Source organism: Pseudomonas sp. IT-P2 (assembly GCF_949767575.1).
Classification (GTDB): Bacteria; Pseudomonadota; Gammaproteobacteria; order Pseudomonadales; family Pseudomonadaceae; genus Aquipseudomonas; species Aquipseudomonas pharyngis.
In genome coordinates, this window is record NZ_CATKQA010000022.1 from 344,040 (window position 1) to 397,624 (window position 53,585).

Consider the following 53,585-nt stretch of genomic DNA (forward strand, 5'->3'; position numbering starts at 1 on the left):
TGGCATCCGGGGACGCGGCCGTTGCTCGGCGTGACCTGGGATGAGATCTCGGAGTTTGTCTGTGTTGAAGCGGCGGCGGGTGGCACCGACAGTCTGCATCTGGCGCCGGGGGAGAAGGCGCATTTGAGTTTGCAGGCGTGGGCTGCTGCGTAATGATCGCTCCCATGCAGAGCGATGATCGTTCCCACGCTCCGCGTGGGAATGCAGCCCGTGACGCTCCGCGTCACTGGACGCAGAGCGTCCCTTGAGGCATTCCCACGCAGAGCGTGGGAACGATCAGCGCGAACTAGTTGAACTCGTCACCCACCGGATACCGGCTCGCATTCAAGCTCTCTTTGATCTTGCGCAGATGCGGCTGGAAATCCACCCCGCGACGCAGCGTCATCCCCGTCGCCAGCACATCCAGCACGGTCAACTGAATGATCCGCGAAGTCATCGGCATGTAGATGTCGGTGTCTTCCGGCAGCGGAATATTCAGGCTAAGCGTACTGGCCTTGGCCAGCGGCGAGTTCTCGGCGGTCAGGCCCAGCACCGAAGCGCCGTTCTCCCGGGCGATGCGCGCCACTTCCACCAGTTCGCGCGTGCGGCCGGTGTAGGAAATGATCACGAACAGCTCGCCGGTGTGCGCCACCGAGGCAATCATCCGTTGCATCAGCACATCGGCGTGGGCGGTGACTGCCAGGTTAAAGCGGAAGAACTTGTGCTGCGCATCCAGCGCCACCGGCGCCGAAGCACCCAGGCCGAAGAAGTGGATCTGCCGGGCCTGGATCAACAGGTCGACGGCGCGGCTGATCAGGTTCGGGTCCAGTGCCTGGCACGCGCTGTCCAGGGAGGCGATCGCACTGCCGAAAATCTTCTGCGTATAGGCCTCGGGATTGTCGTCAGCTTCCACTGCGCGGCTGACATAGGCCGCGCCGCTGGCCAGGCTCTGCGCCAGTTGCAACTTGAGTTCGGGGTAGCCGCTGACGCCGAACGAACGGCAGAAACGGTTGACCGTCGGTTCACTGACCGACGCCGCCTGGGCGAGGGCGGCGATGCTGAAGCGGGTGGCCTGCTGTGGGTTGAGCAGGATCACTTCGGCGACTTTGCGTTCGGCCTTGTTCAGCTCTTCAAGGCGACTCTGGATCTGTTCCAGTAAATTTCGCACGCGGTCCATAAGAATTCCTAGATTCACCGGCGCCGATAAGCGCGCGGCTATGCAAATTGGGCCTTTGATGTGGCCCGTGACGGTGGCCTATCCTACTGATGGCTCCGACCGACCACCACTCGGAATCTGTATTTTGCGAAAATGTTGTGGTTATTACTACATTTTCCCTTGAGTGATGCCTTGAAAAAAGGTATTTGTAGCTTAACTTGATAAAAGAACAAACATCATGCCTTCGATTACGGTTGAACCGTGCACCTTCGCCTTGTTCGGCGCCTTGGGCGATCTGGCCCTGCGCAAGCTGTTTCCTGCCCTTTATCACCTTGATGGCGCCGGCCTGTTGCACGAGGACACGCGCGTTATCGCACTGGCCCGTGAGACGGGCACCGAGCAGCAGCACCTGGCGTTCATCGCCGCCGAGCTGCGTCGTTATGTGGGCAAGGAGCTGGACGAGGCCGTGGCCGAGCGCTTTCTGGCGCGCCTGACCTACCTGCACGTCGACTTCCTCAAGGCTGAAGATTACGTGGCGCTGGCCGAACTGGCCGGCAGCACGCAACGCATGATTGCCTACTTCGCCACTCCGGCGGCGGTGTACGGCGCGATTTGCGAGAATCTGGCGAACGTCGGTCTGGCGGAAAACACCCGCGTGGTGCTGGAAAAACCGATCGGCTCCGACCTCGAATCCTCGCGCAAGGTCAACGACGCCGTGGCGCAGTTCTTCCCGGAGAACCGCACCTACCGCATCGACCACTACCTGGGCAAAGAGACTGTTCAGAACCTCATCGCCCTGCGTTTCGCCAACAGCCTGTTCGAAACCCAGTGGAACCAGAACTACATCTCCCACGTGGAAATCACCGTGGCCGAGAAAGTCGGTATCGAAGGCCGCTGGGGTTACTTCGACAAGGCCGGCCAGCTGCGGGACATGATCCAGAACCACCTGCTGCAACTGCTCTGCCTGATCGCCATGGACCCGCCGGCCGACCTGTCCGCCGACAGCATCCGCGACGAGAAGGTCAAGGTACTCAAGGCCCTGGCGCCGATCAGTCCGGAAGGCCTGACCACGCAAGTGGTGCGCGGCCAGTACATCGCCGGGCACAGCGAAGGCAAGTCCGTGCCGGGCTACCTCGAAGAGCCGAATTCCAACGCCCAGAGCGACACCGAAACCTTCGTTGCCCTGCGTGCCGACATTCGCAACTGGCGCTGGGCCGGCGTGCCGTTCTACCTGCGTACCGGCAAGCGCATGCCGCAGAAACTGTCGCAGATCGTCATCCACTTCAAGGAACCGTCGCACTACATCTTCGCCCCCGAGCAGCGCCTGCAGATCAGCAACAAACTGATCATCCGCCTGCAACCGGACGAAGGCATTTCCCTGCGCGTGATGACCAAGGAGCAAGGCCTGGACAAGGGCATGCAACTGCGCAGCGGCCCGCTGCAACTGAATTTTTCCGACACCTGGCGCAGCGCTCGGATCCCCGATGCCTACGAGCGGTTGTTGCTGGAAGTGATGAACGGCAATCAGAACCTGTTTGTCCGTAAAGATGAAATCGAAGCCGCGTGGAAATGGTGTGACCAGCTGATCGCCGGGTGGAAAAAATCCGGCGACGCGCCCAAGCCGTATGCGGCCGGGTCGTGGGGGCCGATGAGCTCCATTGCATTGATCACGCGGGACGGGAGGTCGTGGTATGGCGATATCTGATGTGAAACTGCCCGAGGGCGTGAATGCCCGCGAATTCAAGAGCCCGGTGCTGCTCGCCGAAGGCCTGGCGCTGAATGTCGCCAAGCAATTGAGCGAAGCGCTGGCGGCACGTGGCAATGCGGTGCTGGTGCTGTCCGGCGGTCGTAGCCCGGTGGCGTTTTTCCAGCACCTGGCCAAGCAGGAACTGGACTGGTCGAAGGTCGTCGTGACCCTCGCCGACGAGCGCTGGGTGCCGGTCGAACATGCCGACAGCAACGCCGGTCTGCTCAAGCAATATCTGCTCAGGGGCCCGGCGGCCAAGGCTCAGTTCCTCAGCCTCTACAGCGCGGCGGCCAACGTCGAGCAGGCTGCGGAGCAGGCTGATCGTTTGCTCGCCGAATTGCCGCCCATTGACGTGCTGGTGCTGGGCATGGGTGATGACGGTCACACCGCATCACTGTTCCCGGACAGCCCGAACCTGGCCGAAGCCCTGCAAGCCGACGGCACCCGTCGCTGCTGGCCGATGCTCGCACCAAGCGTGCCACGCCAGCGCCTGACCATGAGCCGGGCGCTGCTGGCGTCGGCGCGGCACAAGATTCTGTCGATTTCCGGTCAGTCGAAACTGACCACCCTGAATGCCGCACTGGCATCCAACGACGTCGCCGCCATGCCGGTTCGCGCGTTTCTGCAACCTACGTTAGAGATTTACTGGTGCCCATGAGCCAAGGAACAGCCGCTATGAAAATTCCATCCCCGACCGTTTCCATGGCGGACAAAGTTGCCCTGATCGACAGCCTCTGCGCCAAGGCGCGGATCCTGCCGGTGATCACCATCGCCCGCGAACAGGACGTGCTGCCATTGGCCGACGCCTTGGCCGCCGGTGGTCTGACCGCGCTGGAAGTGACCCTGCGTTCGCAGTTCGGCCTCAAGGCGATCCAGATCCTGCGCGAACAGCGTCCGGAACTGGTGACCGGTGCCGGCACCGTGCTCGACCGCAATATGCTGGCCGCGGCCGAAGCTGCCGGTTCGCAATTCATCGTCACCCCGGGCATCACCCGTGATCTGCTGGAAGCCAGTGTCGAAAGCCCGATCCCGCTGCTGCCGGGCATCAGCAATGCCTCCGGCATCATGGAAGGTTATGGCCTGGGTTATCGCCGCTTCAAGCTGTTCCCGGCGGAAGTCAGCGGCGGCGTGGCTGCAATCAAGGCACTCGGCGGCCCGTTCGGCGAAGTGAAATTCTGCCCGACCGGCGGCGTCGGCCCGGCCAACATCAAGAGCTACATGGCGCTGAAAAACGTCATGTGCGTGGGCGGTAGCTGGATGCTCGATCCTGAGTGGATCAAGAACGGCGACTGGGCCCGCATTCAGGAATGCACCGCCGAGGCGCTGGCGCTGCTGGACTGATACTTTTCAATTAGTTGCAACCCTACACTTCGTTGTGTGTTCTACGGCTTTAACGGTGCGCTTGGTCGGTGCGCCGTTTTTTTTGCCCGCAAAAAGCTTTTGTTATTTCGAGAAACGTTATTTCGAGATACATAGTTACCGCACCAAGCTTCGAATGTGGCGTTAACCTGCGTTCATCTTATGGAAGAGAGAACGCGTCATGGACAACCAGCCTTCAGCTCCATCGGTTTATCAACTGGCCCCCGAGCAAGTCGCGGGGCCCTATTTTCGCAATCCCAAACTGCTGCGCCGCAACATCAGCGAAGGCGCCGAGGGCCTGCCGTTGCTGCTGCGCCTGACCATCGTCGACGCCATGACCGCCGAGCCGGTCAGCGGTGCGCTGGTGGATATCTGGCACTGCAACGCCCGCGGCGCTTATTCCGGCTGGAGTCGGGTGAACCCGGATCTGGAAGTCGACGTCGAGGACATCGGCTCGATCCCGCGAACCGACGACGACACCTATCTGCGCGGCGGTCAGTTCAGCGACCACAAGGGCAGGGTGCGCTTCACCACGATCTATCCGGGTTTCTACGCCGGGCGAGCCCTGCACATTCACGTGGCGGTGCGTATCGTCTGCGGTAATGAGTATCTGGATGAGCGCAATGTGGCCTGGGTCGGCCAACTGTATTTCCCGGAGGTGGTCTCCCGCGGCGTGCTCAACAACAAGGCCTATCGCGGGCGAGGCTCGGCGCCGGTGTGTAACGCCGACGATGCCTACTACACCACTATGGGCGGAGAAGCATCGACCCTGACCGTCTGGCCGATCGGCCGCGACTCGCACGAGGACGGCTACTTCGGCCACCTCACGATCGGCATCGACACCTTTGCGGTATCGTCGCAGATCAAGCCCGAGGACTTCGACAAGTACACGGTTTAACGCAGTTCGTTCAGCGCCTGAACCAGGAGCTGGATTTCCGCCGCCGTGGTGGTCAGCGACGGCGTGATACGGATGCATGGCCCACAGGCCGAGCCATTGCGCACCACGGTGAACAGGTTGTAGTCGTTGAGCAGGCGTTCGACCATCACCTGCTGGTCGGCATGCCGGGTAAAGCGTAGCGAGGTGATGCCGCAATAGAGACGCGGATCGTCCGGGGTCGTGACTTCGATGCCCGGCAGATTGCGCACGGCGCTCACCCACAGGTTGCGCAAGTAATTCATCCGCGCGCCTTTGGCGGCCGCGCCACCCAGTGCGCGGTGTTCCTCGAACACCAGTGGCAAGGTCATCAACGCCGGAATGTTCGGCGTGCTGTAAGGCGTGCGCGAACGGATGTCGTCAGCCGAAAAATGCATCTCGCCCATGTCCGGGTCGATGTCGGCCAGGCGCTGCGGGGCGATGTAGATAAAGCCGAGGGTCAGCGGCGAGCCGATCCACTTGTGCAGGTTGTACCCGGCGAAGGCGATGCCCAACGCTTCGAGGTCGAACTCAATCTGCCCGAGCGCATGGGCGCCATCAAGGATGATATCGACGCCATGCTCCCTGGCCAGCGAGGCAATGGCCTGCACCGGCATTACCAGCCCGGTGCGGTGGGTAACGTGAGTCAGCGCCATCAGCTTGAGCTTCGGATAGCGGGTAAAGGCTTCGCGGTAAGTCGCCAGCAGGCTGTCGAAGCTGGCCGGGTGGGCGTGCTCGATCTCGATCACTTCGACCCCGCGATGCTGCGCCAGCCAGCGCATGGCGCCCTTGACCGTGTCGTACTCCAGGTCGCAGATCAGCACCTGGTCGCCCGGCTGCAGGCGGTTGTAGTTGCGGATCAGAGATTGCAGGCCGGCAGTGGCGTTGTGGGTGAACGCCACGCTTTGCGCGCGGACGCCGATCAGCTCGGCCAGTTGCGCGCGGATATCGAGGCTGTCGTGCTGTTCGAAACGCTGGCGAACGTAGATCGAGTTGCTGTTGTTGATCAGCTCGATGTTGCGCTGATACTCCTCGATCACGGTGCGCGACATCCGTCCGAAGTAGCCGTTCTCCAGGTTCACGGGGCCGGGGTGGCGATCGTAACGGTCGGCGAAGGTTTGCCAGAAGGCTTCGTCTCGGGCGCGGCGGGTGTTATCGGGCATGGTCGACTCGGATCAGGGTGACGCCTCAGTGGCGCGGGGCAGGTTTGCCATGTTTGGCGCGCAGCGGTTCGAGCAGTTCCGACAGGCCGTTGTGATCGATTTCCTGCATCAGGGCCAGCAGCCCGCCCAGTTCGCCATGGGGAAATCCTTCCCGGGCAAACCAGTTCAGGTACGGGCCCGGCAGGTCGGCAATGATCCGGCCCTTGTACTTGCCGAAGGGCATTTCGCGGGTGATCAACAGTTCGAGCTTTTCGGGGTTCATCGTTGGAATCGTCTGGGTTGGAAAACACGTTGGAAAATACAGGCATTCTGCATGCAGGCCAAATGACAGATCATGCAAATAACAGGCATACAGATTTGCGCTTTATTTGTAAGCTCTTGAAAAATAACGATTAAATTCTTTAGCGAAAGCTGGCACGACCACTGCAACACTCCTTGCATCTTTCACCCACGCAAGGAATTGAAAAATGACTGACATGAATAAAGAAGCCATCTCCGTCCTCAACGACCTGATCGAAACCAGCAAGGACGGTCAGGAAGGCTTCAAGACCTGCGCTGAAGACATCAAGCACCCTGAACTGAAAACCCTGTTCACACAGCGCTCCGCCGATTGCGCAACGGCTGCGGCCGAGCTGCAAGCCGCCGTGCGTTCGATGGGCGGCGATCCGGAAACCTCGACCAGTGTCAGCGGTGATCTGCACCGTCGCTGGGTCGACGTCAAAGCAATGTTCACCGGCAAGGACGAAGAAGCGGTGCTCAACGAAGCCGAGCGCGGTGAAGACCACGCCCTGAAGGCTTATCGTGAAGCAATCGAGAAGATCAACAAGCACAACCTGGTCGGCATCCGTGATCTGGTCGAACGCCAATACCACGGCGTGCAACGCAATCACGATCAGGTGAAGGCGCTGCGTAACCAGGCTCGCGCACGCTCGTAAGCGTTCGAGGCCAACAAAAACGCCAGCTGGTCTGGCGTTTTTTTGTGCCCGGATTTAACCGAGGACGATCAGCCGATGCTGATGGCCGGCAACGTCGGGAGGGTAACGGTCTGTTGCTTGCGCGGCGCCAGGATCTCGGCCTCGCCGTCCACCACCAGCTCATCGCGCTGGTTGAATACGCGCGTGGCGATGCGCACACGGAATTTCGGCAGTTTCTCGAGGATTTCCAGGCGTACGGTCAGGGTGTCGCCGATCTTCACCGGTTTCTGGAAGCTCATCTGCTGGCCGATATAAATGGTGCCCGGCCCAGGCAGCTCGCAAGCCACGGCCGCACTGATCAGCGCGCCGCTGAACATGCCGTGGGCGATACGTTCCTTGAACATGCTGGCGGCGGCGAACTCGGCGTCCAGGTGCACCGGATTGTGGTCGCCGGACATCGCGGCGAACAGCTGAATGTCGCGTTCTTCGACAGTCTTGCTGTAGCTCGCGGTCTGGCCCACTTCGAGGGCTTCGTAAGGGATGTTGGTAACCTGGGTCATGGGTCTGAATTCCTGTGACGGATGAAATGAATCCACAAAAAATTATTCGCTGCGGTGCGGCCGGCGATGGCTCAGGGCCTGTTCGATCCAGGCCAGCACATCGGCGGTCACTTCGTCGCGGTTGCTCTCGTTGAACAATTCGTGCCGCGCCTGCGGGTAGATCTTCAGTTGCAGGTTCTGGCTGCCGGCCGCGCGCAAGGCGTTGGCCAGATCAGTCAGACGCTTGCCTTCGCTCACCGGATCACATTCGCCGCCGATCACCAGCAGCGGCAGGCCCGGATCAATCTGGGCGAGATTGGACGCTTTGCTGATTTGCTGCAACCCGCCGAGCAGGTCGATCCACAACTGATTGGTGCAGCGAAAGCCGCACAGCGGGTCGGTGGCGTACTTGTCGACCTCGGCCGGGTCGCGACTCAGCCAGTCAAATGCGGTGCGCGCAGGTTTGAATTTATTGTTGAACGAGCCGAACGACAGCCATTCGATCAGCGCGCTGCGGCCCTTGGCGCCCTGGCGCAGTTTTTCGAACCGGGCGATCTGCCGGGCCGCGCGGTACAGCGAAACCGGCTGGAAATTCGAGCCGCTGAGAATCGCGCCGTGCAGGCTGGCGCTGTGATGCAGCAGATAAGCCTGGGCAATGTAGCTGCCCATGCTGTGCCCGAGCAGCACGATCGGTACTCCCGGATGACGCTGGCCGAGGAACTGGTTGAGACTCGCGAGATCTCCAACCACCTTGCACCAGCCATCGTCGTCGGCGAAATGCCCCAGCGTCCCATGAACGGCGGTTTTGCCATGCCCGCGCTGATCGGGCGCGTACACACCGTAACCTTCGGCGCAGAACGCCTCTGCCAGCCGAGCGTAGCGGGCGCTGTGTTCTGCCATGCCGTGGGCCAGCAGAATCACCGCCTTCAGCGGCGCGTTCGGCAGCCACTGGTTGACGAAGAGGCGGCTGCGGTCACTCGCGTCCAGCCAGAAGGTGTCGTGGATCATGGCGATTCCTTTTGCGGCCTGTTTTTGCTCAAGCGTCTTGCAGAGGTTGCATTGTATAGCGCGTCCGATCAGCTCACGCCACGGCAGGAAGATTCACACGATCAATGACGACCTTGCCCATATTTGCCTGATTGACCATAGCTGCTAGTGTCCGTGAAGCCCCGCTTTTTGCTCTCGGCTTTTTCACGGACGGAAAGAAATGACAGCGAAGCGGCCCCGGATCGGCTCAGGTAAAGAGGACAAGAACAATGCAACCTGATTTCTGGAATGACAAACGCCCGGCGGGCGTACCCCTGGACATCGACGCGGGTGAATTCAAGTCGGTGATCGAGGTGTTCGAGCGTTCCTGCAAGAAATTCGCTGATCGCCCGGCGTTCAGCAACATGGGCGTGACCCTGACCTACGCCGAGCTGGAGCGCCAGAGCGCCGCGTTCGCCGGTTATCTGCAAGCCCACACCGATCTGGCGCCGGGGGATCGCATCGCGGTGCAGATGCCCAACGTCCTGCATTATCCGATTGCCGTGTTCGGCGCCTTGCGTGCCGGGCTGATCGTGGTCAACACCAACCCGCTGTACACCGCGCGGGAAATGCGCCACCAGTTCAAGGATTCCGGTGCCCGGGCGCTGGTGTACCTGAACATGTTCGGCCAGAAAGTCCAGGAAGTGCTGGCGGACACCGACATTCAGTATCTGATCGAAGCGAAGATGGGCGACCTGATGCCTGCCGCCAAGGGCTGGCTGGTCAACACCGTGGTCAGCAAAGTGAAGAAGATGGTGCCGGCGTATTCGCTGCCCCAGGCGATTTCCTTCAAGAGCGCTCTGCGCATGGGTCGGGGCCTGGGCATCAAGCCGCTGAAGGTCGGCCTGGACGACATTGCCGTCCTGCAATACACCGGCGGCACCACCGGCCTGGCCAAGGGCGCGATGCTGACCCACGGCAATCTGGTGGCGAACATGCAGCAGGTGCGCGCCTGTCTCGGCCAGTTCGGCAGCGACGGCCAGCCGTTGTTGCGCGAAGGGCAGGAGGTGATGATCGCGCCGCTGCCGCTCTACCACATCTATGCCTTCACCGCGAATTGCATGTGCATGATGGTGTCGGGCAACCACAACGTACTGATCACCAACCCGCGTGACATCGGCGGCTTCATCAAGGAGCTGAAGAACTGGAAGTTCTCGGCGCTGCTGGGGCTCAACACGCTGTTTGTCGCGCTGATGGATCATCCGGACTTCAAGACCCTGGATTTCTCCACCCTCAAGCTCACCAACTCCGGCGGTACCGCGCTGGTCAAGGCCACGGCCGAACGCTGGGAACAGATCACCGGTTGCCGGATTACCGAAGGTTACGGCCTGACCGAAACCTCGCCGGTGGCCTGCACCAACCCTTACGGCGAGCTGTCACGAATCGGCACGGTCGGCCTGCCGGTGCCGGGCACCTTGTTGAAAGTCATCAACGACGACGGCGTCGAGCAGCCGCTGGGCGAGCGCGGCGAGCTGTGCATCAAGGGCCCGCAGATCATGAAGGGCTACTGGAACAAACCCGAGGCCACCGCCGAAGTGCTGGATGCCGAGGGCTGGTTCAAGTCCGGCGACATTGCTGTGATCGACCCGGACGGTTTCGTGCGCATCGTCGACCGCAAGAAAGACATGATCATCGTCTCCGGTTTCAACGTGTACCCGAACGAAATCGAAGACGTGGTGATGGCCCACCCGAAAGTTGCCAACTGCGCAGTGATCGGCGTGCCGGACGAGCGTTCCGGCGAGGCGGTGAAGCTGTTTGTGGTGGCGCGGGAAACCGGGGTGAGCCTGGAAGAGCTTAAGGCCTACTGCAAAGAGAATTTCACGGCGTACAAGGTGCCGAAACACATCGTGCTGCGTGAGTCATTGCCGATGACGCCTGTCGGGAAAATTCTGCGCAGAGAGTTGCGCGATATCGCTTAAAAGAACTGCGCTTCGCGCAATCGCGAGCAAGCTCGCTCCCACGGGTTATCGATGAGCCTGCGGGAGCGGGCCTGCTCGCGATTTTTGTTTCAAGCCCCCGAAAACCGGGACTTTCAAGGTGTTATAGGATTTTTGCTCTAAAATGACTGCCAGTAGTTCTTGAGTCATTAAAATGACTGTAGGGGCCGCTTTTGGCTCTAGTCGACCCTTGGCAAAGCTGCTACTCTCGGCGCGCTTTGTGACTTCTCGGCCTTGTAAAAAGCCAGACTCACCAATAAACAAACACCAATAATAATCGCATCAAATGCGGTGCTGAATTCGCGTTGCTGAGGAGTGGGCTTCCATGATCGAAGACTTTTGGAAGGATAAGTACCCCGCTGGAATTGCTGCCGACATCAATCCAGACGAGTACCCGAATATTCAGGCAGTGTTGAAGCAATCCTGCCAACGCTTCGCCGACAAACCGGCGTTCAGCAACCTGGGCAAAACCATCACCTACGGTGAACTGTACGAATTGTCCGGTGCGTTTGCCGCTTATCTGCAACAGCATACCGATTTGCAGCCCGGTGATCGAATCGCCGTGCAACTGCCCAACGTGCTGCAGTACCCGGTCGCCGTCTTCGGCGCCATCCGCGCCGGGCTGATCGTGGTCAACACCAACCCGCTGTACACCGCGCGGGAAATGGAGCACCAATTCAACGACTCCGGTGCCAAGGCGCTGGTGTGCCTGGCGAACATGGCGCACCTGGCCGAAGCCGTGGTGCCGAAAACCGGCGTCAAACACGTCATCGTCACCGAAGTCGCCGACCTGCTGCCGCCGATCAAGCGCCTGCTGATCAACAGCGTCATCAAGTACGTGAAGAAAATGGTTCCGGCCTACCACCTGCCCAAAGCCGTCAAGTTCAACGACGTGCTGAGCAAGGGCCAGGGCCAGCCGGTGGCTGAAGCCAACCCGGACAGCGGCGACGTCGCGGTGCTGCAATACACCGGCGGCACCACCGGCGTGGCCAAGGGCGCGATGCTCACCCATCGCAACCTCGTCGCCAACATGCTGCAGTGCAAGGCGCTGATGGGCTCCAACCTCAATGAAGGTTGCGAGATCCTGATCACGCCACTGCCGCTGTACCACATCTATGCGTTCACCTTTCATTGCATGGCGATGATGCTGATCGGCAACCACAACATCCTGATCAGCAACCCGCGCGACCTGCCGGCGATGGTCAAGGAACTGTCGAAGTGGAAGTTCAGCGGCTTCGTCGGCCTCAACACGCTGTTCGTGGCCCTGTGCAACAACGAAGGTTTCCGCAAGCTGGATTTCTCGGCGCTGAAAGTCACCCTGTCCGGCGGCATGGCCCTGCAACTGGCCGCAGCCGAGCGCTGGAAAGCGGTCACCGGTTGCCCGATCTGTGAAGGTTACGGCATGACCGAAACCAGCCCGGTGGCCACGGTCAACCCGATTCAGAACATTCAGATCGGCACCATCGGCATTCCGGTGCCGTCGACCCTGTGCAAAGTCATTGACGACGCCGGTGTCGAGCAGCCGCTGGGCGAAATCGGCGAGCTGTGCGTCAAGGGCCCGCAAGTGATGAAGGGTTACTGGCAGCGTCAGGAAGCCACCGATGAAATGCTCGACAGCGAAGGCTGGCTGAAGACCGGCGACATCGCGCTGATCCAGCCGGACGGCTACATGCGCATCGTCGATCGCAAGAAAGACATGATTCTGGTTTCCGGTTTCAACGTGTATCCGAACGAACTGGAAGACGTGCTGGCGGCCCTGCCGGGCGTGTTGCAGTGTGCGGCCATCGGCGTTCCGGACGAAAAATCCGGCGAGGCGATCAAGATCTTCATCGTTGCCAGACCGGGTGTCACCCTGACCAAGGAACAGGTGATGGAGCACATGCGCGCCAACGTCACCGGCTACAAGGTGCCGCGCTCCGTGGAGTTCCGCGATGCGTTGCCGACCACCAACGTCGGCAAGATCCTGCGTCGCGAACTGCGTGACGAAGAGCTGAAGAAGATCAAGGCGAAGAACGCCGCGTAAACAGGAAGCCCCGCAGATGCGGGGCTTTTTGTTGGTTTACCGCTTGATCGTTCCCACGCTCCGCGTGGTAACGCATCCCGGGACGCTCTGCGTCCCTGCCGTGCGGGACGCGGAGCGTCCGGGGCGGCATTCCCACGCAGAGCGTGGGAACGATCAGCTTGAGTGTCTTATTGGCGGAACGGCGCGAAGTTCACATTGGTGCCCGCCGGGCGCATGTCCTGCAGGTACGAGTCCTTGTCGGCGCTCAGTTCCAGGCTCAGGGCTGCCTTGCGCTTGCCTTCGTTGCGGATCACCAGGCCTTCGAGTTTCTCGCGCAGGAACACGGTCGGCACTTTCAGATGCAGCAGTTCGTCGGTGGCCGGGGTGTGCATCAACAGGTGGATCCACTCGTACTGACCGATCGCCAGGCGCGACACCGGCAGGTCGAACCACCAGATGTTGCGGTTACGGTTCAGTTCGGCGAAGTGGCAGTTGTTGGTGCCGAGCACGGCACCGCCCAATTCCTGGTTGCGACGGGCGATGGCCTGCTTTTTATCGAGTTTCATAACATTCCTGCGGGGTCGGTTCTGTGGCGCCTGGCGCCCTTTTGATGGGCATTCTCGGGGGTACGCTCGTAAACATAAAGCCCAACCTGCACACCGCGACGAAATGAAGCCCTGAAAATAAATGAAACTTGGCGCAAACCGGGTCAGTCAATCATTACGTACTGACTTTCCCCGTTAATGTTCCAAGGAGAATCACCATGGGTAGCACGAGCGATAAAGTGAAAGGCATGGCCAACGAAGCGGTCGGCAACGTCAAGCAAGGTGTCGGTAAAGCCACCGATAACACCAAACTGCAGGCCGAAGGCAAAGTGCAAGAGAAGAAAGGCGAGGCCCAGCAAGCGGTGGGCAAAGCCAAGGATGCGGTCAAGAAAGGCGTCGACAAGGCCTGATCAGGCCTTGAACGAAACAGCGAAGCGGCCATCCAAGGATGGCCGTTTTCGTATCCCGCTCACATGCGGTCAAGGAACACAGTGTTTCAAAGTCGCCAAGTAAGCTACTTTGATGAGAGAAAAACGGCCCCTGAGTCGCCACGACTTCAACCTGTTTTGCGGCGAAAGGAGACGCGAATGATTTTCCCCGACATGAAAGGTCTGCCCCTGCACCGGGTGATGGTGCGCACGGTCACCGAATTCGTCGACGACGAGATGTCGACCTATGCCTCGGCACTGGCCTACCAGATGCTGTTCTCGCTGTTCCCGTTCATTCTGTTTCTGATTGCCCTGATCGGTTTCCTGCACCTGCCGGACTTCTTCTCCTGGCTGCGCCTGCAATCGGAGCTGGTGTTGCCGCCCCAGGCGCTGGAGCAGGTCAACCCGGTGATCGATCAACTGCAGCAATCCAAGGGCGGCCTGCTTTCGGTGGGTATCGTCATCGCCCTGTACACCGCGTCTGCCGGTGTGCGCCTGATGATGAGCGCGATGAACGCCGCCTACGACGTGGTCGAGGGCCGGCCCCTGTGGAAGCGGTTTCCGCTGTCGATCATCTACACCGTCGGCATTGCCGGCATGTTGCTGGTGGCCGCAGCGCTGATGGTGCTCGGCCCGCAGGTGATGGGCTGGATCGCCGCGCAGGTCGGGCTCGAAGAAGTCATCGTTACCCTGTGGACCATCGCCCGCTGGCCGGTGATCGTGATTCTGATGATGGTGGCCGTGGCGCTGATCTATTACGTGATGCCCGACGTCAAACAGGAATTTCGTTTCATCACCCCCGGCTCGGTGCTGGCGGTGGTGGTGTGGATCATCGCGTCCCTGGGCTTCGCGTTCTACGTCAAGACGTTCGCCAACTACAACGCCATGTATGGCAGCATCGGTGCAATCATCGTGCTGTTGCTGTATTTCTACATTTCCGCCGCCGTGTTGTTGCTCGGTGCGGAGATGAATGCGGTGATCGAACACATGTCCAGCGAGGGCAAGGATTCGGGCGAGAAAGTCCCCGGCGAACTCGATGAACATCCCAAACAACACGTTTCCGGCCTCGGGCGCGATCATTCGCTCAAGCCGAACACTGACGAAGCCTGATCATGATCCGTGAAATCCTGAAGATGGGCGACGAACGCCTGCTGCGCATCGCGCCGCCGGTGCCCGCTGAAATGCTCGACAGTCCCGAGCTGTGGCAATTGATCGACGACATGTTCCAGACCATGGAAAGCGTCGGCGGCGTTGGCCTGGCCGCGCCGCAGATCGGTGTCGATCTGCAACTGGTGATCTTCGGTTTCGAGCACAGCGAGCGTTACCCGGACGCCGAAGCAGTGCCGCAGACGATCCTGATCAACCCGCTGATCACGCCGCTCAGTCCGCTGATGGAGGAGGGCTTCGAAGGCTGCCTGTCGGTGCCGGGCCTGCGGGGCGCGGTGGATCGATACCAGCGGATCCGTTACGAAGGCGTCGACCCCAAGGGTGAGCCGATCTCGCGGGAGGCCTCAGGGTTCCATGCGCGGGTGGTACAGCATGAATGCGATCACCTGATCGGGCGTTTGTACCCTTCGCGCATTACCGATTTCAGCAAGTTCGGTTTTACCGAAGTGATGTTTCCGGATCTCGATCCCAACGCTGACGACTGACTAGCCCGCGCGCGGTGCCAGTTCCATGGCAATCATCGGCTTGCTCCGCGCATAACGACTCAAGCGCTCGGCCATGGCCTGGGGCAGGGCAGGATCGAAAGTGAAGCCGCGCCGCTCGTAGAATTCGCGCAAGTCCGGGTGGCAGAACAACCACACCGGCATATCCACACCCTTCACCGCTTCGGCAATCAGCTGTGCGGCAATGCCTTGCTCACGGCAGGCCGGATCGACGAACAACCCGGTCAACCAATGTCCGCCGAACACCGGCCGCAGACACAACGCCGCCACGATTTCCTCTCGCCGCGCCACCCATAATTGCGCCTCGCGCACCGCTTTCATCGACGAGTGATGCTGGCGGTAGAACTTGTTCATCAAGGGCCAGGACAGGTCGTCGAGCTGGCTGTAACGGATGTCGGTCATGAATCGGACTGCCGGTGCAAAAGCTGCGGATTATAAAACAACGTGCCCGCCGGGATAGGTGTATACCTGATCTCACATCCCCTCTGAGTGGAGTACGCATCATGTCCAAAGGTATGGATTCGAAAAAAGCCGCGAAGAAGAAACCGGCCAAGACCGCCATCGAAAAACGCCACGAGAAGAGGGCGAAAAAAGTCGACATTTTTGGCCATTGATCACGCCGTACGGGAGCCCGGATCCGGGCTCCTGTCTTGTCCTTGAAATCAGCGTCCTTAAAAAAACCGCAAAAATAATCTGCAAGATTTCCCGTTGGTGTTGCACAGAACGATCAGACCCTCGTTCCGAGCCACGCCATGCCCCACTATTTCGACGATGCCCATCGCCAACAGATCGAAACCCTGCGCCAGCGCTTCACCGCCCGCACCGAGTGGCCGACCTGGCTGCTGCTGATCGGCGTGTACGGCGGCTGGTTCGCGATTGTGCTGGGCAGTGAATGGCTCGGCCTCGGGTGGAGCACGCTGCTGCTGATTCCGTTACTGGTGCTGTGGCTGTCGGTGCAGCACGAATTGCTCCACGGTCATCCGACGCGCTGGACCTTCGTCAACAAAATCCTCGGCTATGCGCCATTTGCGGTGTGGTATCCCTACACGCTCTATCGCGACAGCCATTTGCAGCACCATCGCGACGAAGACCTGACGATTCCCGGCGTCGATCCCGAAAGCCGTTACCTGAGCGCCGAGCGCTGGCAGGGCCGTTCGTTGTTCGAACGCAGTCTGCACTGGCTGAACAAGACCGTATTGGGCCGCTTCATTCTTGGTGCGCCGCTGGCGTTGCTGGCGCTGGCCGGTGAAGAACTGCAACGTCTGAAAAGCGGCGAGCGCCAGGCTTGGCTGATGTGGTTGACCCACGGCGCCTTGACCGTGCTGATGCTGTTCTTCATCGCGCGCTACAGCGTGTTGCCGGTGTGGCATTACCTGTTTTTGATCAGTGTGCCGGCGCTGTCGATCGCGATGGTCCGCTCCTACTATGAACACCGACCGCACGAGAGGCCGGAACAGCGCACGGTACTCAACGAAGCCGGATGGCCATGGCGCTGGCTGTTCCTGAACCTGAATTTCCATCTGGTACACCACGACTTGCCGAAGCTGGCGTGGTACGACTTGCCCGAGGCCTACCGCATGCGCCGGGAACAGTGGGTGGCGCGCAGCGGCGGGTTTCTGGTGCAAGGTTATGGGCAACTGTGGCGCCGGCACGGCATCAAGCCGATCGACAGCCCGCAGCATCCTTTTATTTGAGGCCAGCATGACGTCAGGTTACGCAGAACTGTTGATGTACATCGCACCCGAGCCGATTCGCGCGGCGAACGAGCAGTGGCTGGCGCGGATTCTCGAACACCTGGGCCGTTCGCGGCTCGATGCCGAAGGCCTGTCGCTGCTTGAACTCTGGCGTTCGCCTGAGTTGCTGCTGACCCAGACCTGCGGCTATCCGTTGATGACCGCGCTGCGTGGGCAGGTCAGGATTGTCGGTCGTCCGCGTTACGAATTGCCTGACGCCACTGCCGGCAACCATTGCAGCCTGATCCTCGCCCGCGCCGATGATCCGCGTCGCAATCTGGCGGAGTTCTTCGACAGTCGCGGGGTGATCAACAGCGACGATTCCAACAGCGGCATGAACCTGTTGCGTCAGCGTTTGGCGCCGCTGCATCGGGACGGTCAGTTTTACGCCTCTGTGGGCATCAGTGGCGGGCATCGCGAAAGCCTGCGCTGGTTGCGCGAAGACCGCGCCGATCTGGCAGCCATCGACAGCGTGACCTTCGCGTACCTGGCGCAGTACGCCGCCGCAGAGGTCAGCGGCTTGCGGGTGGTGGCACGCAGTGCGTTCAGCCCGACCTTGCCCTTCATCACCGCTGCCAGCACGACGGACGAACAGATTGAACACCTGCGCCGGGCGATGAATCGCAGCCTTCAAGACCTGCCCGATGTGGCCCGCATCCTCGGTTTGCCCGAAGTCCTGCCCGCCAGTGAAAGCGATTACCTCGTCCTGCTGGATTATCAGCGCGAGGCCGAAGAACTGGGTTATGGCCGCTTGCGCTAGCAGTCTCTTGTAATTCACTAATGGAATATAAAAATTCTTTTTAAGTATTTTTAACGCATAAGGCGCCTTGCTAGGATCGCGCCACCGGACGACCGGACATTCAGCGACCCTTGACCAAGGAGCCCCCATGTCCGGCGCCGACTCATCCCATCGCAATCATGTGCACACGTTGTTTGGCGACCATTACCAGTGGTTGTGCACACGTCTGCGTCGGCAATCGAATGATGCGGCCACCGCCGAAGACATCGCCGCCGAAACCTTCGCGCAACTGCTCGAAGCCCCGGGCCTGACCGCCATCCGTGAACCCCGCGCCTTGCTCACCACCATCGCCCAACGCCTGCTGTACGAGCGCTGGCGGCGGGGCGATCTGGAGCGTCGACATCTGCACCAACTGCAACAGGGCGACCTCGATCACCCGCCGTCTCCCGAAGAACTCGCCGACCTGTCGCAAAGCCTCAAGCATTTGGACCGCACGCTCCAGCGCCTGCCGGGCAAAGTCCGCTCGACCTTTCTGCTGGCGCGCATTGACGGCCTGACCTACCCGCAAATCGCTGCCGAACTGGGCATCTCCCAGCGTTCGGTGAGCCTGTACATGACCCGTTCCCAGGCCCTGTGCAACCGCCACAGCGCCAACCAAACCCTGACTTCCTCCCAGAACAAGAGGTCCGCATGAGATCGCTCAAAACCCTGCTCGGCAGTTCGCTGCTGGCCCTGACCCTGACTGCCGGCCACGCCGTGGCAGCGGAAAAAACCGCGCCGATTCACTTCGGTGACATCACCTGGGAAAGTGGCAGTTTCATCACCGAAGTGCTGCGCCTGATCGTCGAGAAAGGCTACGGCTACCCGACCGACACGCTGCCGGGCAGCACCGTCAGCCTGGAAGCGGCGCTGGCGAAAAACGACATTCAGGTGATCGGCGAAGAGTGGGCCGGGCGCAGTCCGGCGTGGGTCAAGGCCGCCGCCGAGGGCAAGGTGTTCGGCCTGGGCGACACGGTGAAGGGCGCCACCGAAGGCTGGTGGGTGCCGGAATACGTGATCAAGGGCGACCCGGAGCGCGGGATCAAACCGCTGGCGCCGGAACTGAAATCCGTGGCCGATCTGCCGCGCTACAAGGATGTGTTCAAGGACCCGGAAGACCCGAGCCGCGGGCGCTTCCTCAACAGCCCGACCGGCTGGACCTCGGAAATCGTCAACAGCCAGAAGCTCAAGGCGTATGCGTTGAACGACAGTTACGTCAACTTCCGCACCGGCTCCGGCGCGGCGCTGGATGCCGAGGTGGCGTCGTCGATCAAGCGGGGCAAACCGGTGCTGTTCTACTACTGGTCGCCGACGCCGCTGCTCGGTCGCTTCAAACTGGTGAAGCTGGAAGAGCCACCGTTCGACGCCGAAGCCTGGAAAACCCTGGCCGATGCCACCAACCCCAATCCGAGAGGCACCCGCTCGATGCCGGCGAGCCTGGCGATTGGCGTGTCGGCGCCGTTCAAGGCGCAGTACCCGGAACTGGTGACGTTCTTTGAAAAGGTCGACTTGCCGATCGATCTGCTGAACCAGACCCTGGCCGGGATGAGCGAGAAGCGCCAGCAGCCACGCCAGGTGGCCGAGGCGTTCCTGCGCGATCAACCGCAAGTGTGGAAGCCTTGGGTTCCGGGTGATGTGGCAAACAAGGTGAGCGGCAGTTTGTAGTTCTTTCCGATGTTTTTGTAGTGCTGCACCGACACCATCGCGGGCAGGCCCGCTCCCACAGGGTTGTGCGCAATGTTAAAGCCAGCGTGGTACCTGTGGGAGCGCGGCTTGCCCGCGATGGCGTCCGACCGGCAAAAACGTTTTTGCGCTGAACCGTTTCTCGTCCGCTTCCTGTCCGAACTCCCGCATTACTGGCCGACTAGTGGCCTTGCGCAAGGCCTTGCGCTGTCTATGCTCATTCATAACTAACTATGTCGACCGCCATTCAAAGCGCTCCGACGGCAATCGGTTAGCCGTGAACAAAGCTGCCAGAGTGCGCAATCCAAGGCACCGACACTTGACCGACAAGGAGCTGTTTTTTAAATGGAAGTTCTTCTGCATGTTAGGAATGGCCCGCCCGCGGGCTATCAAGAAAAGGATGTCTTGATTAGAGCGTCGCTGCATGGACTCTTTGATTAATCATCGCTTATCACCTGACAACTTCCTCCCGTGGAGGAAGGCGTGTGCCTGTTCTGTGGAACGTAGTGGTGGATTCTGAAAGACCTGAACTTTCATCAAATCAAAAGAACGCGCGGAAGGTGATAGAGACATGTTCAACCTACATCACAAGGCTGATCTGCAGGAAATCGAACGTTTCAGCTGTGCCCTGACCGAAGCCAACGCCAAGCTGGCGGCGATCAGCCGTTCGATGGCAATGATCGAATTCACCCCCGAGGGCATCGTTCTGGATGCCAATGACAACTTCTGCAAGACCATGGGCTACAGCGCCGATGAAGTGCGTGGCAAACATCACCGGATCTTTTGTGAAGAAGCGTTCTATCGCAGCGAGGAATACGCCAGGTTGTGGCGTGACCTGGCCCGTGGCGAACCCATCAGCGGCACTTTCCTGCGCTTGAACAAGAGTGGGCGGGAGATCTGGCTCGAAGCCAGTTACATGCCGGTGTATGGCCCGGACAAACAAGTCCGCAGTGTGATCAAAGTGGCGGCGGACATCACCGCGCGCGTGAACAAGGAAAAAGAAGAAGAGAGCATGCTGGCGGCGATCGGTCGCTCTATGGCGGTGATCGAGTTCACCCCGGAAGGCAATGTGATCACGGCCAACGACAACTTCCTCAAGACCATGCAGTACTCGCTCAACGAAATCGTCGGCCATCACCACAGCCTGTTCTGTCATCGGGTCGAAGCCGAATCCGCGCAATACAAGGCGTTCTGGGCATCGCTCAATCGCGGCGAATATCACTCGCACCGCTTCGAGCGCAAGAACAAGTCCGGGCAAACCGTTTACCTGGAAGCGTCGTACAACCCGCTGTTCGACGCCAAGGGCCGCTTGTACAAAGTGGTGAAGTTCGCCAGCGACATCACTCACCAGATGACTACCTTGCAGACCGCTGCGGAATCGGCCCACAGCACTTCGGTACAAAACGACGCCTGCGCGCAAAAAGGCTCACAGGTCGTGCAGCAAACGGTGCAGATCATTCAGGACATTTCCCGCGACCTCAACGAAGCGGCGCTGAGCATCGATGCAGTCAGCAAGCAGTCGGACATCATCGGCACCATCGTCCAGACCATTCGCGGGATTGCCGACCAGACCAACCTGCTGGCGCTCAACGCCGCCATCGAAGCGGCGCGCGCGGGTGAACACGGGCGTGGTTTTGCGGTGGTGGCGGATGAAGTGCGCAGCCTCGCGGCGCGAACCAGCCAGGCGACCGTGGAGATCGTCGACGTGGTGCGCAAGAACCATGAGCTGTCACTGAGCGCAGTGTCGAGCATGCAGTCGAGCCTGAGCCGCACCGGGCTCGGGGTGGAACTGGCGAACGAGGCGGGGGATGCGATTCGGGAGATTCAGCAGGGCTCGCGGCATGTGGTGGATGCGATCAGTCAGTTCAATGAGACGTTGAGATTAGAGTAGCGACTTGGGAATTGCCCCTCTGTATAGAGGGGCAAAATTTTCTCGATCACTCTTTTTCGGTCAAGGAAAAGCTACCAATGGCATTTGCATAATTGGACGCGTTGTCACGCTCTTCTGCCCTGAACTTGAAGGTTCCTCTTGCAAACCTTTTCGTAACGTCTACTTCCAGAATTGTTATTTCCCCGCCCTCTGTAACTGCAGGCCAAGAGCTGACCAATCCGCTTTGATTATAAAAACCAGTGACGCTAAGGTCCTTTGTGAAGGGATATGTGCCAGTTTTGATCTCACCATTGATGTCCACTTGGGCACCTCGTAACCCGTTGGGACCTACTTGGAAACCGCCGACACGTAGCTTTTTTGAGGTGACGATGAAAAAGAGCTCAGTAGTGGTGATGGTTTCTTCCGGGCCACCGTTTTCGCTCACTTTTAAACCAAATAGCCCAACTGCGTTGTTTTCCACGTTCATTTTTAATTCCTTTTCTTGGCTGAGCTGCTGGCGGAGCGGCATTGCTCCTTCACGGTTGATGTTGTTTCAGCTTTGATGGGGAGGACAACTGTCAGAACTTACAGGTATCGACTCTCGGGAGTAAGAAATCGACTAGCGGTAACCGGACGGTGAGGTCAGAGTCTCGAGTGAGACTCTGCTGAGGGAAGGGATCTTCTTAGAGCGAAGCGAGGAACTTGTCCGCCGACTCGTCGCTGATCTTCGCCGAGTTGGCGTCTTGCTTGTTCTGCTTCTCGGCTTCGGCCAGCTTCATCTTGTCCTGCAGTCGCTCGGCGATTTCTTTGCCGATGGCCAGTTGTTTCTCCGGCGGCATGGCTTTGATGTCGTCCTCGGTCAGGCCCATTTCCTGGAGGATACTGTCGCGCAGACGCTGTTCCGGCGTTTTGCTCATGTAGTCCTTGAACTCATCCATAGCCGATGAGCCCGTGGATTTGCTCGGCGAAGTATCGGAGGTTTGCAGGGCGACACGGGTCTTGGCGAACGCTTCGTCGACGTTGTCGCTGATACGCGTGGCTTCGCTGACTTGCTGGGTCGCCAGTTGGGTGGCTGATTCCTGCACTTTGGCGTTGGCTTCGGCGGTTTGCGCCTGGGCCTGGTTTTGCAGGGTTTGCAGCATCGCCCCGTGCAGTCCGCCTTGCAGTCCGGCTGCGGCGGTGGAGGTGGCGTCATCATTCAACTGCTTGGGCAGATGAATGATTTGTTGTTGTTTTGCACTGACCAACATGATGAGAGAACCTGTAGGTAATGACTGTCAGTCCTTGGCAGCAAATACCGTGCCCATCAAATAAGTCTTTTTATTTCAAATGCTTGTGGTTTTTGGTGAACCGGCAAAGCGGTCATCCCTTGCCGGTGGGCGGCAGAGGATGACCGTTGTCCGTCAGCGATGGGCGATGTTTTCCAGCGCCAGATTGCGGGTGCGGGGGCCGAAGTAGCCGATGGTCAGCATCACGATCAGCATGCTGGCGACGATGAACGCCAATACGCCCGGCGTGCCGAAATGATCGAGGAACAGACCGATCAACAGGCTGCTGAACACCGTCGACAAACGACTGAACGAATAGCAGAAGCCCACCGCCCGGGCGCGGATGTTGGTGGGGAACAGTTCGCTCTGATAGGAGTGATAACTGAAGCTCAGCCAGGCGTTGCAGAAGGTGATCATCACCCCGCAGAAGATCAGGCCGAAGGCGCTGGTCTGCAACGCGAACAGGGTGCCGAAAGTCATGGCGCCGAGGGCCGAGCCGACGATCTGCCACTTGTTCTCGAAGCGGTTGGCGAATTTGACGAACAGCAACGGCCCGAGCGGGTAGGCGAGGGTGATGATGAACGCGTACATCAGACTGTGGGTGACGCTGACACCCTGGCCGGAGAGCAATGCTGGCAGCCAGTTGCCGAAGCCGAAGAAACCGATCGCTTGGAAGATGTGAAAGACGATCAGCATCAGTGCCCGGCGCCGGTACGGTGGCTGCCAGATATCGGCGAAACGGCCCTTGCCTTCGACATCGACGGCTACCGCTTCCGGCGCATCCAGTGGCTGACGGTGATCCTTCTCACAACGCGCCTCGATACCGTCAAGAATCCGGTTCGCCTCATCGAAGCGGCCATGCTGGGCCAGCCAGCGCGGCGACTCCGGCAGACGTTTGCGCAGCCACCAGATGAACAGTGCAAACACCGCGCTCGCCAACACCACCCAACGCCAGCCGGACACCCCAAACGGCGCCTGGGGCACCAGCCACCAGGACATCAGCGCCACTGCCGGCACCGACAGGAACTGCACGAAAAATGCGAAGGCAAACGCCGAACTGCGCATGCGTTTGGGCACCAGTTCCGAGAGGTAAGCGTCGATGGTCACCAGCTCGATGCCGAGGCCGATGCCCACCAGAAAACGCATGCAGATGATCCCCAGCGCCGAACTCTGCACGCCCATCAGTACCGTGGCCACGGTGTACCAGACCAGCGCGAAGGTGAAGATCGCCCGCCGACCGAACCGATCGGCCATCGGGCTCAGCAGACTGGCGCCGAGAAACAAACCGAGGAACGTCGCTGAGGCGAACGCAGCCTGATCGGAGAAACCGAACACGCCCTGATTGCCGGTGGCGAAGATGCCATCGCGGATCAGGCCGGGGCTGATGTAGGCGGTCTGGAACAGGTCGTAGAGTTCGAAAAAACCACCGATCGACAGCAGCGCCACCAGCCGCCAGAGGGTGGCGACTGCGGGGAGGCGGTCGATGCGGGCGGAAATCTCGGCGGCGCGTATCGGGTCGATGCCGTCGCGTTGCGCGGCGGGGGCGTGTGCAGTCATGGGCTGATCCATTTTTTATTGATGGAAAAGCTTAGCCTGCTATCGGAAATCAAGGATTGTTTATATCGGCGGTTGGTGAGGGAAAACCGCCGATTTCTTGCAATATCCGCTTACCAATTAACGATTTATGTCGCGGGCTGCGCATCCGGTAGTGCCGATGCCGGAAGGCCGAACACCTTATCGAACAGCCAGTTGAACGCGAAGGTGTAGCAAGGGATGAACACGATCAGTGCCAGATCCAGCAAAAAGGCCTGCACCAGACTGATGTTCATCCACCACGCGATCAGCGGAATCAGGAACACGATCAGCGTCAGCTGGAAACCGACGGCGTGGGCGATGCGCCGTTTCACCGTGCGGGTGCGCGACACCTGGCGGCTTTCCCAGCGCTCGAACAGCGAGGTGTAAATGAAATTCCAGGTCACGGCGATGCTGGTGATGATCACCGCCAGCGGGCCGGTGCTGCCGGGCGAAGTGCCGGACAACAGGGCGAGGCCCAGGGCCGAGAAGGTCATGCCGATCACTTCATAGAGCGACACATAGACCAGTTTGCGTTTGACGCCTTGCATGGGGAATTGCCTCTTTCTTGCGACTTGTGGCCAGTGGGGCTGGCGAAGGCGACGAAAGATAGCTTCAATGCAGGTGACAGAAAAAGTCAGTAGCTTTCAGTTTTATTGATAGGTGTGTGAAGTGAATTTCAACAGTGAAAGCATCGAACTGTTTCTCGCCGTGATTGAGCGCGGCTCGTTTTCCGCAGCGGCCAGGGCATTGGGCAAAGTCCCGTCGGCGGTGAGCATGGCCATCGGCAATCTGGAGGCCGAACTCGGTTACTCGTTGTTCGACCGCAGCCACCGCGAACCACAACCGACGGCAATGGCGCTGTCGCTGGTGCCCCATGCGCGGCTGATCGCCGATCAGCTCAAGCAATTGCAGGTGCATGCGGTGCAGTTGTCGCTGGGGCTGGAGAGCAAGTTGTCGATAGGTGTGGCGGCGGATATCGACCGCCGACGTTTGCTGACAGCGATCAAGGACATCAGCGAGCGTCATCCGCTGCTCGACATTGAAGTGCTGACTGCACCGCAAGATGACGTGCTGGCGATGCTTCACAGTGGTCGAATCAGCGTGTGTCTGGCGTTCGCCGGGTTGAGCGTGAATGTGCTGGAGCGTTTTCAGTTCGTCGGCAGTGAACGGATGATCGCCACGCTGGCGGCGGACAGCCCGTTGTTGCAGGGGCAGGATCTGTTTCTCGAGGACTTGGTGCATGTGCGGCAGATCGTCGTCGGCAGTCGTGATTTGCCGATCAGCGAAACCCGGCCGCTGGTGGCCGAATCCCACTGGCGCACCGACAACCTGGAAACGGCGCTGGAGATGGTCGAGGCAGGGTTGGGCTGGGGCAATTTTCCGCTGTCGGTGGTGCAGCCCTGGTTTGATAGCGGACGGCTCAAACGCCTGAATTTCCGCAACATCGAAAACGGCCTGGTGCTGCCGGTGCATGCGGTATGGCTCAAGAGCCAGCCGCTACAGAAGGGTGCGGCGGCATTGGTTGAAATACTCGGACGGTGATCGTTCCCACGCTCCGCGTGGGAATGCCTCAATGGACGCTCTGCGTCCGGCTCTGGAAGGGACGCGGAGCGTCCCGGGCTGCATTCCCACGCGGAGCGTGGGAACGATCAAACAGAAGGCTCAGAGGTCAGGTGCTCTCGCGGATTTTGAGTTCGAAGCCCATGTCTTCGACCGGCCGCGCCACGCTGTTGCCCGCCATCAATGTCAGCATCTGTTCCGCTGCACGCTTGCCGATCGCCTCGCGGGGCGTGTTGATGCTGCTCAGGCGCGGCACCATGTGCTCGGACATCGGCAAGTCGTTGAAACCGAGAATCGCCACCTGCTCTGGAATCTTGATCCCGTTGCGCAGCGCTTCGAGCAAGGCGCCCTGAGCCAGGTCGTCATTGCCGAAGAAGATCGCATCGACATCCGGATGCGCCGCCAGCAATTGCAGGAACAACTCGCCACCCAGACCTACGGACGATGAACGCGGGGTCAGCACTTCCAGATCCGGGTCGTAGCGCCCGGCCTTCTGCAACGCCTTGCGAAAGCCTTCACCGCGCAGCAGGGTGCGCTGATCGAGTTGCGCACCGATGTATGCCAAGCGCTTGCGGCCACGGGACAGCAAATGTTCGGCAGCCGTTTCGCCGGCGCTGAGCTGCGAGAAGCCGACGCAGTTCACCCCGGCGGCGCTGTCCAGTTCCATCATGTAGACGCAGGGAATGTTGCTGGCCTCGATCATCCGCCGCGAACTTTCGGTGCGGTCGAAACCGGTCAGCAGCAAACCGCGTGGCTGATAGGCCATGTAGTTGCGCAGCAGGTTTTCTTCTTCATCGCGGGAATAGTGGAAGTTGCCGATCAGCACTTCGAAGCCCTTCGGCGTGAGCACCCGATGAATGGCTTCCAGGGTGTCGATGAACAGCAGGTTGGACAGCGAAGGCACCAGAACCACCACCGAATGGCTCTGGGCCGAGGCCAGAGCGCGGGCGGCGGGGTTGACCACATAGTTGAGTTCCAGCGCGGCTTTCTGCACTTTTTCCACCAATTCGGTGGCGACCGTGCTGACCCCACGCAGGGCGCGGGAGGCGGTAATCGGGCTGACGCCGGCCAGACGGGCGACTTCATTAAGGGTGGGACGGCCGGTGGTGCGGGTGTTTTTATCGTTTTTAGGGGTGGTCATCGGGCGGCTTGCCAAACAAAAATCAAGGCACTAAGGTAGCGCTGTCCTTATGCAGCTGCAAATGCGTAAGCGAGGTCCTGCCTGATCCTCGCTTTTTGGCGTATCGACAAAACCTGCTGCAACCCAAAAAAACGACAAGAAGGCGTCGGCAACTTCTGCCTGTGCACTAGAGTCATAGCTAGCAAAGGTAGCGCTGTCTGCGCGCTGAGGTGTTACATGAATCATCCCATCACCGCCCTGGTCATCATGGGCGTTGCCGGTTGCGGCAAGACGTGCGTCAGCGAGGCCCTGTGCCAATTGAGCGGCGCCACTGCCATTGAAGGCGATACTTTCCATCCGGCCGCGAACATCGAAAAGATGAGCGCGGGGATCCCCCTGAACGACGAAGACCGTGCCGGCTGGCTCGACAGCCTGTGCGATGAACTGCGTCGTGTCGATGCCCTGGGCGAACGCCCGGTGCTGACTTGCTCGGCCCTCAAACACAGTTATCGCGAAGTGCTGCGCAGCGCCTTGCCGGGCCTGGGTTTCGTGTTCCTCGAATTGACGCCTGAAGTCGCCGCCGAACGTGTGTCCCACCGTCCGGGCCATTTCATGCCGGCCACCTTGATCGAAAGCCAATTCGCCACCCTCGAATCGCCCAAGGGCGAGCCATTGACCCTGGCCCTGAATGCTTCGATTCACAGCGTTGAAGAACTGGCGGCGCAAGCCCACGTCTGGTGGCAGGCCCATGGCCTGAAACAGGCGGTATGAGTGTGATTGCGAAGATAGCGCTGTCCTTTCGACTTCTGATTAACCCGCTTTAATAACAACAACAAACCAGGAGACACCCCCAATGTTTGGCATGTCCCATGACGCCTATCTGCTGCTCGATGCAGTGGTCACGGTGATCGGACTCATCGTCCTGATCACCAAATTCAAGATTCACCCCTTCATTGCCCTGACCATCGCCGCCGCGTTCCTCGGCCTGACCTCCGGCATGCCGATCGGCACCATCATCAAGGCGTTCCAGGACGGCTTCGGTGGCGTGCTCGGTTTCGTCGGCATCATCCTCGCGCTGGGTACGATGCTCGGCAAGATGATGGCCGAATCCGGCGGTGCCGATCAGATCGCCCAGACCCTGATCCGCGCCTTCGGCAAGGACAAGGTTCAGTGGGCGATGATGTTCGCCGCGTTCCTGGTGGGCATTCCGCTGTTCTTCGAAATCGGCTTCGTGTTGCTGATTCCGCTGGTGTTCATTGTGGCTCGCCGCACCGGTGTGTCGATCATCAAGATCGGCATCCCGCTGCTCGCCGGCCTGTCCGCCGTGCACGGTCTGGTGCCGCCGCACCCGGGCCCGCTGCTGGCCATCGGCGTGTTCGGTGCCGACATCGGCAAGACCATTCTGTACGGTCTGATCGTCGCGCTGCCGACCGCCATCATTGCCGGTCCGATCTTCGGTACGTTCATCGCCAAGCACATTCCCGGTACGCCAAATCAGGAACTGGTCGATCAACTGGCCCGTGAAAACGATTCGGCCAATCTGCCGAGCTTCAGCATCACCCTGGTCACCGTGCTGCTGCCGGTGTTCCTGATGCTGTTGAAAACCTTCGCCGACGTGGCACTGCCGGACGGTCATTTCTTCCGCACCTGGATGGACATGATCGGTCACCCGATTTCGGCACTGTTGCTGGCATTGCTGCTGTCGCTGTACACCTTCGGTCACAAGCAGGGCATCGGTTCTCAGCAGATGCTCAAATGGCTCGACGCGAGCCTGGCGCCGACTGCCGCGATCATCCTGATCATCGGTGCCGGCGGCGGATTCAAGCAGATGCTGGTGACCAGCGGCGTGGGCGACGTGATCGGCCACATGGCGGTCAGTGCGCAGATCTCGCCGATCCTGCTGGCGTGGCTGGTGGCGGCGGTGATCCGCATCGCGACCGGTTCGGCCACCGTGGCGACCATTACTGGCGCGGGCATTGTGGTGCCGGTGGTAGGGATGATTCCGGGCGTGAACCGTGAGCTGCTGGTGCTGGCCACCGGTGCCGGCTCGCTGATCCTGTCCCACGTCAACGACGCCGGTTTCTGGCTGGTGAAGCAGTACTTCAACATGACCGTGGCCGAGACCTTCAAGACCTGGACGGCGATGGAAACCATCCTGTCGGTGGTGGGTCTGGGCTTTATTCTGTTGTTGTCGCTGTTCGTTTAACGTCGAACGCAAGACACAAAAAAACCGCAGCGATGCGGTTTTTTTGTGGGTGCAATTCGCGAGTGATCGTTCCCACGCTCCGCGTGGGAATGCCTCAATGGACGCTCTGCGTCCGCTTTCGGCAGGGACGCGGAGCGTCCCGGGCTGCATTCCCACGCGGAGCGTGGGAACGATCAGGTGGGGAGGAGGCAGTTACTTAGTGCCCAGGCCATCAGCCCGAAACATCCCGCGAATCCCGCGTACGGCCTGACGAATCCGATCCTGGTTTTCGATCAGCGCAAAGCGCACGTGATCGTCGCCGTACTCACCAAAACCGACACCCGGCGAGACGCAGACCTTGGCCTCGGCCAGCAGCTTCTTGGCGAACTCCAGCGAACCGAGGTGCGCGTAGGCGTCGGGAATCTTCGCCCAGACGTACATCGAGGCTTTAGGGTTTTCGACCATCCAGCCCAGCTCATGCAGGCCTTTGACCAGCACATTGCGGCGCTGGCGATATTGCTCGGCGATGTCGCGCACGCATTGCTGATCGCCTTCCAGCGCAGCAATCGCGGCCACCTGCAGCGGGGTGAAGGTGCCGTAGTCGTGGTAGCTCTTGATCCGTGCCAGGGCGCTGACCAGCTCCGGATTGCCGACCATGAAGCCGATGCGCCAGCCCGCCATGTTGTAGCTCTTGGACAGGGTGAAAAACTCCACCGCAATGTCCTTGGCGCCCGGCACCTGCATGATCGACGGGGCTTTCCAGCCGTCGTAGACGATGTCGGCGTAAGCCAGGTCGTGCACCACCAGCACGTCGTACTGTTTGGCGAGAGCAATCACCCGCTCGAAGAAATCCAGCTCCACGCACTGCGCGGTCGGGTTCGACGGGAAGCCGAGGATCATCATCTTCGGTTTCGGGATCGAGCCGCGAATCGCCCGTTCCAGCTCGGCGAAGAAATCCACGCCCGGCACCAGCGGCACCGACCGCACCTGGGCGCCGGCAATCACGGCACCGTAGATGTGAATCGGGTAGCTCGGGTTCGGCACCAGTACGGTGTCGCCCTGATCCAGGGTCGCCAGCATCAGGTGCGCCAGGCCTTCCTTGGAACCGATGGTGACGATGGCTTCGCTTTCCGGGTCGATCTCGACCTCGTAGCGTTCCTTGTACCAGTTGGAAATCGCCCGGCGCAGGCGCGGAATGCCCTTGGACGTGGAGTAACCGTGGGTGTCTTCGCGTTGTGCAACCTGCACCAGTTTTTCAACGATGTGCGGCGGCGTGGCGCCGTCGGGGTTGCCCATGCTCAAGTCGATGATGTCTTCGCCGCGACGTCGGGCAGCCATCTTCAGCTCGGCGGTGATGTTGAAAACGTAAGGGGGGAGTCGATCTATGCGCGCAAAGCGGCGCGGCGAACCTTGTTCAGCCATTGTTGCCTCGGATAACGTAAGCGCCCGGAACCGTCCGAGCGACGCTGGTCACTGCGGTGACCTGTGGCGGACGATAAGGGCAGCGATGGCAGACTGTCCAGCGCCTTTGTAAACAAATTTTTCCCAAGGAAATCGGTTAATGGAATTCACCAGCGGCTTCTTGCTGAGCCTTTCGCTGTGCCTGGATATCGGCGTGGCCAACATCGCGATGATCACCCTGGCGATGCAGCGCGGCTATTTTCAGGGCTTCGCGCTGGGTCTCGGCACCTGCGTCGGCGACCTGATCTACGCGGTGCTGGCGCTGGCCGGAATGACCGTTCTGCTGCAATACGAAACCGTGCGCTGGGTGCTGTGGATCGGTGGTTCAGCGCTGTTGATCTACTTCGCGGCGAAGATGATCTATTCGGCGATCCACCACGAGGCGCAATTGGCGGCGACCGCCGAAGTCGGCCAGAACTCCCATCGCAAGGAATTCTTCCGTGGGATCTTTCTCGCCATGTCATCGCCGAGCGCCATCCTCTGGTTCGCGGCCGTGGGCGGCACGTTGATCGCCCGTTCCGGTGGCGGCGGTCCTTTGAGCTCGGCGCTGTTTCTCGGTGGTTTCCTGTGCGCCGGGCTGCTGTGGTCGGCGGGACTGTGTTTTGCCGCGAGCCATGGCGGCAAGTTGCTGGGCGACAAACTGCTGCGCTATTCCTACATGGCATCGGCAGCGATCTTCTGCTATTTCGCGGTCTACGTGATCGTATCCGGTTATAACGAGTTCGTCGGTTCCGGCGCCGCCGAGGCCCTGCATACGCTGTAAATGTGCGAATCGGGTTTGGCTTCTATACTCCCAGCCGAACCCACTTTTTTCGTTCAAGGAGTCGAGTCATGGATGAGCAAAAACGCGTCGAAGTGGCTGAACCTCGCTTCGAACATGGACACTTCCTGCTGATTGCAGGATTTCGCGATCGCTTCACCAAAGAGACCGTTCGGGACATCTCTGCACTGTGGGAAAAACTCATCCCGCACATCGGGCATATTCCGGGGCAGAAGAGCGAAGTGACTTACGGTGTCTGCAGCAATTTCGACGGTAATGGCGGTTTTGACTACATGGCCGGGGTCGAGATCAGCAAGCTCGATGAGTTTCCACAGGAAAAGTATCCGTGGATCGAAATCCTGCCACGCCAGTACGCGGTGTTCGAACACAAGGGTTCGCTGGATCAGCTGCCGCAGACCATTGACTACATCTACAACACCTGGCTGCCGAATTCCGAATACAAAGGGCTCAACGCCCCGGAGCTGGAACGCTACAGCGCCGATTTCAATCCAAAAACCAATACCGGCAAGCTGGAAATCTGCGTCCCGGTGGAAAAGAAAACCTGACGAATAACCGGCAGCGCGAACCCGCTTCGCGCTGCCGATCAGGCTTTATTTGCCCTTGATCCGTCGTGCCCGCAACAGGTCGATGCCCAGAGTAATAAAGCCGAAGAAGCTGATGCCCAACACCATCAACAAACCGATTTCCACGCTGCTCATAAACGGTTCCCCCCTCGGTTGATCAGAGACATGCACCAGAAATAGACCGTCCCGAATCCGAAGAAAAGCGCTTATACGCAGGCTTTACGCCGCCCGTGCGGATCGATATGAACACCTTATTCCTTTATCCTTGGCGGCCTTGTTTCCTCTGATTTCGAGTCGCCATGAACACCGTCATCCGCCACGTCACCGCCGCCGACCTGGACCGCTGCTACGCCATCGAAACCCTCGCCTATGAAGGCGACGAAGCCGCGACCCGCGAAAAGATCGCCACGCGCATCGCCACCTGGCCGGACGGTTTCATCGTCGCCGAAGTGGACGGGCAGGTAGCCGGCTTCATCAACTCCGGCGCGGCATTTGACGTGCAGATGTCCGACGAGGCGTTCAAGGAACTGATCGGCCACGACCCGGCGGGGCCGAACGTAGTGATCATGTCGGTGGTGGTGCATCCGGATTATCAGGGGCTGGGCCTGGCCAAGCGTCTGCTGGGCGAATTTATCGAACGCATGCGCGAGCAGGGCAAGGCGACGATTCACCTGATGTGCAAGGAACGGCATATCCCGCTGTACGCCGGATTCGGTTTTGCCTACATCAAACCGTCCGAATCCGACCACGGCGGGATGGCGTGGCACGAGATGATCCTCACCCTCTGAAGAAGAACCCCTGACCTGATCGTTCCCACGCTCTGCGTGGGAATGCAGCCCGAGACGCTCCGCGTTCCTGCCGCACCACTGATGCAACGCCTGGCACCGTCGTGACGCAGAGCGTCAAAGTCTGCATTCCCACGCAGACGGTTCGACGCCTCGACGTGGGAACGATCGGTGGGTGGGGTCAGTAAAGGGTGTCACGTACTCTGGCCGGGGCCTCCCGATCATAAGCCTCGGCATCAAACTGCCCATCATTCAGACGCTTGTGAAACGCACCCGCCGTCGGCAGCGCCGAGCGCGGCAAGTGGGTTTGCGGATTCCACGCATCCGAACGCACGAATGCCTTGGAGCAATGAAAGAACGCCGCCTCCACCGTCACCAGCAACACCGTGCGCGCCGGTTTGCCGTTGACCGCGAAGCTATCCAGTAACTGCGGATCAGCGCTGATGGTCGCCGTGCCATTGACCCGCAACGTCTCACCAATTCCCGGAATGATGAACAGCAGCGACACCCGTGGATCGTGCAACACGTTGCGCAAGGTATCGATGCGGTTGTTGCCCGGACGATCCGGCAGGGCCAGGGTGCGCTCGTCAATGATCCGCACAAACCCCGGCGCATCACCGCGCGGGGAACCGTCGATGCCGTCGGCACCCACCGAGCTGACAATCACCAGCGGCGAGACCCGGACCATCGCCTGATAGTCCTCGTTGAGAAAGCCGATCTGCTTGCGCACCGCCCGTTCGTGGGGCAAGCCGTAGATGGCTTCCAGCGCTTCGATTGAATCGATCATCGTTGCTCCCCCGACGATTAGAAAAACAGGCCCATGCGCCGCTCGTAACCGATGCGCCCCTTGTACGCTTCGCCGCTGTCGACGAAGCCGTACTTGGCGTACAGCGCAATCGCAGCGTCGTTGTCGGCGTCCACTGACAGCTCCAGCCCTTTGATTTCCGGCCAGGTCTGGCGCGCAACTTCCGGCAGCGCCAGCAGACAGGCCTTGCCGTAACCGTTGCCCTGGGCGCGGTGATCGACCTGCAACGCATGCAGGGTGGCGCTGTGTTCATCGGCCCATTCCGGCAACACCGGCGGGCGTTTGAGCAGCAGGAAGGCCACTGGCACGTCTTCGGCCAGCAGCGCAAAACCCTTCACGCCGGGGCCGGGCTTCGACAGCAGGGTGTGCAACGCACCGTGGATGTCGCCGGAGAACTTGATCTGCTCGGCGTGGATTTCAATGGCCTCGACCTGTTGGCGTTGGGTGGCGTTCAGGCTTTCGTAAGGCACGAGTCGGGCTGACACGGGAATTTCCTTTTTCCTACAAAGATGAGCCTCGGATTCTAGCGAGTTTGTCTTCTCCGGAATTTTTTTGTTTCAACTGTCGATCCGGCAAATCGCCGAACGACTAAGGGTGTCTTCACAACAAAAACCAGGGAGAAACACCATGAGTACGCAAGCGCAGATTCAAAGCCTGATCGATACCTACCGCGAGGCGGTGATGACCAAGGACGTGGAAAAAGTCATGGCCCTGTACGCCGACGACATCGTTTCCTTCGATGCGATCAAGGCCCTGCAATTCAAGGGCAAGCCGGCCTACCGCGCGCACTGGGTGGATTGCATGGAAATGTGCCCCGGCCCGCACATTTTCGAGTTCCACGAAATCGCCATCGAGACCGCCGACAACATCGCCTTCGCCCACTGGGTCGCCAATTGCGGCGGGACCAATGAAAAGGGCGAAACCCAGAGTTGCTGGATGCGCGTCACCGCCTGTTACCGGCAGGTCGGCGGGGCGTGGAAGATCGCCCACGAACACTGGTCGGCACCGTTCGATCCGATGACCGGCGCGACCCTGTTCGATGCGAAACCCTGATCTTCAGCCATAGTTGATCCGTCCGATTCAGGAGAACGCCATGAAGTATTTATGCCTGGTCTACAGCGATGAGCGCCTGCTGCATTCGTCGCCCGACAGCCCGGAAGATGCCGAGTGCTGGGCCTACGCCGAGTCGATCCAGGGCAGCGGCCGGATGGTCGCCGCCGAAGCGCTGGAGTCGGTGCAGACCGCCACCACGGTGCGCATGCGCAACGGCAAGCTGTCGATCACCGACGGCCCGTTCGCCGAGACCAAGGAACAGCTGGCCGGTTTCTACCTGATCGACGCGCGGGACCTCAACGAAGCGATTCAGGTCGCCGGCAACATTCCGGCGGCCCGGGTCGGCAGCGTCGAAGTGCGTCCCGTGCGCCAGTTGAATGTCTGAAGTCAGGGCGCGGGTCGAGCAGGTCTATCGCGAAGACTCGCGGCGGATCCTCGCGACCCTGATCCGCCTGCTCGGCGATTTCGACCTCGCCGAAGAAGCCTTGCACGAGGCGTTCTTCGTCGCGGTCGAACGCTGGCAGCGTGACGGCGTGCCGGACAATCCGCGGACCTGGCTGGTCTCTACCGGGCGCTTCAAGGCCATTGACGTGTTGCGCCGTCGCGCGCGGTTCAAGGCCTCGCAGCCGTTATTGCTGGCGCAACTGGAAGAACTGGAGCAGTCCGAATGGGACGCTGAAGACGTGGAAGACGATCGCCTGCGCCTGATCTTCACCTGCTGCCACCCGGCGCTGGCGGCGGACGCGCAAGTGCCGCTGACCTTGCGTGAAGTCTGCGACCTCACCACCGAGGAAATCGCCCGCGCATTTCTCTCGGCCCCGGCGGCGATTGCCCAACGCATCGTGCGGGCCAAGGCCAAGATCCGCGACGCGAAAATCCCTTATCAAGTACCGAGCCTGAGCGAATTGCCCGAACGCCTCGACAGTGTGTTGCGGGTGATTTATCTGGTGTTCAACGAAGGCTATTCGGCATCCGGCGGCGCCCAGGTGACCCGCGAAGACCTGACCCGCGAGGCGATCCGTCTCGGGCGGTTGCTGCTGGAGTTGTTGCCGGACCCGGAAGTGATGGGGCTGCTGGCGTTGATGCTGCTGCATGAATCGCGGCGTTCGGCGCGCTCTTCGCCTGATGGTGAACTGATTCTGCTGGATGATCAGGATCGCGGATTGTGGAATGCCGAGTTGATCGCCGAAGGCTGTGATCTGGTGGAAAAGGCGCTGACCACGGGACGCTTCGGGCCGTACTGCCTGCAGGCAGCGATTGCGGCGGTGCATGCCGAGGCGCCGACGGCGGGGGAGACCGACTGGGAACAGATCGTCGGGCTGTATGACGTGTTGCTGCGGGCGGTGCCGTCGCCGGTGATCGAGTTGAACCGGGCGGTGGCGGTGGCCAAACGTGACGGGGCGCTGGCGGGGTTGACCCTGGTTGAAGGGATTCTGGACCGTGGGGAATTGCAGGATTACCACTTGGCGCATTCGGCGCGGGCGGAGTTTTGTCGGCAGTTGGGGCGGGTTGAGGAGGCGCGGGCGGCTTACCGGCGAGCCTTGGAATTGACTCGGCAGGAGCCGGAGCGGCGGTTTATTGAAGGGCGGCTTTCGGCTTTGGAACGCTTGCCCTCACCCTAGCCCTCTCCCGGGGGGAGAGGGGACCGATCCGGGAATATTGGAGATATGCGCCGACCTGAAAGTGTTTTTTTGAATCCATAATCGACCAGATCTTTCAGGTTTTACTCTCACGTAAGTCACCTCGACGCCGACGTGAACTAATTCGCCGTGAATCCATAATCGACTCGATTTTTCAGGTCGATGTATGACGTAAGACACCTCGGTCAGTCCCCTCTCCCTCCGGGAGAGGGTTAGGGGGAGGGCGCTTTTGATTTTGCCTTTCGCTTTTAGGCCTGCTGCCGAGTAGCAGCCATCACAATCTCGCGAATACAAACCCCCTGCGGCTGCCCATACGCATAAGCAATCGCCGTCGCCACATCCTCAGCACTCAACACCGTGCCACCCATGTCCTGCTTCCAGGCCTGATACCCGGTCTTGATCGCCTCATCCGTGGTGTGGCTCAGCAACTCGGTCTCTACCGCGCCCGGCGCAATCGTGGTCACCCGCACGTTATGCGGCGACAATTCTTCACGCAGGTTTTCCGACAATCCATGCACCGCAAACTTGGTGCCGACATACGCCACATGGTTCGGGAAGGTCTTGCGTCCGGCCACCGAGCTGACGTTGATGATCGTGCCGTGCTTGCGCTCGATCATCCCGGCCACCACCGCGTGCACGCCGTTGAGCAGACCTCTCACGTTGACGTCGAGCATCTGGTCCCACTGTGCCGGGTCCTGCTTGCTCATCTCGCCCAGCAGCATCACCCCGGCGTTGTTGATCAGCGCATCGGCCGGACCGAACTGCGCTTCCGCTTCGGCCACAGCGGCCAGCAATGCGGCGCGGTCGGTGATGTCGACGCGGCGGCTGAGGGTGTTCGGCAGGGCCAGTGCTTCAAGGCGTTCGATGCGCCGGGCCAGCAACAGCAGCGGATGGCCGGCCGCGCTCAAGCGGCGGGCGGTGGCTTCGCCGATGCCCGAGCTGGCGCCGGTGATGATGATCAAGGGCTTGCTCATGGTTGAACTCCTGAGATAAGAAAAACAAATAACCAGATTCGTGACGCAGTATATTTAGCCCGTTGGAGGCTGAAAAATGCCTTATTCCTCTGTCTGCTATCGGAATTTCCTATGGATATCCGCCATCTCAAAGCCTTCCTCGCGGTGTTCGAAGAACGCAACATCACCGCTGCCGCGCAACGGCTGTTCATCAGTCAGCCCACGTTGTCGGTGACCATCAAACAGCTGGAAGAGGAGCTCGGCGCAACGCTGTTTGTGCGTCAGCCTCGTGGTGTGGACGTCAGCGACGAAGCGCGACTGCTATACCCACAGGCACGCCGGATGGTGGCCGAATCAGAGGCACTGAGCCGGATGTTTCGCGGCCGCGAAAATCGCGCACCGCTGACCCTCGGCATCGAGGGCGACATCGCCGCCAGTCACATCGAAGCCTTCGTGCGGATGGCTCATCAGGCGATGCCCAATCTGCTGCTGACCCTGGAGGAGGGCTGTCATGGCGACGGTCGGTTGGCGGTCGAGGAAATGTGCTGCGAGGACGAACTGTTCCTGCCGCTGTGGGAAGAGTCCTATGTGATGGCGCTGCCTCTCGATCATCCGATGGCAAACGCGCAAGCAGGCTGGGCGCCGATCGAGGACTGGATCACCTGCCCACAGCATCCTTCACATCAGCGGTTGATGGCGCTGTACGGACGCTCGCCGGAAGCGGTGGCGGGACATGCCGGTTCACTGCAACAGGCGTTGCATATGGTGGCGGCGGGTGTCGGTGTGGCGATGTTGCCGCAGTCACTGGTCAGCGGGCATGAGCGCATCGTCGTGCGCGCGCTGCACCTGCCGGCGCCGACCCGGCGGGTGGGATTGTGTTACGCGGCGCAGGCGCTGGAGTTGTCGACGATGCGTGGGTTGCACGAGTATTTTCAGGTGAACCGCCCGGCAGCGATCGAGGCGGCCTGAGCTATTCCAGCATCTTGCTCAGCAACCAGCTCCCCGCCGGCCCCGGCGGGTACAGCCGCGACCACAGGGCATCGACGAACACCGGTTTCGGCCAGCCGCGCACCTTCAGTTCCACCAGCAAGTCATTGCCGAAACGCTCCACCAGCCAGCGCGGCAGCGGGGCCCAGCCAAAACCTTTCTCGGCCATTTCCAGCAACATCAGGTAACTCGGTGCCGACCACACCCGGCCTTTGCCGCGACTGTCATAGGGATTGACGATGGTGGCCAGGCGCAGTTCGCGATGCTGCTCAAGGACTGTTTGATCGATGGAGTCGTGAGTCGCCAACGGATGCCCACACCCCACAAACAAGGCGATTTCAGTGCGCTCGGCGACGGTCGCGCTCGCCAGATCCGGCGGGTAGTTGTCCTGCATCTCGGCGAACGCGAGATGCGCCCGACCGCGCTGCACCAGTTCGACCAGGTCATCGCATTCGGCGATCAGGCATTCCAGCTCCAGATCCGGATAACGCTGCTCGAAACCCACCAATGCGGCTTCGAAACGGTCGGACTGATAAGTGTCGGAAATCGCCACCGTCAGTTTCGGCTCGACGCCCTGGGCCAATTGCCGGGCGGTCATTTCCAGGCGGCTGGTGGCCGCCAGAATCGCCTCGGCCCGTTGCAGCATCACGTGCCCGGCCGGGGTCAGCGTCGGCTTGCGGCTGCTGCGGTCGAACAGCACCAGGTCCAGATCGATCTCAAGACTGGCCACCGCCGCACTCACCGTCGACTGACTGCGCCCGAGTTTGCGCGCCGCCGCCGAAAACGAACCTTGAGTCGCCGCCTGGACAAACGCCAGCAACACTTCCTGAGAAGCCATGAACTATCGCCTTGATCGATGGTTATTGGTTATGAAGTATCGGTGCGGTGCTGGATCATGGCAACCATCTTCACAGAGGACTTCGGCCATGACTGCCAACAAATCCATCACTGAGCGTATCTTCCAGGCCATCGGTTTCGAACTGCTGGCGATCCTGATCTGTACCCCTTTGCTGGCGTGGATCATGGGCAAACCGCTGGTCGAAATGGGCGCCGTCACCATCGCAATCGCGATGCTGGCTCTGGGCTGGAACGTGGTGTTCAACGGCTTCTTCGACCGGATGCTCAAACGCTGGAACATCGCCCACAACGCCTGGGTGCGGGTGGCGCACGCGCTGCTGTTCGAGGGCGGGTTGATCGTGATGGGCGTGCCGCTGATTGCCTGGTGGCTGTCGGTCAGCCTGTGGCAGGCGTTCCTGCTCGACATCGGCGTGCTGCTGTTTTTCCTGCCGTACACCTACGTTTACCACTGGGGTTATGACGTGGTGCGCGAGCGGCTGGTGATGCGCAGCGCTTGCCAGAGCTGAAAACAAAAAATCGCCGCCTGTGAGGGCTGCGATTTTTTTGTCCGGGATTTTTGCAGGGTTTAAAGAAACATCCCGCCCGACGCTTCAATCCGCTGACCGTTGATCCACTGCGCCCCCGGCGACAGCAGCAGCGCCAGCGCACCGCCAATGTCATCCGGCTGCCCGGCACGGCCCAGTGCGGTGTTACTGGCGACCATCGCGTTCAGCGCCGAATTGTCGCGCACCGCGCCGCCGCCGAAGTCGGTTTCGATGGCGCCCGGTGCCAGGATATTCACCGCGATCTGCCGCGCCCCCAGCTCCTTGGCCTGATAACGGGTCAGCACTTCCATCGCGCCTTTCATCGCAGCGTAAGCGGCATAACCCGGCAGGGTGAAACGCGCCAGACCGCTGGAGATGTTGATGATCCGCCCGCCATCGTTGATCAGCGGCAGCAGTTGCTGAGTCAGGAAGAACGGCCCTTTCAACTGCACGTTCATCAGCAGGTCGAACTGCTCCGGCGTGGTGTCGGCGAACGACGCATGCACACCAATCCCGGCGTTGTTGATCAGGAAATCGAAGCGCGGACGCTCCAGCTGTTGCAGCGCCTGCTCGACTCGCACAGCGAAATCGGCAAAGCCTTCGCTGCGGCCGACATCCAGTTGCAGCATCACGGCTTTGGCGCCTAGCGATTCCAGTTCCTGCACCAGCGCCTGGGCTTCATCGGCGCGGCTGTTGTAGGTGCCGATGATCTCCACGCCTTGCGCGGCGAGGTGCAGGGCGGCGTTCTTGCCGAGGCCACGGCTGGCACCGGTGATCAATGCGATTTTGCGGTTCATGGGTTTTCCTCGATGGCGGTGACGGTTGATGGGGCACAGTTTATTTATCCGCCATGAGGTGATAAACAGACTGAAACCGGAATCACTGGTCGGATTGTCCGAACAATCAATGGGTGGCCCATGAACAAACTGGAACTGCTGCGCACCTTCGTCCGGGTCAGCGAATTGTCGAGTTTCACGATGGCGGGGGAGAGTCTGGGGCTGCCGCGCTCAACGGTATCCGAGCAGGTGCAGGCGCTGGAAACCCTGCTCGGCACGCGCCTGCTGCAACGCACCACGCGCAAGGTCCAGGCGACTCAGGACGGCCTCGCGCTGTATGAACGCAGCAAGGATCTGCTGTCGCACATGGACGAAATCGAAAACCTGTTCCGTCAGGACGAAGCGTCGCTGACCGGGCGGATCCGGATTGACATGCCGAACATTCTGGCGCGGCGGCTGATCATGCCGAAGTTGCCGGAATTCATGGCCCGTCATCCGAACCTGGAACTGGAAATCAGCAGCACCGATCGTCGGGTCGACCTGCTCGCCGAAGGTTTCGATTGCGTGCTGCGCATCGGCGCGCAGCCCGATCAATCGGTGGTGGCGCGGCACCTGGGGGATTTCAGCATGATCAACTGCGCCAGCCCCGCGTACCTGGAGCGCTACGGCGTGCCGCAGACCCTTGAAGATCTGGCGCAGCATCGACTGGTGCACTACGTCGGTGTGCTGGGTTCGCGTTCGGAAGGGTTTGTCTACGAGCAGGACGGGCAAGTGCACCGCGTACCGATGGCCGGCAGCGTGACGGTCAACAGCACCGATGCCTACGAGTCGGCGTGCCTGGGCGGGTTTGGTCTGATCCAGGTGCCGCGCACCGGGATGAACACCTATCTGGACAGCGGCGAGATCGTCACCGTGCTGCCGCAATACACCGCGCCGGCGATGGGCATTTCACTGTTGTACGCGAGGCAGCGGCAGCTGCCGTTGCGGGTGCGGGTGTTCATGGACTGGCTGGGGGATTTGATTCGTTCGACGCTCTGATTCCTGCCGCAAATCCCTGTGGGAGCAAGGGCTCTCACAGGGATTTGGGGTGGATCAGAAAATCTGGGTAAACAGCCAATACAGGCTGCCCGACAACAGAATCGCCGCCGGCAACGTCAGTACCCACGCCATCAGCAGATTGCGGATGGTCTTCATCTGCAAACCGCCACCGTTGGCGACCATGGTCCCGGCCACACCGGACGAAAGCACATGAGTGGTCGACACCGGCAGACCGAACATGTCGGCAGCGCCGATGGTCAGCATCGCCACGGTTTCCGCCGAGGCGCCCTGGGCGTAGGTCAGATGGGTCTTGCCGATCTTCTCGCCGACCGTGACCACGATCCGCTTCCAGCCGACCATGGTGCCCAGCCCCAAGGCAATCGCCACGGCGATCTTCACCCACAGCGGAATGAACCGCGTGGCGTTGTCGATCTGCTGTTTGAACAGTTGCAGCTTGCCGCTGGTGTCGGCGTCGAAGCTGCCGACATTGTTCTTGCCCATCAGGCGAATGGTTTCGCTGGCCAGGTACATGTCGTTGCGCACGTTGCCCATGGCCTCGGCCGGGACTTTCGCCAGCGAGCCGTAGCCTTTGACTTCTTCACCGATGTGCCCGGTCAGGACGGCGAGGGCGGGGATCAGTTGCGGCGTGGCTTCCTTGCTTCGCACGTAGTCGGAGAGCACGGCGCGTGGATCGGCCGGTGCCGGCAGTGGCGCACTTTTCACCAGCGCTTGCTGGGTCACTTGAGCGACAGCGGCGAATTGCAGCGATTGTTCTTCCGGCATGGTGCGGTTCAGTGCATAAGCCATCGGCAGGGTGCCGACCAGAATCAGCATGATCAGGCCCATGCCTTTCTGGCCGTCGTTGGAGCCGTGAGCGAAGGACACGCCAGTGCAGGTCAGGATCAGCAGACCACGAATCCACCACGGCGGCGGGGTGTTGCCTTCCGGTGCCTTGTACAGCGAACGGTTCTTCACGAACGCGCGCAGCGCCAGCAGCAACAGCGCCGCGCAACCGAAACCCACCAGCGGCGACAGCAACAGTGCGTAACCGATCTTGGTCGCCTGGGCCCAGTCCACACCGCTGGTGCCGTCGCGACCATGCATCAACGCGTTGGCCACGCCGACGCCGATGATCGAACCGATCAGCGTGTGCGATGACGAGGCCGGCAGGCCCAGCCACCAGGTGCCGAGGTTCCACAGGATCGCCGCGATCAGCAGGGCGAAGATCATCGCGAAACCGGCGGACGAGCCGACTTGCAGAATTAACTCTACTGGCAGCAGCGCAATGATGCCGAACGCGACTGCACCGCTGGACAGCAGCACGCCGAGGAAGTTGAAGAATCCCGACCACACCACGGCCACATTCGGCGGCAGAGAGTGGGTGTAGATCACCGTGGCCACGGCGTTGGCGGTGTCGTGGAAGCCGTTGACGAACTCGAAGCCCAGTGCAATCAACAGCGCTACGCCGAGCAGCAGGAATGGGGTCCAGGTGGTGACCACCGTGCCGAGTTCGTGCATGTCGTGCATCAGGCTGTAGGCGGTGAACAGCATTCCCATGGCCAGCACGGCGAAGAACACCACGTAAGTGAAGGGGCCGGTTTTTTTGTCGAGCGCCGGTCTGCCACTGGCAGCGGAGGCCGGGCTGACGGTCAGGGAGGGAGTAGCCATGGGCGGACAATCCTGAGCGGGGGAAGGAGTGTTGCCCATGATCGTTGCTAAATATTACAGAGAGGCTGCGACAGATCAGTGTTTGGGTTTTTAGCTTCACCGCTGATCTGAAGGCGGTGATCGTTCCCACGCTCCGCGTGGGAATGCATAAGGTGACGCTCTGCGTCACAGGGACGCGGAGCGTCCCGGGCGGCATTCCCACGCGGACGGTTCGACGCCTCGACGTGGGAACGAGCGGCAGGGGCAGTCGGCTCTTAGTAATCCCGCCGCTTGCGAAACGCCCAGCGCCCGGCAATCACGGTGAACGTCGCCACCAGCGCCACCAGAATCCAGAACCCTTCCGGATCGGTGGCCAGCGGCACACCGCCGACGTTCATGCCGAAGAAACCGGCGATGATGTTGATCGGCAGCGCCAGCACCGTGACCACTGTCAGGGTGAACAGCGTGCGGTTGCTCTGTTCGTTGAGGTTGGCGGCGATCTCTTCCTGTAACAGCTTGATTCGCTCGCCCAGAGCCGTGAGGTCGTTGATGATCAGCGCGAACTCCTCGGTGGATTTGCGCAGCTCCTTCACGTCTTCCTTCTGCAACCAGGGCGGCGGTCGGTTGAGCAGGCGCAGCAGCGAACCCGGTTCCAGCGCCAGCAGCCGTTGCAGGCGCACCAGCACTCGCCGGTTGGCGCCGAGTTCGGCGCGGTTGGTCGACAGTCGCGAGGACAGCAATTCGTCTTCGACCTGATCGACACTCATGCTGGTCTTGCGCACGATCTGCGTCAGCACTTCGCCCTGGTCGCGCAGCAGGTGCACCAACAGTTCCGACGGCGAACGAAAGCACTCGCCGGCCTTCACCGAAGAACGCAGCTTGTCCACCGAGTGCAGCGGTTGCAGGCGCGCACTGACGATCAGTTTGCTGCGCACGCAGACCCAAAGCGTCGAAACGTCCGACGACACCATGCTGCTGAGGTTGAACACCACATCGTTGACCACCGCCAGCAACGCCGAATCGACATGCTCGATGCGGGTCGAACGTGAACCTTCGTGCAGCGCTTCGAAAAATTCTTCGGGCAATTGCAGATGGCTTTTCATCCAGCGCTCGCACGCGGCGTGGGCCAGGTTCAGGTGCAGCCAGAGAAACTCATCGCTCTCGCTATCGTCTTGCAGGCAGCGCAGGGCGGTGGCCGAATCCACCTCGCGCCCGCGTTCGCCGGGGCGAAACCGAAAGCCGTAAAGCAGGCCGAACAGGTCAGGGTCACGATGACTGATATCGAGGCTGTGGTTCATGAAGGCTCGCTGCGAGGAGGCGTCTGTCGCGGGATTTACAGATTCACCTGAGCCGCATCATCGCAATGTCACATGACGCTTGTGTGACAGCAAAATGACGTCAAATCAACGCGTTACCGGCCGTCGGAAATGACTCAAGAAGGCCTCTGGCACGCCGATCACGCATGAGTTAGGTTGCGCGCCTTCGGCCAAGAGCCAAGGTCCGCCGACACGGATGTCCGGCTAAAAAATCACGTCTTACCGGACGTGCCTCATCCCTGTCCCGAGTACCTGCAATGCTGCAAAAATCCCTGAGAGCGCAAATTCTCGCCCTGCTGAGCGGCAGCCTGCTGGCGATGCTGTTGATCGCGCTGGCCTGCTTTCACTTCCTGTCCAATGGCGTGCAGAGTTACAGCCAGTTGATCGCCGGCCCCTTGCACACTTCGCAACTGATCGACGAAGCCAACCTGCAATTCAAGGTGCAGGTCCAGGAGTGGAAAAACGTCCTGCTGCGCGGCAAGCAACCGGCGGATCTGGCCAAATACTGGGGCCAGTTCGAAGACCGTCAGCGCGATGTGCAGGGCATCCTCGGTGAGCTGGCCAACCAGAAAGGCCTCGAGCCTGCGCTGAAAACCCGCATCGAACGCCTGCGCGAAGAACATCGTCTGCTCGGCGCTGCGTACCAGAAGGGTCGTGATGCCTACGTCGCCGCCGGTGCCGATCCGACTGCTGGCGATGCCGCCGTCAAAGGCGTTGACCGTGCCGCCAGCGATCAGATGAGCGAACTGGTCGCTGAGTTGCGCAAGCAGGGCACCGAGCAATCGGCGCAGATCAGCGCCAGTGCTGATCGCACTGTGTGGCTGGGGCTGCTGGTGATGCTCGCGTCGGGTTTGCTGATTGGTTTGCTGAGCCTGTGGCTGGTCAACCGCAACCTGGTCGAGCCGATCCGCAAGCTCATCGACTACGTCACCCAGTTGAGCAGGGGCCGTCTGGTCGAGCGCGTGGTCAGTGACCGTCAGGACGAGCTGGGCAACCTGGCGGCAGCCGCCAACACCCTGCGCGATTTCCTCGCCGAAACCTTCAATCATCTGCAACGCAGCGCCAAGGATCTGGACAACGCCAGCGGCGAGTTGAATGCCATCGCCACGCTGATGGCCGGCGGCACCAACGAACAGTTCAACCGCACCGATCAGGTGGCCACCGCGATGAACGAAATGTCCGCCACTGCCCAGGAAGTCGCCCGTCATGCGGCCGACGCCGCTCGTGCTGCCGACGATGCCGACCAGTCCGCGCAACAGGGCGAGAAGGTCATGCAGAGCACCATCCACAGCATCACCCAGATGCGCGGCGAAATCGCCAACACCGCCACGGTCATCCGTCGTCTGGAAGCCGACAGCGGCCGCATCGGCAAGGTGCTGGAAGTGATTCGCGGGATCGCTGAGCAGACCAACCTGCTGGCGCTCAACGCTGCCATCGAAGCGGCCCGGGCCGGTGAAGCCGGGCGTGGTTTTGCGGTGGTCGCCGACGAGGTTCGCAACCTCGCGCAGCGTACGGCGGAGTCGATCATCGAGATCAACCAGATCATCCACAGCGTGCAGACCGGTGCGGTGGACGCGGCCCACGCCATCGACAGCGGCCAGACCCGCAGCGATGAAAGTGTCGAGCAAGTGACCCAGGCCGGCGCCATGCTCGAGCGCATCACTCACGCGGTGGAAGCGATTCGCGACATGAACCGTCAGATCGCCACGGCGGCTGAAGAGCAGACCTCGGTGGCCGAAGACATCTCGCGCAACCTGACCGAGATCACCTCGATTGCCAGCACCAACCTCGACAACGTGCAGCGCACCGAAAGCGCCAGCCAGAACCTGCACGGCCTGTCCGGCCAACTGAACGACGTCACCGCTCGCCTGAGCGTCTGACCGGCCAGGGACTGTGTACCGGTTCGGATACCGAGTCGGTACACAGTCGATCTCAATTCGTGCAGACCGCCGCCGATGCCCGGTTATCTATCACCGGCATTGGAGATTCCCCATGGTCAGCATCACGTCTGTTTCGATCAATCAGACCGTCACCACGCCCACCAGCAAAACCTCGATTGCCGACACCGGTGACGACACCTCGACCACCGCGGCGGCCAGCACCGGCGTGAAAGCCGACACCAGCAAAGTCGCGGCGGGCGGTGGTGCGGCGCCGGCGGGCGACAGCAGTTCCAGCAGCGATGAATCGGATACGGTGAAGGAACTGCGCAAGCAGATCGCCGAGTTGCAGAAGCAGTTGCAGGAAGAGCAGCAGGCGTTGCAAGCGGCTCAGGCCAAGCAGGAAAGTGAGGACGCCAAGGCTGCGGATGTCGCGGCGGCGCAATCGCAGATCGCGACGACGTCGGCTTCGTTGCAGACGGCGACGGCGGCGTTGTTGGCGGCTTTGCAGGATTCGGACAGCGGTACTTCCGGTTCGTTGGTCAGTACGACCGCGTGAAGCCTTTTCCCCTCATCGGAACGCCGCCCGCCTAGCCCTCTCCCAAAGGGAGAGGGGACTGACGGAGTTGAATGTTCGAGTTACACCGACCTGACAGTTCTGAGTCGAACTCAGGTTTGAACAGCATGAAGATCGGCTCCCTTTCCCCCTCGCCCCCTTGGGGGCGGTCCGACGTTTCGGGAGGGCTGGGGTGAGGGGATGGTTCTCACAGGCGAAACCGGAGTTTCGTCAAACGCCAGACACAAAAAAGCCGCACAACCCAAAAGTCGTGCGGCTTTGTCTTATCAGCCAATCAAGTGTCTTGCTTGTTGCTCAGCACCTTGCCGGTGGTCGCATCGAAGTCCACATCGAACTCCTTGCCATCAGCAGCACGCAGTTCAACTTCATACTCATAACCATTGAAGTGGTTATCCAGATCCGTGTCGGTAATGGTCGCACCCGGATGCAGTTTCAGCGCTTCTGCGTTCATCGACTCCAGCGACTTGATCTTGCCTTCCTTGACCAGTTGCGGGATCTGGTCAACGCGAACGTCAGCCTGGGCCAGGCCAGCGGTGAGGGTCAGGGCGGCAGCGGTAAACAGGGCAGTCAGGGTTTTCATCGGTTATTCCTTTGGGTGATTCGTTTAAGTGAGTTCAGGTTAATCACCGCAACTTAATTCACCCTTAAAACGCAGCGAGCAGGCCGGACTCCCCGAGGGAGCGAGCCTGCTCGCAACACTGACTGACGCGCGGATTTACAGATCAGAAACCGTTGTTCTTCAACACCTGATCCACACTGGCGGCGGCCGGGCGTTTGAAGAATTTCAGCAGTTCGCTGGCGCGGTTGGTGAAAATGCCGTCGACGCCGGCGGCCATGACTTTTTCGAAGTCCACCGGCTCATCCACGGTGTAGACGTGCACCAGCAGGCCCTGATCGTGGGTGTATTTGTTCATCCATGGCTGCACCAGATCCGAATAGCTCTGATCGCCGCCGTGGGTCAGCTTCGCCGAAGGGCCGGTGCCGATTGCACCCTGAGCCTTGGCGTAGTCGATCCATTGCTTGAATTCGGCTTCGGATTTCGGCTCCTGCTTGCCGTAGAACGCGTTCTTGTCCTTCTCGCCGGATTCGGCAAAGGTCACTTTGGATTTCGGCTCGATGCTGCCTTCGCCGACCCACAGCAACAGGATTTTCGGCACCTGCGGCATTTCCTTCTGCAGCATTTCCAGGCTGCTCTTCTCGAACGTTTGCAGGATCACCTTGCCGTTGCTCTCGCCGACGCTGGCGACGTTTTTAGCCTGTTTGGCGCCGGCCGGTATCAGCCAGCCGCGGGCCTGGAGTTTTTCCTTCAGGTCATGTTCGATCCCCGGGAACAGCTTCGGCTCCTTGGTTTCGATGTACAGACCCGGCTTGTGCTTCGGGTTGGCCTGGGCGATGTCGATGATTTCATCGAGGGTCAGAATCTTCAGGCCGACGTAGGACGGGCGGGCGCGATCCGGGTACTTGGCGTTGTACCAACTGCCGGCGTCGAGGGTTTTCAGTTCGGCCATGGTGAAGGCATTGGCCGGGCTGTCCTTGCGCTCCGGGAACTTGGTCGCGACGTCGGTGGTGCGCTGCAGGTTGTCGTCGTGCAGGGCGAACAGCACGCCGTCCTTGCTGCGCTGCAAGTCCATTTCCAGGTAATCGGCGCCCAGGTCGCGGGCCAGTTTGTAGGACGCAGCGGTGGATTCCGGGGCATCGAAGGACGCGCCACGGTGGGCGATCACCGCCGGGTGCGGAATGCCCTCGGAGGCAGCGAGCGCAACCGGGGTTGGCTGGCCGGCGGCGTGGGCCTGACCGAGGCCGAGCATCAGGCTCAGCAGCAGTGCGCTTTTGGTGAACGTGGCGGGCATGTCGAGGTCCTTTCGCAGGTATTTTCGAAGATGTACCTTTTAGCAACTCAAACGAAAACGTGCTATCGCGAGACCGACATAAACGTACTGAAAGCGAAAATTTGCGCACTTTTGTGCGTTCGTTTGCAGTACGCTTGGCCACGGCAACCGCCCCGGCAGAGGGCGCGCCACCCATTGCCCTGCGTGTAGACCATCGATTCTTTTCGTGAGGTTTACCATGCGCATCACATCGCAACTCATCTGCCAGGCCGCCGACGACCTCAAAGGCTTCGTCGGCCTCAACCGCAAGACCGGCCAGTACATCGTGCGCTTCAGTGAGGACTCGTTCGGCATGGACGTGGCCGATGACGGCATCATTCCGTGCAGCGAATTCGTCTGGGCACCCACCACCGAACAGACCATGACCCTCAAGCGCGAACTGATCCAGTTGCTGCTGGATCAGAACATCGATGACCGGATCAACATCACTGAGCCGTTGCGCGTTTATATGAGTAAACGCGAAGTGCCGGAGATTGAGGCGGTGCGTAGTCTGGTGAAGGGCTGAGATGCTTCGGTGAATCATTTGCCGCCATCGCCAGCCTGCTGACGATGGCGCAATATTCATTTCCCGAACCGATACTCCCGCTCCACCCGACACACCCGCGTATGAAACGCCGAATACCACTCCGCCCGCCCACGTGCCTGAATCACCCGGTGCTCCGGATGCTCACGCCAGGCCAGAATCGCTGCTTCGCTCTCCCAGTACGAAACCGTAATCCCCACCCCGTCTGCCCCCCGAATCGAATCGATGCCGAGAAAACCCGGTTGCTCCGCCACCAGTTGCATCATGCGCTCGGAGGCCTCGGCATAGCCGTTGTCGCCCTCGGTGCGGGTCGAAGTGAAGATCACGGCGAAACACGCAGTGTCCGGTTTCATCGACAGTGCTCCGAGCAGGCTTCGACAAACGCCCGCACCAGCGGTGGCAAGTTCGCCTTGAGCGCCGCACGTTCCGGCTGGAACAGCGTGGCGACAAAGAACACATGGTTTTTCAGTTCGATGGCGCGCAGATCGCCTGCCGAATCGTGACCCACGGCGTGTAGTTCATGGGTCAGCAACTCCCGTTCGAACTGCGGATTCACACCGTAGCGGCAGCGATAACCTTCGCGAATTACCGACGTTTCGTACGCCCTAGCGATCAACGAACCGGGCACCAGATGAATGCTGTCCACTGCTTCCACCAGCGAGCAGGTCAGCGGTGTGAGCACTGCGCGGCTCGAGTCAGGCGAAGTTTCGCCATGCTCGGCGTCGGCCCAGCCCAGCACGTTGCGGGAAAACTCCAGCACCGCATGCTGAAAACCGCCGCAGGTGCCGAGGAAAGGGCGGTGCTGCTCGCGGGCAAAGCGGATGGCCCGCAGGGCGCCGTCTTCACTTTTATAGGGACTGGCCGGCACACACCAGAAGCCGTCGAAATGTTCCAGCGGTGTCTCCGGCAGGATTCGGTCGGTGGCCAACCATTGGAAATCGACCGGACGGCGAAGGTGTTCCGCCGCCAGTCCAAGGGCGACCGGGATGGCCTGGTGGGCAATGACTTGCGGATCGTAATCACCAATCAGGGCGATGCGCAGGGCTCTGGATTCCATGAGGACTCGCTGTGCTTGTTGAGGGATGACGCTCACTATAGATTGGCGTTCATGCACTCTAAATTGGCGTTTGCCCAAGTGATCAATGCAGCCGCGCAATACCAACTGGATTTCCCGGATCTGGCCCTGATTCTCGCCTTAGTGCGCGGCGGCTCTCTGGCCCGGGCCGCGCAGTTGTTGAAGGTCGATGTGTCGACGGTGTTTCGCGCCGTGCGCCGACTGGAAGCATCACTCGGCCAGCAACTGTTCGAAAAAAGCCGCGCCGGTTACCTGCCCACCAGCCTCGCGCAGACCCTGGCCGAGCAGGCCGAACGCGCCGAGCAAGCTTTGGAAGCGGCGCGAATCGGCGTGGAGCAGGGCGGTGAAGTGGTCAGCGGCACGGTGCGCCTGACCTGTACTGATTCGGTGTTGCAAGGTCTGCTGCTGCCGGCGCTGGCGCAGTTCATGCCGAACTATCCGGCGCTCACCATCGAGCTGAGCACCTCCAACGATTTCGCCAACCTCAGCCGCCGCGATGCCGACATCGCCCTGCGCCTGACGCGTACACCGCCGGAGCATCTGGTCGGACGAGAGCTGGCGAAGATTTCCTACCGTGTCTGCGCCAGCGAGCGTTATCTACACAATGTTGAAGCGACCGATCTGGCGGCACTGACCTGGATCGCCCCGGACGACTTTCTGCCCGATCACCCGACCGTCGCCTGGCGCCGCCAGCAATTGCCCGGTGTGACGCCGAGCTATCGCTGCAACAGCATGCTGTCGGTGACGGAGTTGGTCTGCGCGGGACTGGGCGTGGCGGCGTTGCCGGACTTTCTCATCAACGAAGGGCTGCAAGCCCTGAGCGAACCCTTGCACGGTTACGACACCGCGCTGTGGCTGCTGACCCGCCCGGACTGCCGCGCGTTGCGCTCGGTGGTCACGCTGTTCGACGAACTGGGGCGGGCGCTGCGTTTGCCGTGATCGCGTTTAACCCGGCGCCCGGTCATTGGCGAACATGCTCACGGCTTCCACCGCTTCGCTGGCGCCGTCACGAATCTGCAAAATCACCGTACCGGCCTGATCCGCCAGTTCGACACCTTGCGCTGCTCGCCCTCGGGTTCCATCCATGCTTTTGATCGCCTGACGGGTTTCGGTCTGGATCAGGCCGATCATGTTGGAAATTTCCGCTGTCGAGCCGCTGGTGCGCGCCGCCAGTTGCCGCACTTCATCGGCCACCACGGCAAAGCCGCGACCCTGCTCGCCGGCACGGGCGGCTTCGATGGCGGCGTTCAGGGCCAGCAGATTGGTCTGATCGGCAATCGCGCGGATGGTGTTGACGATGGCGGTGATTTGCTCCGAGCGTTCGCCGAGCTGCGCGATCAAGGTTGAAGACTCGGCGATGTCGTCGGCAATTTCGCGCATTTCACTGGCCGCTTGCTGAATCACTTGCGTACCTTGCTCGGCGACTTTTCGGGTGGCCACCGAGATGTGATAGGCGGCGCTGGCACTGCGCGCATCCTGCTCGTGCTGCTCGACCCGAGCGGTCACGTCCGACGCGAACTTCACCACTTTGCACAAGCGGCCGGCAGCGTCGTAGACCGGGTTGTAGTTGGCTTCAAGCCACACGGTCTGCCCGCGTTTGTCGACGCGTTCGAACTGGCCCTGAAACAGTTCGCCCTGATTCAATCGGCGCCAGAAATCCTGGTAGGCGCTGCTGTTGACCAGTTGCGCGGGGCAGAACAAACGGTGATGTTTGCCTTTGAGTTCGGCGAGGGTGTAGCCCATGCGCGTCAGAAAATTCTGATTGGCGGTGAGGATATTGCCGTCGAGATCGAATTCGATCACCGCCATGGCGCGGTCGATCGCCTGCAATTTCGCATTGGCTTCGCTTTCCTGCTGCACTTTGGCGGTGACATCCATGGCGTACTTGACCACTTTCACCACGCGACCCGAGTCATCCTTGATCGGGTTATAGCTGGCTTCGAGCCAGATTGGTCGGCCCTGGCTGTCAATACGTTCAAAGGTGCCGGACTGGAACTGGCCGCTTTTCAATCGCGACCACAACTCGGTGTACTGATTGCCACGGGCAAACTCTGGAGAACAGAAATGGCGATGGGGCTGGCCGACTACCTGTTCACGGGTGTAACCCATGGTTTTCAGGAAGTTGTCGTTGGCGCGCAGAACGACACCGTCGACATCGAATTCGATCACTGCCATGGAGCGGTTGATCGCCTCCAGCAGGCCGGCTTGTTGGTTGATGGTGTTTTGGAGATCGACGAGGGCAGTCTTGTGGCGGTTGAAAATCATGTTCATGGCACTCTGGAAATAGGACTGAAGGTGGGGTCCCTGTTTCCGCGTCAGCCAGCCAGATATATCGATGGCTGGAAGCAGTGTGCCAGCATCCCGGCTGGCGGATTAACTTATACAAAACTTTATAAACTTGTACAAGAAATCGATTTTTCTCAATTTTGTACAAGTTTTTTCAGGCGGGTGATCGGCTCAACGCTACGCTGATTGTGTTACGTCCCGTGTGCTTGGCCGTGTACAGCGCCTTGTCGGAATCTTCGAACCACTCAAGGGCATCGGCGTACGAGGTTTGATAGCGAGCAAGCCCGATACTCAGGCTGACTCGCAGCTCGGGGACGTCGGGATGGCGGTATTGATCCATTCCCTGACGCAGGTGCTTCATCAGCGCTTCGGCCTTGCTCAGGGGCAGGTTGGGCAGGATCACGCAGAATTCGTCGCCGCCGTAGCGTCCGGCCAGCTCGCTTCCGTCGAGCACGAACTTCAGCTCGTGACTCAATTGCCGCAGCACCGCATCGCCGACGATGTGTCCGTAACTGTCGTTGATCGACTTGAAATGATCGATGTCGATCAGCGCCAGAATCGCTTGGGAATTGTGCTGGCGGCACTGCTGGAACTTGAGATGCAGCAGGTCTTTCCAGGCGCCGTGGTTGAGCAGGCCGGTCAGGCTGTCGGTGCGGCTCAGGGCGCTCAGAGTGCGTTTGTGTTCGGCGAGTTTGATCGCCAACCGGTAGCAAACCATTCCCAAAGCCAGCGGATAAAGCGTCAGCATCGGCAGGCAGGCCCAGACTTGAGTCTGCGTGGCCGTCAGAGTGAACTTGACCCCGAACATTGACCAGCCCAGCAGCACGCCGATCACCTGGGCGAGCGCGCCGAGCCAGAACAGGCGCACGCCACCGGCGGCCACGTTGTTCATGGTCATCATCGACAGAATGGTCACGGTGGTCAGTGGGTTGAACTGGAAACAGGCGGTCCAGAAACCGCCGAACACCGAGTCATAGAGCAGGTTGCGGCGTTCGGCGCGATAGGGAAAGGCCGAGCGGGT

The 53,585-nt window shown here is 60.5% G+C and carries 57 protein-coding genes and 3 pseudogenes (2 of these 60 cut by a window edge); 33 read left to right on the plus strand and 27 right to left on the minus strand.

From position 1 onward, the window contains the following. Positions 1–153, plus strand: the 3' portion of a protein-coding gene (locus ACM6JM_RS14155) for a D-hexose-6-phosphate mutarotase (protein ID WP_414882091.1). The gene continues 702 nt to the left of window position 1, outside the view; the window shows 153 of its 855 coding nt (coding positions 703–855); its start codon lies beyond the left edge, outside the window; its stop codon occupies positions 151–153. A 133-nt stretch (positions 154–286) separates the two neighbouring features. Here the strand turns inward: ACM6JM_RS14155 and ACM6JM_RS14160 are convergent, their stop codons facing one another. Further along, on the minus strand, positions 287–1,147 hold the full coding sequence (locus tag ACM6JM_RS14160; protein ID WP_169842436.1) for a MurR/RpiR family transcriptional regulator: 861 nt from the start codon (positions 1,145–1,147) through the stop codon (positions 287–289). Between the two features lie 226 nt (positions 1,148–1,373). On the opposite strand from ACM6JM_RS14160, the gene zwf reads away from it, so the two are divergent. The 4 genes from zwf to ACM6JM_RS14180 all read left to right on the plus strand — a co-directional run bounded on the left by zwf (position 1,374) and on the right by ACM6JM_RS14180 (position 5,139). Continuing rightward, the gene (gene zwf / locus ACM6JM_RS14165; RefSeq protein WP_039766097.1) at positions 1,374–2,840 is read left to right on the plus strand and encodes a glucose-6-phosphate dehydrogenase; all 1,467 of its coding nucleotides are present in this window, start codon (positions 1,374–1,376) and stop codon (positions 2,838–2,840) included. Continuing rightward, positions 2,827–3,540: a 6-phosphogluconolactonase gene (gene pgl / locus ACM6JM_RS14170; RefSeq protein WP_103386022.1), complete on the plus strand. Its 714-nt coding sequence runs from the start codon at positions 2,827–2,829 to the stop codon at positions 3,538–3,540. Before zwf ends, pgl begins: the two co-directional genes overlap by 14 nt. Positions 3,541–3,557: 17 nt before the next feature. Beyond that, the gene (locus ACM6JM_RS14175) at positions 3,558–4,223 is read left to right on the plus strand and encodes a bifunctional 4-hydroxy-2-oxoglutarate aldolase/2-dehydro-3-deoxy-phosphogluconate aldolase (RefSeq protein WP_039766101.1); all 666 of its coding nucleotides are present in this window, start codon (positions 3,558–3,560) and stop codon (positions 4,221–4,223) included. Between the two features lie 199 nt (positions 4,224–4,422). After that, complete coding sequence (locus ACM6JM_RS14180) at positions 4,423–5,139, plus strand: intradiol ring-cleavage dioxygenase (RefSeq protein WP_074688304.1); 717 nt, start codon at positions 4,423–4,425, stop codon at positions 5,137–5,139. On the opposite strand, the gene ACM6JM_RS14185 is transcribed toward ACM6JM_RS14180, so the two are convergent. Both ACM6JM_RS14185 and ACM6JM_RS14190 read right to left on the minus strand, forming a co-directional pair. Then, entirely contained in the window at positions 5,136–6,317 is a 1,182-nt protein-coding gene (locus tag ACM6JM_RS14185; protein ID WP_414882093.1) for an aminotransferase class V-fold PLP-dependent enzyme, read from the minus strand. The genes ACM6JM_RS14180 and ACM6JM_RS14185 overlap by 4 nt on opposite strands. Positions 6,318–6,342: 25 nt before the next feature. Continuing rightward, positions 6,343–6,579, minus strand: coding sequence for a DUF3820 family protein (locus ACM6JM_RS14190; protein ID WP_003213031.1), 237 nt, complete (start codon positions 6,577–6,579; stop codon positions 6,343–6,345). 205 nt (positions 6,580–6,784) lie between these two features. Between ACM6JM_RS14190 and ACM6JM_RS14195 the strand changes: the two genes are divergently transcribed. Next, the gene (locus tag ACM6JM_RS14195; RefSeq protein WP_039766107.1) at positions 6,785–7,252 is read left to right on the plus strand and encodes a PA2169 family four-helix-bundle protein; all 468 of its coding nucleotides are present in this window, start codon (positions 6,785–6,787) and stop codon (positions 7,250–7,252) included. A 68-nt stretch (positions 7,253–7,320) separates the two neighbouring features. Here the strand turns inward: ACM6JM_RS14195 and ACM6JM_RS14200 are convergent, their stop codons facing one another. Both ACM6JM_RS14200 and ACM6JM_RS14205 read right to left on the minus strand, forming a co-directional pair. Further along, positions 7,321–7,791: a MaoC family dehydratase gene (locus ACM6JM_RS14200; RefSeq protein WP_003227420.1), complete on the minus strand. Its 471-nt coding sequence runs from the start codon at positions 7,789–7,791 to the stop codon at positions 7,321–7,323. 42 nt (positions 7,792–7,833) lie between these two features. After that, on the minus strand, positions 7,834–8,778 hold the full coding sequence (locus ACM6JM_RS14205) for a lysophospholipase (protein ID WP_414882094.1): 945 nt from the start codon (positions 8,776–8,778) through the stop codon (positions 7,834–7,836). 248 nt (positions 8,779–9,026) lie between these two features. Here ACM6JM_RS14205 and fadD2 point away from each other — a divergent pair, with 248 nt between their 5' ends. Together fadD2 and fadD1 are read left to right on the plus strand one after the other, a co-directional pair. Further along, entirely contained in the window at positions 9,027–10,715 is a 1,689-nt protein-coding gene (gene fadD2 / locus ACM6JM_RS14210) for a long-chain-fatty-acid--CoA ligase FadD2 (RefSeq protein WP_039766110.1), read from the plus strand. A gap of 343 nt (positions 10,716–11,058) precedes the next feature. Next, the gene (fadD1, locus tag ACM6JM_RS14215) at positions 11,059–12,756 is read left to right on the plus strand and encodes a long-chain-fatty-acid--CoA ligase FadD1 (protein ID WP_039766111.1); all 1,698 of its coding nucleotides are present in this window, start codon (positions 11,059–11,061) and stop codon (positions 12,754–12,756) included. Positions 12,757–12,923: 167 nt separating this feature from the next. On the opposite strand, the gene ACM6JM_RS14220 is transcribed toward fadD1, so the two are convergent. Further along, entirely contained in the window at positions 12,924–13,301 is a 378-nt protein-coding gene (locus ACM6JM_RS14220) for a hypothetical protein (RefSeq protein ID WP_007951149.1), read from the minus strand. A gap of 197 nt (positions 13,302–13,498) precedes the next feature. On the opposite strand from ACM6JM_RS14220, the gene ACM6JM_RS14225 reads away from it, so the two are divergent. The 3 genes from ACM6JM_RS14225 to def all read left to right on the plus strand — a co-directional run bounded on the left by ACM6JM_RS14225 (position 13,499) and on the right by def (position 15,360). Next, positions 13,499–13,690 (plus strand): CsbD family protein, encoded by a 192-nt coding sequence (locus tag ACM6JM_RS14225; protein WP_064598911.1) that lies wholly within the window; start codon positions 13,499–13,501, stop codon positions 13,688–13,690. 177 nt (positions 13,691–13,867) lie between these two features. Then, positions 13,868–14,818 carry a YihY/virulence factor BrkB family protein gene (locus tag ACM6JM_RS14230; protein ID WP_039766115.1) on the plus strand — a complete coding sequence of 317 codons (951 nt, stop codon included), beginning with the start codon at positions 13,868–13,870 and terminating at the stop codon, positions 14,816–14,818. 2 nt (positions 14,819–14,820) lie between these two features. After that, positions 14,821–15,360: a peptide deformylase gene (gene def / locus ACM6JM_RS14235; protein WP_039766116.1), complete on the plus strand. Its 540-nt coding sequence runs from the start codon at positions 14,821–14,823 to the stop codon at positions 15,358–15,360. Here def and ACM6JM_RS14240 read toward each other — a convergent pair whose 3' ends face one another. Then, positions 15,361–15,780, minus strand: coding sequence for a GNAT family N-acetyltransferase (locus tag ACM6JM_RS14240; protein ID WP_414882095.1), 420 nt, complete (start codon positions 15,778–15,780; stop codon positions 15,361–15,363). 350 nt (positions 15,781–16,130) lie between these two features. On the opposite strand from ACM6JM_RS14240, the gene ACM6JM_RS14245 reads away from it, so the two are divergent. From ACM6JM_RS14245 to ACM6JM_RS14270, 6 genes and pseudogenes are all read left to right on the plus strand, one after another. After that, a complete protein-coding gene (locus tag ACM6JM_RS14245; RefSeq protein WP_103386028.1) occupies positions 16,131–17,072 on the plus strand; it encodes a fatty acid desaturase in 942 nt (313 codons plus the stop codon). 7 nt (positions 17,073–17,079) lie between these two features. Next, positions 17,080–17,871 (plus strand): phosphate/phosphite/phosphonate ABC transporter substrate-binding protein, encoded by a 792-nt coding sequence (locus ACM6JM_RS14250; RefSeq protein ID WP_414882096.1) that lies wholly within the window; start codon positions 17,080–17,082, stop codon positions 17,869–17,871. Positions 17,872–17,998: 127 nt separating this feature from the next. Next, positions 17,999–18,544, plus strand: coding sequence for a sigma-70 family RNA polymerase sigma factor (locus ACM6JM_RS14255; RefSeq protein WP_039766123.1), 546 nt, complete (start codon positions 17,999–18,001; stop codon positions 18,542–18,544). Further along, positions 18,541–19,554 (plus strand): ABC transporter substrate-binding protein, encoded by a 1,014-nt coding sequence (locus tag ACM6JM_RS14260; protein ID WP_414882097.1) that lies wholly within the window; start codon positions 18,541–18,543, stop codon positions 19,552–19,554. The genes ACM6JM_RS14255 and ACM6JM_RS14260 overlap by 4 nt, the downstream gene beginning before the upstream one ends. 589 nt (positions 19,555–20,143) lie before the next feature. Next, a pseudogene (locus ACM6JM_RS14265) lies at positions 20,144–20,914 on the plus strand (PAS domain-containing protein); the annotation flags it as partial. A 120-nt stretch (positions 20,915–21,034) separates the two neighbouring features. After that, a pseudogene (locus ACM6JM_RS14270) lies at positions 21,035–21,463 on the plus strand (methyl-accepting chemotaxis protein); the annotation flags it as partial. Between the two features lie 46 nt (positions 21,464–21,509). Here the strand turns inward: ACM6JM_RS14270 and ACM6JM_RS14275 are convergent. The 4 genes from ACM6JM_RS14275 to ACM6JM_RS14290 all read right to left on the minus strand — a co-directional run bounded on the left by ACM6JM_RS14275 (position 21,510) and on the right by ACM6JM_RS14290 (position 24,833). Further along, positions 21,510–21,971 (minus strand): hypothetical protein, encoded by a 462-nt coding sequence (locus tag ACM6JM_RS14275; protein ID WP_074688282.1) that lies wholly within the window; start codon positions 21,969–21,971, stop codon positions 21,510–21,512. A gap of 154 nt (positions 21,972–22,125) precedes the next feature. After that, the gene (locus tag ACM6JM_RS14280; protein ID WP_134334308.1) at positions 22,126–22,692 is read right to left on the minus strand and encodes a hypothetical protein; all 567 of its coding nucleotides are present in this window, start codon (positions 22,690–22,692) and stop codon (positions 22,126–22,128) included. Between the two features lie 153 nt (positions 22,693–22,845). After that, complete coding sequence (locus tag ACM6JM_RS14285) at positions 22,846–24,267, minus strand: MFS transporter (RefSeq protein ID WP_039766134.1); 1,422 nt, start codon at positions 24,265–24,267, stop codon at positions 22,846–22,848. Between the two features lie 125 nt (positions 24,268–24,392). Next, a complete protein-coding gene (locus ACM6JM_RS14290; RefSeq protein ID WP_039766137.1) occupies positions 24,393–24,833 on the minus strand; it encodes a PACE efflux transporter in 441 nt (146 codons plus the stop codon). A 121-nt stretch (positions 24,834–24,954) separates the two neighbouring features. Here ACM6JM_RS14290 and ACM6JM_RS14295 point away from each other — a divergent pair, with 121 nt between their 5' ends. Further along, entirely contained in the window at positions 24,955–25,827 is an 873-nt protein-coding gene (locus tag ACM6JM_RS14295) for a LysR family transcriptional regulator (RefSeq protein ID WP_074688276.1), read from the plus strand. A gap of 127 nt (positions 25,828–25,954) precedes the next feature. Here ACM6JM_RS14295 and ACM6JM_RS14300 read toward each other — a convergent pair whose 3' ends face one another. Beyond that, positions 25,955–26,986, minus strand: a complete 1,032-nt coding sequence (locus tag ACM6JM_RS14300; protein WP_007951123.1) for a LacI family DNA-binding transcriptional regulator — start codon at positions 26,984–26,986, stop codon at positions 25,955–25,957. Between the two features lie 216 nt (positions 26,987–27,202). Here ACM6JM_RS14300 and ACM6JM_RS14305 point away from each other — a divergent pair, with 216 nt between their 5' ends. Continuing rightward, complete coding sequence (locus ACM6JM_RS14305; protein ID WP_011335582.1) at positions 27,203–27,736, plus strand: gluconokinase; 534 nt, start codon at positions 27,203–27,205, stop codon at positions 27,734–27,736. A gap of 82 nt (positions 27,737–27,818) precedes the next feature. Beyond that, positions 27,819–29,171, plus strand: a complete 1,353-nt coding sequence (locus tag ACM6JM_RS14310) for a GntP family permease (RefSeq protein WP_011335581.1) — start codon at positions 27,819–27,821, stop codon at positions 29,169–29,171. Positions 29,172–29,363: 192 nt separating this feature from the next. On the opposite strand, the gene alaC is transcribed toward ACM6JM_RS14310, so the two are convergent. Continuing rightward, positions 29,364–30,572: an alanine transaminase gene (alaC, locus tag ACM6JM_RS14315; protein ID WP_074688274.1), complete on the minus strand. Its 1,209-nt coding sequence runs from the start codon at positions 30,570–30,572 to the stop codon at positions 29,364–29,366. 139 nt (positions 30,573–30,711) lie between these two features. Here alaC and ACM6JM_RS14320 point away from each other — a divergent pair, with 139 nt between their 5' ends. The 3 genes from ACM6JM_RS14320 (at position 30,712) to ACM6JM_RS14330 (ending at position 32,743) form a co-directional block, all read left to right on the plus strand. Continuing rightward, on the plus strand, positions 30,712–31,374 hold the full coding sequence (locus ACM6JM_RS14320) for a LysE family translocator (RefSeq protein WP_039766147.1): 663 nt from the start codon (positions 30,712–30,714) through the stop codon (positions 31,372–31,374). 68 nt (positions 31,375–31,442) lie between these two features. Next, positions 31,443–31,937 carry a GyrI-like domain-containing protein gene (locus ACM6JM_RS14325; RefSeq protein WP_039766149.1) on the plus strand — a complete coding sequence of 165 codons (495 nt, stop codon included), beginning with the start codon at positions 31,443–31,445 and terminating at the stop codon, positions 31,935–31,937. Positions 31,938–32,254: 317 nt separating this feature from the next. Beyond that, positions 32,255–32,743, plus strand: a complete 489-nt coding sequence (locus ACM6JM_RS14330) for a GNAT family N-acetyltransferase (protein WP_007951113.1) — start codon at positions 32,255–32,257, stop codon at positions 32,741–32,743. A 178-nt stretch (positions 32,744–32,921) separates the two neighbouring features. Here ACM6JM_RS14330 and ACM6JM_RS14335 read toward each other — a convergent pair whose 3' ends face one another. Beyond that, the gene (locus tag ACM6JM_RS14335; RefSeq protein ID WP_414882098.1) at positions 32,922–33,527 is read right to left on the minus strand and encodes a pyridoxamine 5'-phosphate oxidase family protein; all 606 of its coding nucleotides are present in this window, start codon (positions 33,525–33,527) and stop codon (positions 32,922–32,924) included. Positions 33,528–33,544: 17 nt separating this feature from the next. Continuing rightward, a complete protein-coding gene (locus ACM6JM_RS14340; RefSeq protein ID WP_414882099.1) occupies positions 33,545–34,030 on the minus strand; it encodes a GNAT family N-acetyltransferase in 486 nt (161 codons plus the stop codon). A 142-nt stretch (positions 34,031–34,172) separates the two neighbouring features. Between ACM6JM_RS14340 and ACM6JM_RS14345 the strand changes: the two genes are divergently transcribed. The 3 genes from ACM6JM_RS14345 to ACM6JM_RS14355 are packed head-to-tail and all read left to right on the plus strand — an operon-like array spanning position 34,173 to position 36,220. Beyond that, a complete protein-coding gene (locus tag ACM6JM_RS14345) occupies positions 34,173–34,598 on the plus strand; it encodes a YybH family protein (protein WP_039766156.1) in 426 nt (141 codons plus the stop codon). 40 nt (positions 34,599–34,638) lie between these two features. Beyond that, positions 34,639–34,983 carry a YciI family protein gene (locus ACM6JM_RS14350; RefSeq protein ID WP_007951101.1) on the plus strand — a complete coding sequence of 115 codons (345 nt, stop codon included), beginning with the start codon at positions 34,639–34,641 and terminating at the stop codon, positions 34,981–34,983. Continuing rightward, the gene (locus ACM6JM_RS14355) at positions 34,976–36,220 is read left to right on the plus strand and encodes an RNA polymerase sigma factor (RefSeq protein WP_414882100.1); all 1,245 of its coding nucleotides are present in this window, start codon (positions 34,976–34,978) and stop codon (positions 36,218–36,220) included. The genes ACM6JM_RS14350 and ACM6JM_RS14355 overlap by 8 nt, the downstream gene beginning before the upstream one ends. A 266-nt stretch (positions 36,221–36,486) precedes the next feature. Here ACM6JM_RS14355 and ACM6JM_RS14360 read toward each other — a convergent pair whose 3' ends face one another. Next, the gene (locus tag ACM6JM_RS14360) at positions 36,487–37,212 is read right to left on the minus strand and encodes an SDR family oxidoreductase (RefSeq protein ID WP_163976227.1); all 726 of its coding nucleotides are present in this window, start codon (positions 37,210–37,212) and stop codon (positions 36,487–36,489) included. A 111-nt stretch (positions 37,213–37,323) separates the two neighbouring features. On the opposite strand from ACM6JM_RS14360, the gene ACM6JM_RS14365 reads away from it, so the two are divergent. Next, entirely contained in the window at positions 37,324–38,160 is an 837-nt protein-coding gene (locus ACM6JM_RS14365; RefSeq protein WP_039766163.1) for a LysR family transcriptional regulator, read from the plus strand. Position 38,161: 1 nt separating this feature from the next. Here the strand turns inward: ACM6JM_RS14365 and ACM6JM_RS14370 are convergent, their stop codons facing one another. Beyond that, the gene (locus ACM6JM_RS14370) at positions 38,162–39,016 is read right to left on the minus strand and encodes a LysR family transcriptional regulator (RefSeq protein WP_210710753.1); all 855 of its coding nucleotides are present in this window, start codon (positions 39,014–39,016) and stop codon (positions 38,162–38,164) included. A gap of 88 nt (positions 39,017–39,104) precedes the next feature. Between ACM6JM_RS14370 and ACM6JM_RS14375 the strand changes: the two genes are divergently transcribed. Then, positions 39,105–39,542 (plus strand): multidrug/biocide efflux PACE transporter, encoded by a 438-nt coding sequence (locus ACM6JM_RS14375; RefSeq protein WP_414882101.1) that lies wholly within the window; start codon positions 39,105–39,107, stop codon positions 39,540–39,542. Between the two features lie 59 nt (positions 39,543–39,601). On the opposite strand, the gene ACM6JM_RS14380 is transcribed toward ACM6JM_RS14375, so the two are convergent. Next, entirely contained in the window at positions 39,602–40,357 is a 756-nt protein-coding gene (locus ACM6JM_RS14380; RefSeq protein WP_163976222.1) for an SDR family NAD(P)-dependent oxidoreductase, read from the minus strand. A 120-nt stretch (positions 40,358–40,477) separates the two neighbouring features. On the opposite strand from ACM6JM_RS14380, the gene ACM6JM_RS14385 reads away from it, so the two are divergent. Further along, positions 40,478–41,374 carry a LysR family transcriptional regulator gene (locus ACM6JM_RS14385; RefSeq protein ID WP_414882102.1) on the plus strand — a complete coding sequence of 299 codons (897 nt, stop codon included), beginning with the start codon at positions 40,478–40,480 and terminating at the stop codon, positions 41,372–41,374. A 54-nt stretch (positions 41,375–41,428) separates the two neighbouring features. On the opposite strand, the gene ACM6JM_RS14390 is transcribed toward ACM6JM_RS14385, so the two are convergent. Together ACM6JM_RS14390 and ACM6JM_RS14395 are read right to left on the minus strand one after the other, a co-directional pair. After that, entirely contained in the window at positions 41,429–43,042 is a 1,614-nt protein-coding gene (locus ACM6JM_RS14390; protein WP_414882103.1) for an inorganic phosphate transporter, read from the minus strand. 254 nt (positions 43,043–43,296) lie between these two features. Beyond that, entirely contained in the window at positions 43,297–44,319 is a 1,023-nt protein-coding gene (locus ACM6JM_RS14395) for a transporter (RefSeq protein WP_414882104.1), read from the minus strand. Between the two features lie 1,289 nt (positions 44,320–45,608). Here ACM6JM_RS14395 and ACM6JM_RS14400 point away from each other — a divergent pair. Then, positions 45,609–46,217, plus strand: a complete 609-nt coding sequence (locus tag ACM6JM_RS14400; protein ID WP_371857930.1) for a methyl-accepting chemotaxis protein — start codon at positions 45,609–45,611, stop codon at positions 46,215–46,217. A 112-nt stretch (positions 46,218–46,329) separates the two neighbouring features. Then, positions 46,330–46,773: a hypothetical protein gene (locus ACM6JM_RS14405; protein ID WP_039766178.1), complete on the plus strand. Its 444-nt coding sequence runs from the start codon at positions 46,330–46,332 to the stop codon at positions 46,771–46,773. A 292-nt stretch (positions 46,774–47,065) separates the two neighbouring features. Here the strand turns inward: ACM6JM_RS14405 and ACM6JM_RS14410 are convergent, their stop codons facing one another. After that, positions 47,066–47,371 carry a PepSY domain-containing protein gene (locus tag ACM6JM_RS14410; RefSeq protein ID WP_103386044.1) on the minus strand — a complete coding sequence of 102 codons (306 nt, stop codon included), beginning with the start codon at positions 47,369–47,371 and terminating at the stop codon, positions 47,066–47,068. Positions 47,372–47,513: 142 nt separating this feature from the next. Beyond that, the gene (locus ACM6JM_RS14415; RefSeq protein WP_414882105.1) at positions 47,514–48,641 is read right to left on the minus strand and encodes a glycerophosphodiester phosphodiesterase; all 1,128 of its coding nucleotides are present in this window, start codon (positions 48,639–48,641) and stop codon (positions 47,514–47,516) included. 217 nt (positions 48,642–48,858) lie between these two features. Here ACM6JM_RS14415 and ACM6JM_RS14420 point away from each other — a divergent pair, with 217 nt between their 5' ends. Next, on the plus strand, positions 48,859–49,185 hold the full coding sequence (locus tag ACM6JM_RS14420; protein ID WP_039773311.1) for a DUF2025 family protein: 327 nt from the start codon (positions 48,859–48,861) through the stop codon (positions 49,183–49,185). Between the two features lie 56 nt (positions 49,186–49,241). On the opposite strand, the gene ACM6JM_RS14425 is transcribed toward ACM6JM_RS14420, so the two are convergent. Both ACM6JM_RS14425 and ACM6JM_RS14430 read right to left on the minus strand, forming a co-directional pair. Next, positions 49,242–49,556 (minus strand): antibiotic biosynthesis monooxygenase family protein, encoded by a 315-nt coding sequence (locus ACM6JM_RS14425; protein WP_414882106.1) that lies wholly within the window; start codon positions 49,554–49,556, stop codon positions 49,242–49,244. Continuing rightward, positions 49,553–50,260, minus strand: coding sequence for a CTP synthase (locus ACM6JM_RS14430; protein WP_414882107.1), 708 nt, complete (start codon positions 50,258–50,260; stop codon positions 49,553–49,555). The genes ACM6JM_RS14425 and ACM6JM_RS14430 overlap by 4 nt, the downstream gene beginning before the upstream one ends. Positions 50,261–50,311: 51 nt before the next feature. Between ACM6JM_RS14430 and ACM6JM_RS14435 the strand changes: the two genes are divergently transcribed. Further along, a complete protein-coding gene (locus ACM6JM_RS14435; RefSeq protein WP_414882108.1) occupies positions 50,312–51,217 on the plus strand; it encodes a LysR family transcriptional regulator in 906 nt (301 codons plus the stop codon). Between the two features lie 6 nt (positions 51,218–51,223). Here the strand turns inward: ACM6JM_RS14435 and ACM6JM_RS14440 are convergent, their stop codons facing one another. From ACM6JM_RS14440 to ACM6JM_RS14450, 3 genes and pseudogenes are all read right to left on the minus strand, one after another. Then, the gene (locus tag ACM6JM_RS14440) at positions 51,224–51,784 is read right to left on the minus strand and encodes a methyl-accepting chemotaxis protein (RefSeq protein WP_371857932.1); all 561 of its coding nucleotides are present in this window, start codon (positions 51,782–51,784) and stop codon (positions 51,224–51,226) included. Beyond that, positions 51,770–52,549, minus strand: a pseudogene (locus ACM6JM_RS14445) (PAS domain-containing protein); the annotation flags it as partial. The pseudogene ACM6JM_RS14445 and the gene ACM6JM_RS14440, both read right to left, overlap by 15 nt. 169 nt (positions 52,550–52,718) lie before the next feature. Next, positions 52,719–53,585, minus strand: the 3' portion of a protein-coding gene (locus ACM6JM_RS14450; RefSeq protein ID WP_134334343.1) for a diguanylate cyclase. Its footprint extends 186 nt past the window's final position; only the last 867 of its 1,053 coding nucleotides appear in the window; its start codon lies beyond the right edge, outside the window — the gene reads right to left on this strand; its stop codon occupies positions 52,719–52,721.

What these genes read in the sequence shown, in the direction of transcription:
- ACM6JM_RS14290 (WP_039766137.1), bottom strand. Translation starts at nt 24,833, where the DNA reads ATGCAAGGCGTCAAACGCAAACTGGTCTATGTGTCGCTCTATGAAGTG.
- ACM6JM_RS14280 (WP_134334308.1), bottom strand. Translation starts at nt 22,692, where the DNA reads ATGTTGGTCAGTGCAAAACAACAACAAATCATTCATCTGCCCAAGCAG.
- ACM6JM_RS14410 (WP_103386044.1), bottom strand. Translation starts at nt 47,371, where the DNA reads ATGAAAACCCTGACTGCCCTGTTTACCGCTGCCGCCCTGACCCTCACC.
- ACM6JM_RS14380 (WP_163976222.1), bottom strand. Translation starts at nt 40,357, where the DNA reads ATGAACCGCAAAATCGCATTGATCACCGGTGCCAGCCGTGGCCTCGGC.
- ACM6JM_RS14395 (WP_414882104.1), bottom strand. Translation starts at nt 44,319, where the DNA reads ATGAACCACAGCCTCGATATCAGTCATCGTGACCCTGACCTGTTCGGC.
- ACM6JM_RS14350 (WP_007951101.1), top strand. Translation starts at nt 34,639, where the DNA reads ATGAAGTATTTATGCCTGGTCTACAGCGATGAGCGCCTGCTGCATTCG.
- ACM6JM_RS14285 (WP_039766134.1), bottom strand. Translation starts at nt 24,267, where the DNA reads ATGACTGCACACGCCCCCGCCGCGCAACGCGACGGCATCGACCCGATA.
- ACM6JM_RS14230 (WP_039766115.1), top strand. Translation starts at nt 13,868, where the DNA reads ATGATTTTCCCCGACATGAAAGGTCTGCCCCTGCACCGGGTGATGGTG.
- ACM6JM_RS14250 (WP_414882096.1), top strand. Translation starts at nt 17,080, where the DNA reads ATGACGTCAGGTTACGCAGAACTGTTGATGTACATCGCACCCGAGCCG.
- ACM6JM_RS14180 (WP_074688304.1), top strand. Translation starts at nt 4,423, where the DNA reads ATGGACAACCAGCCTTCAGCTCCATCGGTTTATCAACTGGCCCCCGAG.
- ACM6JM_RS14375 (WP_414882101.1), top strand. Translation starts at nt 39,105, where the DNA reads ATGACTGCCAACAAATCCATCACTGAGCGTATCTTCCAGGCCATCGGT.
- ACM6JM_RS14430 (WP_414882107.1), bottom strand. Translation starts at nt 50,260, where the DNA reads ATGGAATCCAGAGCCCTGCGCATCGCCCTGATTGGTGATTACGATCCG.
- fadD1 (WP_039766111.1), top strand. Translation starts at nt 11,059, where the DNA reads ATGATCGAAGACTTTTGGAAGGATAAGTACCCCGCTGGAATTGCTGCC.
- ACM6JM_RS14355 (WP_414882100.1), top strand. Translation starts at nt 34,976, where the DNA reads ATGTCTGAAGTCAGGGCGCGGGTCGAGCAGGTCTATCGCGAAGACTCG.
- ACM6JM_RS14305 (WP_011335582.1), top strand. Translation starts at nt 27,203, where the DNA reads ATGAATCATCCCATCACCGCCCTGGTCATCATGGGCGTTGCCGGTTGC.
- ACM6JM_RS14435 (WP_414882108.1), top strand. Translation starts at nt 50,312, where the DNA reads ATGCACTCTAAATTGGCGTTTGCCCAAGTGATCAATGCAGCCGCGCAA.
- ACM6JM_RS14365 (WP_039766163.1), top strand. Translation starts at nt 37,324, where the DNA reads ATGGATATCCGCCATCTCAAAGCCTTCCTCGCGGTGTTCGAAGAACGC.
- ACM6JM_RS14420 (WP_039773311.1), top strand. Translation starts at nt 48,859, where the DNA reads ATGCGCATCACATCGCAACTCATCTGCCAGGCCGCCGACGACCTCAAA.
- fadD2 (WP_039766110.1), top strand. Translation starts at nt 9,027, where the DNA reads ATGCAACCTGATTTCTGGAATGACAAACGCCCGGCGGGCGTACCCCTG.
- alaC (WP_074688274.1), bottom strand. Translation starts at nt 30,572, where the DNA reads ATGGCTGAACAAGGTTCGCCGCGCCGCTTTGCGCGCATAGATCGACTC.
- ACM6JM_RS14195 (WP_039766107.1), top strand. Translation starts at nt 6,785, where the DNA reads ATGACTGACATGAATAAAGAAGCCATCTCCGTCCTCAACGACCTGATC.
- ACM6JM_RS14370 (WP_210710753.1), bottom strand. Translation starts at nt 39,016, where the DNA reads ATGGCTTCTCAGGAAGTGTTGCTGGCGTTTGTCCAGGCGGCGACTCAA.
- ACM6JM_RS14425 (WP_414882106.1), bottom strand. Translation starts at nt 49,556, where the DNA reads ATGAAACCGGACACTGCGTGTTTCGCCGTGATCTTCACTTCGACCCGC.
- ACM6JM_RS14220 (WP_007951149.1), bottom strand. Translation starts at nt 13,301, where the DNA reads ATGAAACTCGATAAAAAGCAGGCCATCGCCCGTCGCAACCAGGAATTG.
- ACM6JM_RS14190 (WP_003213031.1), bottom strand. Translation starts at nt 6,579, where the DNA reads ATGAACCCCGAAAAGCTCGAACTGTTGATCACCCGCGAAATGCCCTTC.
- ACM6JM_RS14245 (WP_103386028.1), top strand. Translation starts at nt 16,131, where the DNA reads ATGCCCCACTATTTCGACGATGCCCATCGCCAACAGATCGAAACCCTG.
- ACM6JM_RS14260 (WP_414882097.1), top strand. Translation starts at nt 18,541, where the DNA reads ATGAGATCGCTCAAAACCCTGCTCGGCAGTTCGCTGCTGGCCCTGACC.
- ACM6JM_RS14185 (WP_414882093.1), bottom strand. Translation starts at nt 6,317, where the DNA reads ATGCCCGATAACACCCGCCGCGCCCGAGACGAAGCCTTCTGGCAAACC.
- ACM6JM_RS14255 (WP_039766123.1), top strand. Translation starts at nt 17,999, where the DNA reads ATGTCCGGCGCCGACTCATCCCATCGCAATCATGTGCACACGTTGTTT.
- ACM6JM_RS14205 (WP_414882094.1), bottom strand. Translation starts at nt 8,778, where the DNA reads ATGATCCACGACACCTTCTGGCTGGACGCGAGTGACCGCAGCCGCCTC.
- ACM6JM_RS14405 (WP_039766178.1), top strand. Translation starts at nt 46,330, where the DNA reads ATGGTCAGCATCACGTCTGTTTCGATCAATCAGACCGTCACCACGCCC.
- ACM6JM_RS14335 (WP_414882098.1), bottom strand. Translation starts at nt 33,527, where the DNA reads ATGATCGATTCAATCGAAGCGCTGGAAGCCATCTACGGCTTGCCCCAC.
- ACM6JM_RS14330 (WP_007951113.1), top strand. Translation starts at nt 32,255, where the DNA reads ATGAACACCGTCATCCGCCACGTCACCGCCGCCGACCTGGACCGCTGC.
- ACM6JM_RS14300 (WP_007951123.1), bottom strand. Translation starts at nt 26,986, where the DNA reads ATGACCACCCCTAAAAACGATAAAAACACCCGCACCACCGGCCGTCCC.
- ACM6JM_RS14240 (WP_414882095.1), bottom strand. Translation starts at nt 15,780, where the DNA reads ATGACCGACATCCGTTACAGCCAGCTCGACGACCTGTCCTGGCCCTTG.
- ACM6JM_RS14310 (WP_011335581.1), top strand. Translation starts at nt 27,819, where the DNA reads ATGTTTGGCATGTCCCATGACGCCTATCTGCTGCTCGATGCAGTGGTC.
- ACM6JM_RS14360 (WP_163976227.1), bottom strand. Translation starts at nt 37,212, where the DNA reads ATGAGCAAGCCCTTGATCATCATCACCGGCGCCAGCTCGGGCATCGGC.
- pgl (WP_103386022.1), top strand. Translation starts at nt 2,827, where the DNA reads ATGGCGATATCTGATGTGAAACTGCCCGAGGGCGTGAATGCCCGCGAA.
- ACM6JM_RS14320 (WP_039766147.1), top strand. Translation starts at nt 30,712, where the DNA reads ATGGAATTCACCAGCGGCTTCTTGCTGAGCCTTTCGCTGTGCCTGGAT.
- ACM6JM_RS14275 (WP_074688282.1), bottom strand. Translation starts at nt 21,971, where the DNA reads ATGCCGCTCCGCCAGCAGCTCAGCCAAGAAAAGGAATTAAAAATGAAC.
- ACM6JM_RS14400 (WP_371857930.1), top strand. Translation starts at nt 45,609, where the DNA reads ATGCAGAGCACCATCCACAGCATCACCCAGATGCGCGGCGAAATCGCC.
- ACM6JM_RS14390 (WP_414882103.1), bottom strand. Translation starts at nt 43,042, where the DNA reads ATGGCTACTCCCTCCCTGACCGTCAGCCCGGCCTCCGCTGCCAGTGGC.
- ACM6JM_RS14415 (WP_414882105.1), bottom strand. Translation starts at nt 48,641, where the DNA reads ATGCCCGCCACGTTCACCAAAAGCGCACTGCTGCTGAGCCTGATGCTC.
- ACM6JM_RS14345 (WP_039766156.1), top strand. Translation starts at nt 34,173, where the DNA reads ATGAGTACGCAAGCGCAGATTCAAAGCCTGATCGATACCTACCGCGAG.
- ACM6JM_RS14325 (WP_039766149.1), top strand. Translation starts at nt 31,443, where the DNA reads ATGGATGAGCAAAAACGCGTCGAAGTGGCTGAACCTCGCTTCGAACAT.
- ACM6JM_RS14175 (WP_039766101.1), top strand. Translation starts at nt 3,558, where the DNA reads ATGAAAATTCCATCCCCGACCGTTTCCATGGCGGACAAAGTTGCCCTG.
- ACM6JM_RS14225 (WP_064598911.1), top strand. Translation starts at nt 13,499, where the DNA reads ATGGGTAGCACGAGCGATAAAGTGAAAGGCATGGCCAACGAAGCGGTC.
- zwf (WP_039766097.1), top strand. Translation starts at nt 1,374, where the DNA reads ATGCCTTCGATTACGGTTGAACCGTGCACCTTCGCCTTGTTCGGCGCC.
- ACM6JM_RS14200 (WP_003227420.1), bottom strand. Translation starts at nt 7,791, where the DNA reads ATGACCCAGGTTACCAACATCCCTTACGAAGCCCTCGAAGTGGGCCAG.
- ACM6JM_RS14385 (WP_414882102.1), top strand. Translation starts at nt 40,478, where the DNA reads ATGAACAAACTGGAACTGCTGCGCACCTTCGTCCGGGTCAGCGAATTG.
- def (WP_039766116.1), top strand. Translation starts at nt 14,821, where the DNA reads ATGATCCGTGAAATCCTGAAGATGGGCGACGAACGCCTGCTGCGCATC.